General features: G+C 75.2%; 50 protein-coding genes (2 of these 50 cut by a window edge). 22 read left to right on the forward strand and 28 right to left on the reverse strand.

Annotated features, from left to right (window positions below):
• From ACFTXQ_RS12420 to ACFTXQ_RS12430, 3 genes are all read right to left on the reverse strand, one after another.
• Positions 1–379, reverse strand: the 5' end (the start) of a protein-coding gene (locus ACFTXQ_RS12420) for a PP2C family protein-serine/threonine phosphatase (RefSeq protein ID WP_382639154.1). It extends 443 nt beyond the left edge of the window; only the first 379 of its 822 coding nucleotides appear in the window; the start codon lies at positions 377–379; its stop codon lies off the left edge, out of view.
• A 106-nt stretch (positions 380–485) separates the two neighbouring features.
• Positions 486–1,229 carry an SDR family oxidoreductase gene (locus ACFTXQ_RS12425; RefSeq protein WP_382639156.1) on the reverse strand — a complete coding sequence of 248 codons (744 nt, stop codon included), beginning with the start codon at positions 1,227–1,229 and terminating at the stop codon, positions 486–488.
• Between the two features lie 58 nt (positions 1,230–1,287).
• Entirely contained in the window at positions 1,288–2,655 is a 1,368-nt protein-coding gene (locus ACFTXQ_RS12430) for an FAD-dependent oxidoreductase (protein ID WP_382639159.1), read from the reverse strand.
• A gap of 111 nt (positions 2,656–2,766) precedes the next feature.
• Between ACFTXQ_RS12430 and ACFTXQ_RS12435 the strand changes: the two genes are divergently transcribed.
• Positions 2,767–3,384 carry a nucleoside/nucleotide kinase family protein gene (locus ACFTXQ_RS12435; RefSeq protein WP_382639291.1) on the forward strand — a complete coding sequence of 206 codons (618 nt, stop codon included), beginning with the start codon at positions 2,767–2,769 and terminating at the stop codon, positions 3,382–3,384.
• Positions 3,385–3,455: 71 nt separating this feature from the next.
• Here ACFTXQ_RS12435 and ACFTXQ_RS12440 read toward each other — a convergent pair whose 3' ends face one another.
• Entirely contained in the window at positions 3,456–3,860 is a 405-nt protein-coding gene (locus tag ACFTXQ_RS12440) for a hypothetical protein (protein WP_382639161.1), read from the reverse strand.
• Between the two features lie 232 nt (positions 3,861–4,092).
• Between ACFTXQ_RS12440 and ACFTXQ_RS12445 the strand changes: the two genes are divergently transcribed.
• Positions 4,093–5,010, forward strand: a complete 918-nt coding sequence (locus ACFTXQ_RS12445) for an NADP-dependent oxidoreductase (RefSeq protein ID WP_382639294.1) — start codon at positions 4,093–4,095, stop codon at positions 5,008–5,010.
• 15 nt (positions 5,011–5,025) lie between these two features.
• Here the strand turns inward: ACFTXQ_RS12445 and ACFTXQ_RS12450 are convergent, their stop codons facing one another.
• The 4 genes from ACFTXQ_RS12450 to ACFTXQ_RS12465 form a co-directional block, all read right to left on the reverse strand.
• Complete coding sequence (locus ACFTXQ_RS12450; protein ID WP_382639297.1) at positions 5,026–7,854, reverse strand: poly(A) polymerase; 2,829 nt, start codon at positions 7,852–7,854, stop codon at positions 5,026–5,028.
• 5 nt (positions 7,855–7,859) lie between these two features.
• The gene (locus ACFTXQ_RS12455) at positions 7,860–9,620 is read right to left on the reverse strand and encodes an RNA ligase family protein (RefSeq protein ID WP_382639164.1); all 1,761 of its coding nucleotides are present in this window, start codon (positions 9,618–9,620) and stop codon (positions 7,860–7,862) included.
• A gap of 86 nt (positions 9,621–9,706) precedes the next feature.
• Positions 9,707–10,204 (reverse strand): hypothetical protein, encoded by a 498-nt coding sequence (locus tag ACFTXQ_RS12460; RefSeq protein WP_382639167.1) that lies wholly within the window; start codon positions 10,202–10,204, stop codon positions 9,707–9,709.
• A gap of 42 nt (positions 10,205–10,246) precedes the next feature.
• The gene (locus ACFTXQ_RS12465; protein WP_382639169.1) at positions 10,247–11,422 is read right to left on the reverse strand and encodes a DUF418 domain-containing protein; all 1,176 of its coding nucleotides are present in this window, start codon (positions 11,420–11,422) and stop codon (positions 10,247–10,249) included.
• A gap of 295 nt (positions 11,423–11,717) precedes the next feature.
• Between ACFTXQ_RS12465 and ACFTXQ_RS12470 the strand changes: the two genes are divergently transcribed.
• From ACFTXQ_RS12470 to ACFTXQ_RS12485, 4 genes are all read left to right on the forward strand, one after another.
• Complete coding sequence (locus ACFTXQ_RS12470) at positions 11,718–12,746, forward strand: NUDIX domain-containing protein (protein WP_382639171.1); 1,029 nt, start codon at positions 11,718–11,720, stop codon at positions 12,744–12,746.
• Positions 12,747–12,823: 77 nt separating this feature from the next.
• Positions 12,824–13,321: an SRPBCC family protein gene (locus ACFTXQ_RS12475; RefSeq protein ID WP_382639174.1), complete on the forward strand. Its 498-nt coding sequence runs from the start codon at positions 12,824–12,826 to the stop codon at positions 13,319–13,321.
• A 154-nt stretch (positions 13,322–13,475) separates the two neighbouring features.
• On the forward strand, positions 13,476–13,688 hold the full coding sequence (locus ACFTXQ_RS12480) for a hypothetical protein (protein WP_382639177.1): 213 nt from the start codon (positions 13,476–13,478) through the stop codon (positions 13,686–13,688).
• Positions 13,685–14,155 (forward strand): hypothetical protein, encoded by a 471-nt coding sequence (locus ACFTXQ_RS12485; protein WP_382639179.1) that lies wholly within the window; start codon positions 13,685–13,687, stop codon positions 14,153–14,155. Before ACFTXQ_RS12480 ends, ACFTXQ_RS12485 begins: the two co-directional genes overlap by 4 nt.
• A 36-nt stretch (positions 14,156–14,191) precedes the next feature.
• On the opposite strand, the gene ACFTXQ_RS12490 is transcribed toward ACFTXQ_RS12485, so the two are convergent.
• Positions 14,192–15,682, reverse strand: coding sequence for a DEAD/DEAH box helicase (locus ACFTXQ_RS12490; RefSeq protein ID WP_382639181.1), 1,491 nt, complete (start codon positions 15,680–15,682; stop codon positions 14,192–14,194).
• Between the two features lie 56 nt (positions 15,683–15,738).
• Positions 15,739–16,233, reverse strand: coding sequence for a MarR family transcriptional regulator (locus tag ACFTXQ_RS12495; protein ID WP_382639184.1), 495 nt, complete (start codon positions 16,231–16,233; stop codon positions 15,739–15,741).
• Between the two features lie 107 nt (positions 16,234–16,340).
• On the opposite strand from ACFTXQ_RS12495, the gene ACFTXQ_RS12500 reads away from it, so the two are divergent.
• Together ACFTXQ_RS12500 and ACFTXQ_RS12505 are read left to right on the forward strand one after the other, a co-directional pair.
• A complete protein-coding gene (locus ACFTXQ_RS12500; protein WP_382639187.1) occupies positions 16,341–16,709 on the forward strand; it encodes an HGxxPAAW family protein in 369 nt (122 codons plus the stop codon).
• Between the two features lie 148 nt (positions 16,710–16,857).
• Positions 16,858–17,064: a cold-shock protein gene (locus tag ACFTXQ_RS12505; protein ID WP_382639190.1), complete on the forward strand. Its 207-nt coding sequence runs from the start codon at positions 16,858–16,860 to the stop codon at positions 17,062–17,064.
• 76 nt (positions 17,065–17,140) lie between these two features.
• Here the strand turns inward: ACFTXQ_RS12505 and ACFTXQ_RS12510 are convergent, their stop codons facing one another.
• The 5 genes from ACFTXQ_RS12510 to ACFTXQ_RS12530 all read right to left on the reverse strand — a co-directional run bounded on the left by ACFTXQ_RS12510 (position 17,141) and on the right by ACFTXQ_RS12530 (position 20,044).
• Positions 17,141–17,719, reverse strand: a complete 579-nt coding sequence (locus ACFTXQ_RS12510) for a TetR/AcrR family transcriptional regulator (protein ID WP_382639193.1) — start codon at positions 17,717–17,719, stop codon at positions 17,141–17,143.
• On the reverse strand, positions 17,716–18,069 hold the full coding sequence (locus ACFTXQ_RS12515) for a DUF1304 domain-containing protein (RefSeq protein WP_382639196.1): 354 nt from the start codon (positions 18,067–18,069) through the stop codon (positions 17,716–17,718). The genes ACFTXQ_RS12510 and ACFTXQ_RS12515 overlap by 4 nt, the downstream gene beginning before the upstream one ends.
• 110 nt (positions 18,070–18,179) lie before the next feature.
• Positions 18,180–18,392, reverse strand: coding sequence for a ferredoxin (locus ACFTXQ_RS12520; RefSeq protein WP_382639199.1), 213 nt, complete (start codon positions 18,390–18,392; stop codon positions 18,180–18,182).
• A 5-nt stretch (positions 18,393–18,397) separates the two neighbouring features.
• Positions 18,398–19,606, reverse strand: coding sequence for a cytochrome P450 (locus tag ACFTXQ_RS12525; protein ID WP_382639201.1), 1,209 nt, complete (start codon positions 19,604–19,606; stop codon positions 18,398–18,400).
• 87 nt (positions 19,607–19,693) lie between these two features.
• Positions 19,694–20,044 (reverse strand): thioredoxin family protein, encoded by a 351-nt coding sequence (locus ACFTXQ_RS12530; RefSeq protein WP_382639204.1) that lies wholly within the window; start codon positions 20,042–20,044, stop codon positions 19,694–19,696.
• A gap of 133 nt (positions 20,045–20,177) precedes the next feature.
• Between ACFTXQ_RS12530 and ACFTXQ_RS12535 the strand changes: the two genes are divergently transcribed.
• The 3 genes from ACFTXQ_RS12535 (at position 20,178) to ACFTXQ_RS12545 (ending at position 22,237) form a co-directional block, all read left to right on the forward strand.
• On the forward strand, positions 20,178–20,447 hold the full coding sequence (locus ACFTXQ_RS12535; RefSeq protein WP_382639206.1) for a hypothetical protein: 270 nt from the start codon (positions 20,178–20,180) through the stop codon (positions 20,445–20,447).
• Positions 20,448–20,598: 151 nt separating this feature from the next.
• Positions 20,599–20,958 carry a YciI family protein gene (locus tag ACFTXQ_RS12540; RefSeq protein WP_382639209.1) on the forward strand — a complete coding sequence of 120 codons (360 nt, stop codon included), beginning with the start codon at positions 20,599–20,601 and terminating at the stop codon, positions 20,956–20,958.
• Between the two features lie 58 nt (positions 20,959–21,016).
• Positions 21,017–22,237, forward strand: coding sequence for an RNA polymerase sigma factor (locus ACFTXQ_RS12545; RefSeq protein WP_382639300.1), 1,221 nt, complete (start codon positions 21,017–21,019; stop codon positions 22,235–22,237).
• A gap of 56 nt (positions 22,238–22,293) precedes the next feature.
• Here the strand turns inward: ACFTXQ_RS12545 and ACFTXQ_RS12550 are convergent, their stop codons facing one another.
• From ACFTXQ_RS12550 to ACFTXQ_RS12565, 4 genes are all read right to left on the reverse strand, one after another.
• Positions 22,294–23,775: a condensation domain-containing protein gene (locus ACFTXQ_RS12550; protein WP_382639211.1), complete on the reverse strand. Its 1,482-nt coding sequence runs from the start codon at positions 23,773–23,775 to the stop codon at positions 22,294–22,296.
• Positions 23,776–23,856: 81 nt separating this feature from the next.
• Positions 23,857–24,894: an ABC transporter ATP-binding protein gene (locus ACFTXQ_RS12555; RefSeq protein ID WP_382639213.1), complete on the reverse strand. Its 1,038-nt coding sequence runs from the start codon at positions 24,892–24,894 to the stop codon at positions 23,857–23,859.
• On the reverse strand, positions 24,891–27,626 hold the full coding sequence (locus ACFTXQ_RS12560) for a hypothetical protein (protein WP_382639216.1): 2,736 nt from the start codon (positions 27,624–27,626) through the stop codon (positions 24,891–24,893). The genes ACFTXQ_RS12555 and ACFTXQ_RS12560 overlap by 4 nt, the downstream gene beginning before the upstream one ends.
• Positions 27,623–30,940, reverse strand: coding sequence for an FtsX-like permease family protein (locus ACFTXQ_RS12565; RefSeq protein WP_382639218.1), 3,318 nt, complete (start codon positions 30,938–30,940; stop codon positions 27,623–27,625). Before ACFTXQ_RS12565 ends, ACFTXQ_RS12560 begins: the two co-directional genes overlap by 4 nt.
• A gap of 176 nt (positions 30,941–31,116) precedes the next feature.
• Here ACFTXQ_RS12565 and ACFTXQ_RS12570 point away from each other — a divergent pair, with 176 nt between their 5' ends.
• A complete protein-coding gene (locus ACFTXQ_RS12570) occupies positions 31,117–31,866 on the forward strand; it encodes an ABC transporter ATP-binding protein (RefSeq protein ID WP_382639221.1) in 750 nt (249 codons plus the stop codon).
• Between the two features lie 111 nt (positions 31,867–31,977).
• Positions 31,978–32,889 (forward strand): hypothetical protein, encoded by a 912-nt coding sequence (locus tag ACFTXQ_RS12575; protein ID WP_382639224.1) that lies wholly within the window; start codon positions 31,978–31,980, stop codon positions 32,887–32,889.
• Between the two features lie 18 nt (positions 32,890–32,907).
• Here the strand turns inward: ACFTXQ_RS12575 and ACFTXQ_RS12580 are convergent, their stop codons facing one another.
• Both ACFTXQ_RS12580 and ACFTXQ_RS12585 read right to left on the reverse strand, forming a co-directional pair.
• A complete protein-coding gene (locus tag ACFTXQ_RS12580; protein WP_382639226.1) occupies positions 32,908–35,214 on the reverse strand; it encodes an FtsX-like permease family protein in 2,307 nt (768 codons plus the stop codon).
• Positions 35,211–35,921 (reverse strand): ABC transporter ATP-binding protein, encoded by a 711-nt coding sequence (locus ACFTXQ_RS12585; protein WP_382639229.1) that lies wholly within the window; start codon positions 35,919–35,921, stop codon positions 35,211–35,213. Before ACFTXQ_RS12585 ends, ACFTXQ_RS12580 begins: the two co-directional genes overlap by 4 nt.
• A gap of 133 nt (positions 35,922–36,054) precedes the next feature.
• Here ACFTXQ_RS12585 and ACFTXQ_RS12590 point away from each other — a divergent pair, with 133 nt between their 5' ends.
• The gene (locus tag ACFTXQ_RS12590) at positions 36,055–36,930 is read left to right on the forward strand and encodes a sensor histidine kinase (protein ID WP_382639232.1); all 876 of its coding nucleotides are present in this window, start codon (positions 36,055–36,057) and stop codon (positions 36,928–36,930) included.
• Positions 36,927–37,652, forward strand: coding sequence for a response regulator (locus ACFTXQ_RS12595; RefSeq protein WP_382639234.1), 726 nt, complete (start codon positions 36,927–36,929; stop codon positions 37,650–37,652). The genes ACFTXQ_RS12590 and ACFTXQ_RS12595 overlap by 4 nt, the downstream gene beginning before the upstream one ends.
• On the opposite strand, the gene ACFTXQ_RS12600 is transcribed toward ACFTXQ_RS12595, so the two are convergent.
• Positions 37,616–39,241 carry a hypothetical protein gene (locus ACFTXQ_RS12600; RefSeq protein ID WP_382639237.1) on the reverse strand — a complete coding sequence of 542 codons (1,626 nt, stop codon included), beginning with the start codon at positions 39,239–39,241 and terminating at the stop codon, positions 37,616–37,618. The two genes, ACFTXQ_RS12595 and ACFTXQ_RS12600, sit on opposite strands and share 37 nt — an antisense overlap.
• On the reverse strand, positions 39,238–40,155 hold the full coding sequence (locus tag ACFTXQ_RS12605) for a LysR family transcriptional regulator (protein ID WP_382639240.1): 918 nt from the start codon (positions 40,153–40,155) through the stop codon (positions 39,238–39,240). Before ACFTXQ_RS12605 ends, ACFTXQ_RS12600 begins: the two co-directional genes overlap by 4 nt.
• A gap of 154 nt (positions 40,156–40,309) precedes the next feature.
• Between ACFTXQ_RS12605 and ACFTXQ_RS12610 the strand changes: the two genes are divergently transcribed.
• Together ACFTXQ_RS12610 and ACFTXQ_RS12615 are read left to right on the forward strand one after the other, a co-directional pair.
• On the forward strand, positions 40,310–42,136 hold the full coding sequence (locus ACFTXQ_RS12610; RefSeq protein WP_382639243.1) for a serine/threonine-protein kinase: 1,827 nt from the start codon (positions 40,310–40,312) through the stop codon (positions 42,134–42,136).
• 78 nt (positions 42,137–42,214) lie between these two features.
• Positions 42,215–43,291, forward strand: coding sequence for a DUF2330 domain-containing protein (locus tag ACFTXQ_RS12615; protein WP_382639246.1), 1,077 nt, complete (start codon positions 42,215–42,217; stop codon positions 43,289–43,291).
• Between the two features lie 7 nt (positions 43,292–43,298).
• On the opposite strand, the gene ACFTXQ_RS12620 is transcribed toward ACFTXQ_RS12615, so the two are convergent.
• From ACFTXQ_RS12620 to ACFTXQ_RS12630, 3 genes are all read right to left on the reverse strand, one after another.
• Positions 43,299–44,900 carry a carboxylesterase/lipase family protein gene (locus ACFTXQ_RS12620; RefSeq protein WP_382639249.1) on the reverse strand — a complete coding sequence of 534 codons (1,602 nt, stop codon included), beginning with the start codon at positions 44,898–44,900 and terminating at the stop codon, positions 43,299–43,301.
• Positions 44,901–44,967: 67 nt separating this feature from the next.
• Positions 44,968–45,873: a 5'/3'-nucleotidase SurE gene (gene surE, locus ACFTXQ_RS12625; protein ID WP_382639251.1), complete on the reverse strand. Its 906-nt coding sequence runs from the start codon at positions 45,871–45,873 to the stop codon at positions 44,968–44,970.
• 81 nt (positions 45,874–45,954) lie between these two features.
• Positions 45,955–47,199, reverse strand: a complete 1,245-nt coding sequence (locus tag ACFTXQ_RS12630; protein ID WP_382639253.1) for an MFS transporter — start codon at positions 47,197–47,199, stop codon at positions 45,955–45,957.
• Positions 47,200–49,035: 1,836 nt separating this feature from the next.
• On the opposite strand from ACFTXQ_RS12630, the gene ACFTXQ_RS12635 reads away from it, so the two are divergent.
• From ACFTXQ_RS12635 to ACFTXQ_RS12645, 3 genes are all read left to right on the forward strand, one after another.
• A complete protein-coding gene (locus tag ACFTXQ_RS12635; RefSeq protein WP_382639256.1) occupies positions 49,036–49,719 on the forward strand; it encodes a phosphatase PAP2 family protein in 684 nt (227 codons plus the stop codon).
• Between the two features lie 145 nt (positions 49,720–49,864).
• Positions 49,865–51,436, forward strand: coding sequence for a carboxylesterase/lipase family protein (locus ACFTXQ_RS12640; protein ID WP_382639259.1), 1,572 nt, complete (start codon positions 49,865–49,867; stop codon positions 51,434–51,436).
• Between the two features lie 119 nt (positions 51,437–51,555).
• Entirely contained in the window at positions 51,556–52,563 is a 1,008-nt protein-coding gene (locus ACFTXQ_RS12645; RefSeq protein WP_382639262.1) for a LacI family DNA-binding transcriptional regulator, read from the forward strand.
• Positions 52,564–52,613: 50 nt separating this feature from the next.
• On the opposite strand, the gene ACFTXQ_RS12650 is transcribed toward ACFTXQ_RS12645, so the two are convergent.
• Positions 52,614–53,417 carry a phosphatase PAP2 family protein gene (locus ACFTXQ_RS12650; protein ID WP_382639265.1) on the reverse strand — a complete coding sequence of 268 codons (804 nt, stop codon included), beginning with the start codon at positions 53,415–53,417 and terminating at the stop codon, positions 52,614–52,616.
• A gap of 97 nt (positions 53,418–53,514) precedes the next feature.
• Complete coding sequence (locus ACFTXQ_RS12655; RefSeq protein ID WP_382639267.1) at positions 53,515–54,468, reverse strand: alpha/beta hydrolase fold domain-containing protein; 954 nt, start codon at positions 54,466–54,468, stop codon at positions 53,515–53,517.
• Between the two features lie 255 nt (positions 54,469–54,723).
• Here ACFTXQ_RS12655 and ACFTXQ_RS12660 point away from each other — a divergent pair, with 255 nt between their 5' ends.
• Together ACFTXQ_RS12660 and ACFTXQ_RS12665 are read left to right on the forward strand one after the other, a co-directional pair.
• A complete protein-coding gene (locus ACFTXQ_RS12660; RefSeq protein ID WP_382639269.1) occupies positions 54,724–55,251 on the forward strand; it encodes an ATP-binding protein in 528 nt (175 codons plus the stop codon).
• Between the two features lie 71 nt (positions 55,252–55,322).
• On the forward strand, positions 55,323–56,126 hold part of the coding region annotated (locus ACFTXQ_RS12665) for an AMP-binding protein (RefSeq protein WP_382639272.1) (this coding region is incomplete at its 3' end). Its footprint extends 458 nt past the window's final position; 804 of 1,262 annotated nt are visible.

The raw sequence follows: 56,126 nt of genomic DNA on the forward strand, positions 1-56,126 counted from the left end.
TGAGCACCTCGCCGGGGTCCTCGACGACGGAGGCCACCGCCCGCAGGCCGATCCGGACCTGTCCCATGAAGGCGGCCGCCTCCACGTCGTGCCCCTCGACGTCGCCGATGGAGAAGGCCAGTGCGCCGTCGGGCAGCCGGAAGCCGTCGTACCAGTCACCCCCGATGTCCAGGCCGTGCCGGGCGGGGGAGTAGCGGGCCGCGGTCCGCAGCCCCGGCAGGACGGGCAGCGAGGCGGGCAGCATCTCGCGCTGCAACACCTCGGCCAGCTGCACCCGGGCCTGTTGCAGGTCCGCCCCGGCCCGGGCCAGGGCGGTCAGCCTGCCCAGCCTGGACAGGAGGTCGGCGCTCGCGGCCCGCTGCTGACGGTGCGGGCTCATGGGCCACTCCTTCTGCTGCGCGAAAGGCCCGTGCTCATCATATTTCCGGTCGGCGCGGCGCGCGCTGGCAGCGGCCGTCCGGCCGCCTGCCGGGCCGTGCAGCGCGTCAGCGGCCGCCGGAGACCCTCAGGACGGCTCCCGTCGTGTAGGAGGCCTCCGGGGACAGCAGCCAGGCGATCGCCCCGGCGACCTCCCCGGGCTGCCCGGGGCGGCCCAGCGGGATTCCGGCGGCGGCCCGGGCAGGCCGGTCGGGATCTCCCATTGCCGCGTGCATGTCGGTCTCGATGATGCCGGGAGCCACGGCGTTGACGCGGATCCCGTCCGGGCCGAGCTCCTTGGAGAGGCCGATGGTCAGCGCGTCGGCGGCCGCCTTGGTGGCGGCGTAGTGGACGTAGTCCCCCGGGCTGCCCAGGGTCGCGGCCGCCGAGGAGACGTTCACGATCGCCCCGCCGCCGGCCGCGGCCATGTCCCGGGCGGCCCGTCGGCAGCACAGCAGGTACCCGAGGAGGTTGACCTCGACCACCCGCCGCAGGTCCTCGGTCCGGGTGTCGGCGAGCCGGCCCAGCGGTCCGGTCACCCCGGCGTTGTTGACCAGCCCCGTCACCGTGCCGAGTTCGGCGCCGGCGATGTCGAAGAGCCGTTCGACCCCGCATTCCTCCGAGGTGTCCCCGCGTACCGTCACACAGCGGGCCCCGGTGGCCCGTATCCGGTCGGCGATGTCCTCGGCGGCCGCGTCGTCGTGGACGTAGCCCAGTGCCAGGTCGTGCCCGTCGGCGGCGAGCCGCAGGCAGGTCGCGGCGCCGATCCCCCTGCTGCCTCCGGTGACGACGGTGACCGGACGACGTGACATGTGAGCCTCCTGTGCGTGCCGTACGTACGCGCTGTACGAGATTTCGCGGCGCGGCAGGCTAACACCCCCCTGAGCGGGCGACAGCGGCGCGCCGGGCGAGCAGCGCCCTGCCGACGCGCCACCAGAAGCGGGGCGTTTCCAGTGCGGCGGGGTGGCGGCGCATGTTGACCACGTCGAGAAAGCGCTCGTTGACCCAGGCGTCCGTGACGGAGGCTTCGCCCATCCGGTCGGAGAGGGCCTTGGCGAGCCGGTAGCCGGGCGGGTAGGGGCCGGTCACGTGGGGCTGGGCCAGGTCGGCGAGGGTGGAGACCTTCCAGGCGGCGTCGACGACGACCCGTACGTGCTCGAAGTAGCCGACGGCCGGCGCCGTGAGGTCGGCGCCCTTGCGGAGGTGGGCGGCGAGACAGGAGGCGTGCAGGAAGGCCGAGGTCATCCCCTGCCCGTAGACGGGGTTGAAGGAGGCGACGGCGTCCCCGACGACGAACAGGCCGCCGGGCAGCCGCTCGGTGCGGAACCAGTTGCGCCGCATGGAGTGCGCCATCGTGTACGTCTCGACCCCGCCGAGCAGTTCGCACCCCCGGGCGACGACCCCGAAGGGCGCGGCCTCCATCTCGCACATGCGCCGGAGGAAGGCGTCCCGGTCGCGGGTGAGGCGCCGGTCGGCGTAGGCGGCGATCACCACCATCCAGCGGTCGCCTTCGACGGCGGCCATGGCGCCGGTGTCCGGCTGCCGTTCGAGGGTGTCGGCGGCGAGGGGGAGCTGGTGGGCGACGCGTACGCCGGGGAGTTCCGCGCCGCGGCGGAAGAACCCGGTGGCGTAGCCGAGGTCGATCCGCATGCGGTCGACGGGCGGCTCGGGCCAGCCGCCGGCGCGCAGCCAGGAGGTCAGGCGGCTGGAGCGGCCCATGGCGTCGACCACGGCATCGACCGCGAGGCAGGACTCCGGCCCGCCGTCGGCCCCCTGGTGGAGTACGCCGGTCACGCGCCCGCCCTCGAAGCGCAGGCCGCAGGCCCGGGCCCGCACCACCGTCACGTGCGCGTCGGCGAGCGTCCGGCGGCGGACGCGTTCCTCCAGGAGACGGCGCGTGGTCCCGATGAGTTCGTTGCCGGGGACGGCCACCTTGCGCGTACCGCCCGCGAACAGCTGGATCTCGCCGCCGGCGCCCAACACCGCGCCGTGGGACACCAGTTCCTCGGTCAGTCCGGGGAACCAGCGCTCCGCCTGCGTACGGCCCATGTCGAGCAGCGCGTGCAGCTGACCGCTCTGCGGCACCCCCTTGCGGCCGTCGACGCCGTCCCGGCCGGCTCCCTCCGCGCTGTCCAGGGCGTCGGGCTCGATGAGCGTGACCCTGATCCCGAAGCTCCGTAAAGCCCGAACAGCGGCGAGGCCAGCGATACTTCCGCCCAGGACCGCAACGTGCTGCATGTGTCTCCTCTTCCCCGGAGCCTCGAATGAGACTTCCCGTCAGCACCATACGGCCGCTCCCCTTACGGGCAGGCAGCCCCCCGGTGCCTCGGGCAGGATGGGCCCGTGGAGATGACGGAACTGACGGCGCGGGCCCGCGCGCTGGCCGGCGGAGACGGCCGGGTCCGGCGGCGGATCCTCGGGATCGCCGGGCCGCCCGGGGCGGGGAAGTCGACGCTGGCCGGACGGCTGGCCGAGGCGCTGGGGCCGGAGCTGGCGGTGGTCGTGCCGATGGACGGGTTCCACCTCGCCCAGGGCGAACTGGCACGGCTGGGCCGGGCCGACCGCAAGGGCGCCCCGGACACCTTCGACGCGGCCGGCTACACGGCCCTCCTGCACCGGCTGCGCGAACCGGGCGGGGGCACCGTCTACGCACCGGCCTTCGACCGCTCGCTCGAGGAGCCGATCGCGGGGAGCATCCCGGTCGGGCCCGCCGTACCGCTGGTGATCACCGAGGGGAACTACCTGCTCCACGACACGGGGGAGTGGGCGCGGGTGCGGCCCCTGCTCGACGAGGCGTGGTACCTCGCCCCCGACGACACCCTGCGGGTCCGCCGCCTGATCGACCGCCACGTGCTCCACGGCAAGGACCCCGCACACGCCCGCGCCTGGGTGGCCCGCTCCGACGAGTCCAACGCCCGCCTGATCGCCCCCGGCCGCAACCGGGCGGACCTGGTTATCGGCTGGTGAGGGCGGGGGCGAGGGGCCCTGGTCCGGGCGGGTGCGTGCCGCCTGGACCAGGGCCCCTTCCGTGTGCGACGTCAGACGCTGTCGATCGCGAGCTTCGCGCCCGTCACCGGCGCCGCGGGCGTGATGACGTAGTCGAAGTTGCGGATGGTCTTGCGCGCGGAGTCGAAGTGCGGGCAGATGATCGGTCCGTACTCCCCGCGCACTCCGGGCCCCTCCTCCAGCCACCAGGTCACGCAATACCCGTCCGGCGTGCCCCAGCCGCTGCCGGGCTTCAGGTCCTCGATCCAGCCGGTGAGCTGGGCGGTGCCGTCGGCCTGCGGGCAGACGGTTATCTGGCCGCGCCCGTAGGACTGGGTCTCGGTGCGGGTGACGCACGCCGACGCGGCGGAAGACGTGGCCTGGGAGGCGGGGGTGGTCATCAGGAGGAGGGCGCCGACGGCTCCCGTCAGGGCCGCGGCGCGAACAACACTTCTCATGGGCTCTCTTCTCTCTCGAAGGCTCGGAGGCTCGAAGGTTCGAAGGCTCGGTGACCGGCGGATCCGCGGATGGCCGGATCCGATCACCGGTTCGAAAGATGACGGATGCACCTATACGGGCTCTTCATCCCGGACCGCCGCGCTTCTCGGGACGGGCGCGGCCCGCGTGGTGGGATGGGCCGGGGCGGGTCCAGCAGCTCACGGAGAGGTCGGGAACATGGCCGAGGCCACCATGCGGGCGATGGCGTACGAGACGTACGGCGGGACGGAGGTGCTCGCCGAGAGGCGGCTGCCGGTGCCGAAGGTGGGACCGGGCGAGGTCCTCGTCCGCGTCAGGTGCGCCGCGGTGAATCCCGTCGACTGGAAGATCATGGCGGGTGGGCTGGACAGCCTGATGGACGCGTTCTTCCCGGTGGTCCCCGGCTGGGACGTGGCCGGCACCGTCGAGCGGGTCGGCCTCGACGTACCGGAGTTCGCCGAGGGCGACGAGGTCATGGCCTACGCCCGCAAGGACTACGTGCGCGGCGGCACGTTCGCCGAGTACGTCACCGTGCCCGTCCGCGCCCTCGCGCACAAGCCCGCCTCCCTCGGCTGGGCCGAGGCCGCCGGGCTGCCGCTCGCCGGGCTCACCGCCTACCAGCTGCTCACCCGCCTGCGCACCGGCAAGGACGACACCGTGCTGATCCACGGCGCGGCCGGCGGCGTCGGCTCCTTCGGCGTGCAGATCGCCCGCGCCCTCGGGGCGCGGGTCATCGGCACCGCCTCGCCGCGCAACCACGACCGGGTGCGGGAGCTCGGCGCGGAACCCGTCGCGTACGGGGACGGCCTCGCGGAGCGGGTGCTCGCCCTCGCCCCGGACCGCGTGACCGTCGTCGCCGACTTCGTCGGCGGTGTCCTCGACGTCACCCGCACCGTGCTGCACGACGACGGCCGGCACGCCTCGATCGCCGACCCGACCGTGCCCGGCTCGGGCGGGGAGTGGATGTGGGTCCGGCCGGTCGGCAGCGACCTCGCCGAACTGGGCCGGCTCGCCGACGCCGGGCAGCTGACGGTGCCGATCGACAGGACGTTTCCGCTGGCCGAACTGGCGGGGGCCTTCGAGCTGAGCCAGGACGGGCACGCCTCCGGGAAGATCGTCGTCGAGATCTGACGGGACTGCGGCTGCCTAGGCCGGGTCCGGGAGCTCGCCGCACGCCGCCCAGCTGACCTCGACACCCGTCAGCCCGCGCGACCACGGCGCGGACAGGGCGGCGAGGCGGGCCGCGTCCGGCGGGGTGGCGCCAAGGCCGATCGCGTACCTGACCATGCTCGCGGTGGCTTCGAACGGGCGCGGCCAGGCGTGGGCGTCCCCCACGCCCGCCTCCTCCAGGGCGCCGAGCAGCGCCCGCAGCCGGCCCCGCATCCGGCCCAGGGCCTCCTCCAACTCCCCTTCCCCGGATGCCCGTACGGTCACCACCGCCCAGGCCGCGTGCCGGCGGTGCAGCGGCGGTGCGGCCAGGACGGCACCGAATCCGCCGGGGTCCGTGTCCAGCAGCTCCCAGGCCCGGTACAGCTCCCGCCCGAGCAGATCGCGCAGCCCCGGGCCCACCTGGGCCGTACAGCTGCGGACCGGCTCGGAGGGGGTGAGGACGGTCACCGGGTCCGGCCCCGCAGCCCCGGGGGTCAGGCCGACCGGGTCCCGCCAGTCCCAGGCGGCCCAGGTCCCGAAGAAGTCCAGGCGCAGGGCGGCGGGGGAGAGGTCGGCGGCCCCGCGCACCGTGTGCGCCGCCAGTACCGCCCAGGCCAGCCCCGGCAGCCCGCCGAACGGCGCCGAGTCCAGACCCCGGGCCCGGGCCCAGGCCTTGACCTCCCGCGCCAGACGGGCGAAGGCGGCGTGCTCCGCGCCCACGAAGCCGCGTACGGCGTCCGCGTCGCTCACCGCGCTCAGCGCGATCGCGGCCGCCCCGCCCGGCTCCGCCCGCCGCGCCACCGCCTGCGCCGGGTCCAGCGCGCCGGTGGCCACGACCACCAGGTCCACGTCCAGCCCGGCCACCCGGAACCGCAGCCCCGGCACCCGCGCCCCCGTCACCTCGCGCAGGCGCACCGCGTCGGGCAGCGCGGCCGCCAGCCGGTCGCGCACCCCGGCGATACCGGCCGCGCCCGGCAGCGCCGCCACCAGGTCGAGGTCCGCCCCCGGCAGCGCGCAGCCCATCCGGCGGGATCCGGCCACGTACACCACGCCGTCGGCCAGGGCGTCGGCGATCCGCGCCGTGACCGCCTCCGCGGCGCCCGGCGGCTCGGCCCCGTCCCGGGGCGCGGGCTCCGGCAGCCACCGCACCCGGCCCGTGCCCAGTTCGACGACCGCCCGCGTCCGCATCGGGCCGTCCCCGCGCCGCGAGAGCACGGCCAGCTCCCCGACCCGCTCGGACACCCCGCCGCCGAGCCGGGCCTCGAACTGCGCGACCGCCCGCTGCGGATCCCCGCTGCGCCCCAGCGTCAGGTGCGGGGTGTAGCCCTCGGCGCGCCCCCGGCACCCCGGGAACCGCCGGACCAGCGCCCGCCGCAGCTCCTGCCACGGCGCCTCACCGGCCGCCGCGGGATCCAGCCAGACGGTGGCGCCCTCCCGGTGGCCGAAGCCGTGCACCCCCTCCAGCCGCGCGGTGAACGCGGCCGTCTCCGAAGCCGCTTCGGCCAGCAACGGCGCGGCCGCCTCGAAGGAGGACTCGGGGACGAAGCCGAACAGCAGGTTCACGTGCGCGGGCCAGCGGTCGGCCGCCGGGTCGTGCTCCCGCCGCAACTCCTCCACGGAATGCGGGAGTCGGGGCGGCAGCCAGGCCACCGCCGTGCGCGCCGTCGCCGGTACGTCCAGCCGCGCGGGCGTCCTGCCGCTGCCCGGCCCGCACTCCAGGGTGGCCTCCACCCCGTAGTGGTCCGAGATGAACAGCCCTCCGGGGCCAGGGGAGTGCCCGCGCAGCGCCGCCCGCGTTACCCGTGCCTCGGAGGGCGACAGCAGGATCCGGTCCAGCCGTGCGGCCCGCCCGGTCAGCGAGCCCACCGCGGCCAGCGGATTGGCCACCGGGTCGAAGGTGGGCGTGTCGTCCGCGGGCCCGTGGACCTCGCTCCAGGCGTCCCGCAAGCCCAGGGCGCCCGCGGGCCCCTCGGCTCCGGACCGGCCGTCGTTGAAGTCGCCCAGCAGCGCCACGCCGGCGCCGATCCCGCCCAAACCCTCCGCGAGCAGGGAGAGTTCGGCACTCCTACGGGCCTCCCCGCCCTCGGTGTGATCGCTCGTCAGGTGGATGGCGGCGACGACCAGGGGTCCGGCCGCGGTGTCCACCGTCACCGCGGTGACCGCCTTGTGCGGGCCGAGCCGGTGCAGACCGGCCTCCCGCACCGGCAGCCGGCTCAGCACCAGCAGCCCGGACTCGGCGACGTCCCTGCCGCCCGGATCCGCGGCGACCGTGTACCCGGCGCGCACCCACGGCGCCGCCAGCAGCATGGCCAGCAGTGCCGGCTCGACCTCCTGGAGCGCGATCACATCGGCGTCGGCGGCCGCCAGTTCGGCCAACAGGAGCGGCCTGCGCCGGGCGGTGGAGATCCGAGGGGCGTCGTAGCGGTCCCAGAGCGTGTTCCACGTCAGCAGCCGGACCGTCGCCGGGGCCCCGGCCACACCCGGCGCGGGCGGCTGCGCCGGCCGCCAGGCGCCGCCGCCCGCCGGATCCCACGCGTACGGGGTCCGGGCGGTGAAGAACGGCGCCCGCAGCAGGCGGGGTTCGCGGACCCGGCCCGCCGCCGTGAGGTCGATCCGGTCCACGCCCGTGGCCCGGTCCCACACCAGCTCGCCGTCCGCCTCGACGAACAGCACCCGGTGCCAGGGGATGTCCCCACCGGGAACGAACGAAGGCAGCGGGACCCGCTTGGGGGCGGCCCCGCGCTGGAGCAGCCCGAGCACGAACCGCGCCGGATCGAAACGGGGGTCCCAGCGGACCTGGTGGTAGAGCTCCTCGCTGGTGCGCATCGCCATCAGAACTCCCCGCCCGCCGTGCCCGGATCGTCCGGACCGCCCAGAACGCCCGCCGTGTCCTCCACGCTCCCGCCCGCCCCCACGTACCAGGTCCGGTGTGCCTGACCCGGGTACGGCGGAACGAACCGGTGCAGCTGCGCCGCCAGGACGTCCGCCGGTACGGGATGCGTCCGCACCGCGTTGCGCCGCTGCAACTCCGCCTCCTCGACCAGCACCACCGCGTGGGTGACCAGCGCGTCGTGGCGCCGTGCGACCGAACCGGCCAGGCCGCGCTGCTGCTCGGTGAGGGAGGTGGCGTCCCACACCACGGTCCCGCCGCCGGCCAGGGCGGCATCCAGCCGGTCCAGGCCCTCGCGCAGCACGTCCGCGTTGGCCCGCTGGTCCGCGCGGGACCCCCGGGCGGCCCGCAGGTCGTCGAGGCTCACGTAGGCGGACACCCCGGGCAGGCTCCGGGCGAACGTGCTCTTGCCGCTGCCCGACGGCCCGCACAGCTGCACCAGCCGGGGGAACGCCCCGTCCCGCCACCGCCAGGTCGCGGACAGGGCCTCCTCCGGGGTGGAGATCCCGCCCCGCGCGAAGGCGGCACGGGCCTGCGCCCAGCAGCGGTCGGCCGCCTCCGGCCCGAGACCGGCGAGGGCCTCCCGCAGCCCGGAGCGCAGCGGGCCGAGCGGGTCCGCGCCGAGCAGCCCCGCCTCCTCGGCGCACAGCGCGGACCATTCCACGCACTCCCGCGCCGCGGGGTCGCCCGCCGTGGCCCCGGCGAGCGCGTGCAGCACGCCCAGGTCCGCCGCGGCGGCCATCCGTACGAGACCGGCGCGCCGCTCCGCGTCGGGGAACGGCCGCTGGAGGGACGGGTACAGCCCCACCAGGTCGGCGACCCGCCGCGCCAGGGGCATCCCGGCCGGGCCCGCCGCCAGCCGCGCCCCGATACGGGCCCGCGGCACGTGGCGCAGCAGCGCGGCCAGGACGCCGGCCAGCCGGGCCTCGCCGGTCCGGCCCGCCCCGTCGATCCGGGCCGTGACCTCGGCGACCTCGGCGGCCGTCCCGGCCCCGGCGCCGGTCTCGGCCTCCACCCCGAGGGCGGCCGGCAGCCCCGCCACATCGGGGTCCGCGCCCGAGCGCACCGCCCACAACGGGGCCTGCGGGCCCAGCCCGTTGGGCACGACCTGCGCGAACATCCAGTGCGTGTCGGTCTGTACGTGCCCGCCCCGCACCCACTTGGCCACGCACCGCCCGAAGTCCGCACGTGCGAAGCCGTCCACGGTCCGGACGACGTACCCCTCCTGGCGGGTGGTGTCGAGCCGGAGCCTGCGCAGCGCCCGTTCGTCGAAGACGCCGCGCCACAGCACGCGGGGGGTGGGCACGCCGAGTCCCCGCAGGAACGTTACGGTGCGGTCCCAGTCGAGGCAGCGGTCGCCGTCCCACACCGAGAACCCGTAGAACCAGCTGTCGAGGTCCTCGTACGGGAGGGAGTGGCGGGCGTACAGGTTCTCCCCGCACACCCGCAGGCCGGCCGGGATCCCCGCGCCGATCCGGCCCTGCAGCCCTTTCACCCAGGCCCGCGAGGGGTGGTGACCCGAGTCGAGCGAACGGGCGTGGAGCCCGTCGGCGTAGAGGGTGGTGTTCTCCCCGTCGAGCTTCTCGGTGACCACGGCCTCCCGGCCGGCCAGCCCCGCGAGCCCGGCGGCGGCCCGGACGTCATCCGCACCAACCCCGGGTGACCAGGGAAGATGTGGGGTGCGGGGATAGTGGGTGCGCATGGTCCGCTCCTGGCCGAATGACGGGGTGCCCCGTCACTGTAAGTATCCGGAGCGGGCGCATCCACCCAATAACGGCCGGGCTGCGGCTAACGGCAGAGGGCCACGATGGACGGGGAGACCGTGCCCCTGGCGGCCTCGCACAGGTCCGCCATGTCGTAGGTGAGCCCCGGCCCCTGCGCGGGGTGTGGGTGGGGCTTGGTGTGCGCCTTGCCCTTGCCCTTGCTCTTGCCCTTGGGCTTCGTCTTTGGTTTCGCCTTGGCCTTCGGTTTCGCGGGGTGCCGCTCGTGGGGCTTCGGCGCGGAGACGGCGGGACGGCCGGGCCCGGGCCGGTGGGGGTGCCGGGGCGCGGCGGGTTCCTCCGGTTCGGTGGCCCCGGCCGGGGCCACCGGTGCGGGCGCCGCCGGCAGGGTGCCCAACGGCCGGGCGGGAGGCGTCGGTTGCCGGGGCTCCGGCCGGGGTTCGGTACGGGCCGCCGCGGGTCCCAGCCGGGGTGATTCCGGCGGGGCGGCGGGGTTCACGGTCACGCATCCGGTGGCCATCGCGAGTGCGGCAAGGGTCAGGGGCAGGGCCCGGCGCAGCTGCATCCGCCCACCCTGCCGTACCCGGGCGCCGGAGTCGCACCCCCGTCACGCGGACGGGTGATCCGCCCGGCGCGTGAGCGGATCCGGGCGCCCGCGCCCGTGCGTCGCGAGCCGGAGCGCGTGCTCCAGCGGACCGCGGCGCAGCGGGCTGCGGGCCCAGACGCGCTGCCAGCCCCAGGTCAGGGCGAGTGCCGCGGCGCTGAAGGCGATCAAGGCCGGCCAGGACCCGGCGCCGTGGGCGGGGCCGGCCAGCACCAGCGCGTGGAGCACGTACGCGCTCAGCGCCATTGCCCCGAGCACCGCGAGCGGGCGCAGCAGGCGGGCGCCGGCGCGGTGCCGGGCGGCGAGGGCGCACAGGCCGATGAGGGCGGCGCCCACGCCCGTGTTGCCCAGCGTTTCCAAGGGGGTCTGGCTGTAGGGGTCGGCCAGCAGGAGCCAGTCCCACGAGGTGCTCGGCACCGCGCCGTGCTGCCCGCGCAGCACCTCCCGTACGGGGTCGGCGGCGGCCGCGGCCTGCGGATGGTGGACGGCGATCGCCGCCAGCAGCCGGTCCCGGGTGCCGAACAGGTGGGTGGCGAGCCAGGCCGTGCCGTAGCCGGCCACGGCGGCCGCCGTACCCCACACCGCCAGCCTCCGGGCCGCGGTCCTCTCCCGGATGTCGCACAGCCGGGAGAGGGCCATTCCGGCCAGGACGTACGGGAAGTAGGTGGCCAGCGGATACGCACCCGTGAGCAGCAGCTCGCACAGCGCGTCGCGCAGCCCGGGAAGGGTGGTCAGGTCGGCGGCCTCGGGGACCGCGCCGCGCCCGGAGGCCTCGTAGCCGAACACGGGGCCCAGCAGGAACGACAGCAGCGGGCCCGCGGCCAGAGAGGCCGCGGCGACGGCGGTGAGCACCGGCGTGGAGAGCCGCGTGAAGGGCTCGGAGGCCAGCAAGTACACGGCGAAGAAGGCCAGGATGACCAGGATCCCGGGCCACAGGGAGGCCAGCAGCAGGCCGAGCGCGGCCAGGACGCCGCAGCGGATCAGGAGCGGGCGGCAGGGCTCCGCCGCGCTGCGGCCGCGCCGGGCCAGGACGAGGGAGAAGCCGGCGAGGAGGGTGAAGAGCGCCGGGGCGCGACCGTCGGCCGCGAGGATCGCGAACCGGGCGCCCTCGGCCCGCGGTTCCGGGCCGACGTGCACGGCGAACATGCCGAGCACGGCGAGCCCCCGCACGGCATCCACCCCGGCCAGCCTCCCGGCTGTCGGGCCCGCTCCCGTGTCCGCTCCCGTGGCCGTACGGGAAGCGCATCGCATGTCCGGGTTTCTCCTCGGGCGGTCGGTGGCGTGGACGGGCCGGCGGTTTTCAAGCCGCCGGCCCGCATGCGGACCGTAGCAAGATCTCCATAACCAGGTAATGAAGAGGTATGGGAATGGCAAAGCGGTGGTGGTGCGGTCCAGGTGCGCGGGCCGCCGTAACCCGGGGGCCGTGCCCGCTGTTGCACAGCCGGCGGGTCCACCCACGGTGAACGGAGTTCCGATGCCGCAGCTGACCGACGATGCCGTGTCCGGCGAATCCCGCTCCGACGGGGCGGGTACCTGGATGACCCCGGAGGCGTACGGCGCCTCCCGCGCCGCCCTGTGGACCGCGGCCGTCGTCCTCGTCACCGACGGCGACGGCCGGGTCCTCGTCCAGAGCGTCGACTACCGCGCCGACCGGCTGCTCCCCGGCGGAGCCGTGGACGCGGGCGAGGCGCCCAGCGCGGCGGCGGCCCGCGAGCTGCGCGAGGAGCTGGGCATCGAGGGCCGCTACCCGCGCGGGCTCGCCGTGGACTGGATCTCCGCCGACACGCCGGGCTTCCCGGCCGGGATGCGCTTCCCCGGCGAGATCCTGTTCGTCTACGACGGCGGCACGTGGCCCCAGGACCGGATCGACTCCGTCCGCCTCCCCGACCAGGAAGTCACCGGCATCCACTTCGCCGAGCCGGCCGACCTGCCCGCCCTGATGGACGCGGGCGACGCCCGGCGCGCCCTGTCCGCCCTGCGCGCCCGCATCAACGGATCCGGCACCGCCCTGCTGGAGGACGGCCGCCCCACCGTGCCCACCGCCCTGGACCGGCTGGGCGTGCTCCGCACCCGGCGGAACCCGCAGCACGGCGCCTGGCACGCGGGCCCGGTCCCCGCGCAGCTGCCCGTACGGGACCACGCGGGCTGGCTGTTCGCCCCGGACGGCCGGGTGCTCCTGCTGATCGCCCGGGCCACCGGAGCCGCCCACCTCCCGCCCCCGTCGGCCGGCCCCACGGCCGGGGCCGTCCCGCTGGGCTACCGGTGCGGCGACCAGGGCGCCCACGCCCGCACCGCGGCCCGCCTCACCGCCCTCCCGGCAGCCGCGGACCCGGCCTACGCCCGGCTCCTGGCCACCCCCGAGCAGGTCCGCGAACTCAGCGACTGGGGCCCGGCCGGCGCCGACGAACTCGCGGCCGTCCACTCGGCCCGCACCCGCCTCTCCCTGCCCGCCCCCACCCGCACCCCGCCGACGGAACTCCCCGAACCGGGCACCCGCTGGTAGTGCCCCGCCGCCGTCGTGGCCGTCGCCATGATCGGGAAATCCGGGATCCGCGGTTCGTGGTCCCGCAGCATGGGGCCATGAGCGACAGTGCGATCACCTACACCCTGTACATCCAGGCCGATCCCGACCGGGTCTGGCAGGCCCTCACCGAGCCCGCCTTCACCCGCCGCTACTGGGGCCTGAGCTTCGAGACGGACTGGGCGGTGGGGTCGCCGATGGACTGGGTCGAGCGGGGGGCCCGCACCAGCGACCCCGAGCAGGTGGTCCTCGACTGCGTCCCGGACCGGCTGCTCTCCTACACCTGGCACACCTTCACCCCGCAGTGGGCGGCCTCGGTCGGCGTGGACGAGGAGCTGCGGGCCGAGCTGGCCAAGGAGCGCCGCACGAAGGTGACGTACGAGATCGAGCCGGTCGGCGAGACCCTCGCCCGGCTGACCATCCTGCACGAGGGCTTCGAACCCGGCGGCACCCTCATCGGCATGTGCGGCCGGGCCTGGCCGATGCTCGCCTCCAGCCTCAAGACCCTGCTGGAGACCGGGGCCCCGCTGCCCGGGCCGGGGCAGGGCACCGCGTAGGAGGGCTCCGGGCCGCGTCTGCGGGTAGCCGCCCCGACGCCCGGACGGCACCCTGGCCGCCGGCCGCCCGGGACGGTCGTGTGGAATGGGTGCCATGGGGAGAGGGAAGAAACAGCAGCGGCCGGCCCTCGCCGTGCCGCAGAGGGTACTCGTCATGCCCACGCCGAGCGGCTGGGCCCAGTCGCTCGTGGGGGTGGGGTGCGGCCGGCCGGATCCTTCCGTAGTCGGCGCCGAGCAGGCCAAGGCGAAGGCGGCCGACGCCGTGACCGCCCTCGTGGGGGACCGCTGGCCGGCCGTCGAGATCGACTGGGAGCCGTTGCCGGACGGCGCATGGGCCGGGCTCGTCCGCGAAGGCGCCGCCCGATGAGCCGTCCCGACGCCGCCACGCCCCCCGAGCACTGGCGCTACGGCCGCCACCTGGAGTCGCTCGCCGTGGCGCCGGGAGCGGACGCCGAGGCCGAGGTCGTGGCCGCCGTGCTGCGCGATCCCGACCCGGTCATGGCCGAGAGCGCGGTCGTCACCCACCTCGACCGCCGGGCGGCACGGCTGCTGGCCGACGAAGGGTTCCCCGTCTGGGCCCGGGCCATGACCGGCGTGCTCGCCGGCCGTGCCTTCCCCGAGCGGCGGCTGCGCGAGTGGACCCTGCTCAAGGCCATCACCCACGGCGAGCCCTGGTCGGCCGCGGAGCTCGTCGCCGCCTCCGACTGGTGCCAGCGCACGGCCGCGCAGTCCCTGACCTCGCTCGACGCCCTCGGCCTGCTCGCGTCCAGCGCCCGCACCCGCCGCGTCCGCAACGCGGCCGCCGACCGCCTGCGCCGTCGTACCGCGGTCTGAACGGGGCGGGGGCTGGTGCCCCGCCCCGCGGGAGGGTCAGATGCCGCGCCGTACCCGGGCCGCGCGGCGGGCCTCGGCCTGCTGCCTGGCCTCCAGCGTCTTGCGGGACTCCTTGCCCTTGCCGCCCGGCCGGCCCGGCCGGGTGCCCATGCCGCGGAAGCCGAGCTCCGAACCGGAGGGCCGGCCCTTGGCGTCGGTCGGTGCCGCACCCGACAGCGGCACCCCGGAGGGCGCCTTCGCGCCGGTGATCCGGCTGAGCGCCGCCTCGCCGGAGCGCACCTGGGTGATGGTCGGCCGGATCCGGGCGTCCGACATCAGCCGGACGATGTCACGGCGCTGGTTCGGGGTGACGAGCGTGACGACCCGGCCGGACTCGCCGGCCCGGGCGGTACGGCCGCCCCGGTGCAGATAGTCCTTGTGGTCGGCCGGCGGGTCGACGTTGACCACGAGGTCGAGGTCGTCGATGTGGATGCCGCGCGCCGCGACGTTCGTCGCGACCAGGACGGTGACGGCGCCGGTCTTGAACTGCGCCAGGGTCCGGGTGCGCTGCGGCTGCGACTTGCCGCTGTGCAGCCCCTCCGCCCGTACGCCCATGGCCCGCAGGTGCTTCACGAACTGGTCGACGCCGTGCTTGGTGTCCAGGAACATCAGCACCCGGTTGTCGCGCGCGGCGATCTCGGTGGCCGCCGAGTACTTGTCGGCCGCGTGGATGTGCAGCACGTGGTGGTCCATCGTGGTCACCGCGCCCGCCTGCGGGTCGACGGAGTGCGCGACCGGGTCCTTCAGGTACGAGCGCACCAGCTGGTCCACGTTGCGGTCCAGGGTCGCGGAGAACAGCATCCGCTGCCCCGCGTGGTGCACCTGGTCCAGGATCTCGGTGACCTGCGGCATGAAGCCCATGTCGCACATCTGGTCGGCCTCGTCGAGCACGGTGATCCGCACGCGCTCCAGGTGGACGTCACGCCGGCCCACCAGGTCGCTCAGCCGCCCCGGGGTGGCCACCACGACCTCGGCGCCGGTGCGCAGCGCGCTGACCTGCCGGCCGATCGACAGCCCGCCGACCACGGTGGCCATCCGCAGCTTCAGGGCTTCGGCGTACGGGGTCAGCGCCTCGGTCACCTGCTGGGCCAGCTCGCGCGTCGGTACGAGGACCAGTGCCAGCGGCCGCTTCGGATCGGCCTGCCGCCCCGCCGTACGCGCCAGCAGCGCCAGCCCGAAGGCGAGCGTCTTGCCGGAGCCGGTCTGCGCGCGGCCCAGGACGTCCCGCCCGGCCAGGGCGTTGGGCAGGGTCGCCGCCTGGATGGGGAACGGCTCCGTCACCGACCGGTCGGCCAGCGTCGTCACCAGCTCACGGGGCAGGTCCAGCTCGGCGAACGAGGTCACCGGCGGCAGCGCCGGCTCCTTCGGCTCGGGCATCGCGAACTCACCCTGCGGGCCGATGCTGCGTGGGGCCTTGGCGCCGGTCTTGGCGGCGGCCTTGGCACCGCCCTTCACACCGAAGCGCCCATGAGCTGACGGGTTCCTCATGCAGGACCTTTCGAAGCGGAAAGAAGATGGTCAACCGCCCATGGTACCAGCGGGGGCTATGCCTCCCCGGCGTCCGGTCCGCCCGCCCGCACCTGCGCGCAGTGGTCGCGCACCTCGACGGCCGCCCGCCGGAACCAGTCGGCGATCACGGCGATCTCGTCGGGGGTGTAGTCGGCGAAGAGGGCGCCGAGCCGGTCGTAGAAGGGCTGGTAGACCGCGACCACCCGGGCCGCGGCCGCGGGATCGGCCACCACCCGCACCCGCCGCCGGTCGGCGGGGTCGGGCCGGCGCCGGGCGTACCCGGCCCGCTCCAGCCGGTTGAGCACCCCGGTCACCGCGCCGGTGGTGAGGTCGAGCAGCTCGGCGAGGTCGCCGGCGGCGAGCGGGCTGTCCCCGGCGCCCAGGATGTGCCCGAGGCAGGTCAGGTCCGTGACGTTCAGCCCGAGGCGCTGCGCGACCTCCTGCTGTCCCACGATGCCCAGGGCGACGTACTGGTCCATGCGCGAAAGCGCCTCCTCGGCGGTGGCCGGGGGGCGGGGCTTGCCCTGCACGCGGATACTCCTTAGTCTCTAAGTTACTTAGTGAGTGAGATGCTTATCTTGCGAAATAAGTGTCCTGCTCCGAGCGTACTGCCGTCGACCACTTACCGAGGGGAAACATGAGCGCGCAAGGACACGCAGACCACGGCCACACGGCGGCCGGCTGGACCGGAACCGCGATAGCCGTCCTGGGTTTCGCCGCGGCGGGCCTCGGGGTCGTGACGGGCTGGATCCCCGGGATCTTCATCGGCCTCGGCGTCGTCGCGGTGGCGGCGCTCGTCACCTGGCTCCTGCACCTCGCGGGCTGGGGCAAGCCGAGCGGGCCCCGGCCCGCGTCCGAATGGGACTGGCGGGTCCGGGACACCGGTGCGCACGCGGGCCACACGGACTGTCTGGGTTGCCGGCTCGGCGGACCGCGACGAGCCGCCGCAGCAGCGCCTCGGCCCCGGTCCGCCGTGTCGCTGCCCGCTCCGGACAGCACTGCCTGACATCACCCGGGGGACAGGGCGGCCAGAAGTTCGATTCCGCGGCGCGCCCCGGTTGGCCGCGTCCGGCGTGTGCTGTGCGGGACCGTTGGGCAGGATCGAGACGGCCGCGCGTGCGGCCCGCAGTGGAACGTTGAGAAGGATCAGCCAGATGGCAACAGGCACCGTGAAGTGGTTCAACTCGGAGAAGGGGTTCGGCTTCATTCAGCAGGATGACGGCGGGCCGGACGTGTTCGTGCACTTCTCCGCCATCGCGACCACCGGCTTCAAGTCGCTGGACGAGAACCAGAAGGTCGAGTACACCGTCACCCAGGGCCCCAAGGGTCCTCAGGCCGAGCAGGTGGTCCCCCTCTCCTAGTGCCGCTTCACGGGCCCAGGCCGTGATGTGAGCCCCGTCGGTCCGTCCCGGCGGGGCTCCCGCGCGTTCACGCGGACTACACGGCCCGGTGGAGGGCCAGCAGGAGCGGCCACAGGAGGTCCGCGAGGCCGGCCGGATCGCCGGGCACGGCGCCGTGCAGCCAGTCCGCGAGGACGCCGGTGAACGCGGCGGCCACCGCCGAGGCCACGAGGTCCGCGTGCGGTGCTCCGACGGCCGTGCGCTCGGCGCGGGCGCGCGCCCGCAGCTCCCGGTGCAGCCGCTCGCCCAGCGGGCCGCCGCCGCCCGGGAGGAGGAGCGTGCGGTAGAGCGGCGCGCGCTCGGCCGCATCCGCGAGGAAGCCCGCCAGCGCGGCGGGGGGCCGGGCCGGCGGAACGGCGGCGGGGCCGGTCTGCCAGGCGTGCAGGGCGTCCACCGCCGCGTGCACCACATCGGCGCAGGCGTCCACGGCGAGCGCGGTGAGGTCCTCGTAGTGCAGGTAGAAGGTGGCGCGGCCTACCCCCGCCCGGCGCACCACCGCCGAGACGCCGACCTCCGCGAGCGGTCGGACGGCGCACTCGGCGAGCAGGCTCTCGCGCAGCCGCGCCTTCGTCCTGGCCGTTCGCGGGTCCGGCGCGCGCGACTCCTGAGGGCTCACGAGGCCAGCAGCGCCGCGCCGAGGGCGAGCGCTCCCGGCAGGGCCTGGGCGACGAGGATCCGGCGGTTGGCGGTCGCGGCCCCGTACGCCCCGGCGACGATCACGCACACCAGGAAGAAGACCTGCGTGGCGAGCGAGTCGATGACCAGGGACCAGACCAGGCCGGCGGCCAGGAACCCGTTGTAGAGGCCCTGGTTGGCGGCGAGCGTCGCGGTCAGCCGGGCGGTGTCCGCGTCGAAGCCGGACAGGGCGCGGCCCGGCGGCCGCTGCCACAGGAACATCTCCAGCACCAGGAAGTACGCGTGCAGAGCGGCCACGAGGCCGATCAGGATCTGAGCGACCGTGTGCATGGCCGCCTCCGTTTCGCAGGGTCGTCGTCAAGGCCAGATTTCCTGGACAACTGTACAGGAAATCTGGCCGGTGACCGCCGGCCCCCGTGGCCGCGCCCGCCGGTGCTCCGCTACGCCGGCGAGCCCGAGGCTCCGTCGCCTACGGAGATGGCCGAGACCGGGCAGGCCCGGGCCGCCTCGCGGACCAGCGCGCTGCCGGCGCCGTCCGCACGGCCCGGGAGCACCGCGCCGAACCCGTCGTCGTCCTGGGTGAACACCGCGGGCTCGGTCAGCGCGCACTGGCCCGCGCCGATGCACACGCCGGCGTCGATCTCGATGTGCACGGCCCTCACCACGCCACGGGGAGTTCGACCATGCCCTGGATGGTGTCGCCGGGTTTGAACGGGATCCGGTCCGGCTCGGCCGCCAGCCGCAGCCCGGGCAGCCGCGCGAACAGGGTGCCCAGGGCGATCTCCATCTCGGCGCGGGCCAGGTTCTGGCCCAGGCACTGGTGGATGCCGAAGCCGAAGGCCACGTGGTGGCGGTTCGGCCGGTGCCAGTCCAGTGCGTCGGGCTGCTCGAAGACCGACGCGTCGCGGTTGATGACGGAGGTGGAGAACACCACGCCGTCGTCCGGCCGCACCGTCACCCCGCCGATCTCGATGTCCTCGGTGGCCACCCGCAGCATCCCGTCCGCGATCGACAGGAACCGCATCAGCTCCTCCACCGCCGCCGAGATCAGGGACGGATCGGTCCTCAGCTCGGCGAGCTGCTCGGGGTGGCGCAGCAGGGTGAACGTGCCGAGCGAGATCATGTTGGCCGTGGTCTCGTGCCCCGCGACCAGCAGGATCACGGCGAGCGCGACCAGCTCCTCCACGTCGATCTCGCCGGTCTCCAGGCGCTGCTCGATGAGTTCGTCGAGCAGGCCGTCCCCGGGCCGTGCGCGCTTGCGCTCGATCAGGTCGTGGAGGTAGGCGTCGAGTTGCCGGCGGGCCTCCTCCACGTCGGCAGGCTCCGGCCCGCGCAGCAGCCGGCGTGACTGTCCCTCGAAGAACTCGTGGTCCTCGTACGGCACCCCGAGCAGGTCGCAGATCACCATCGACGGGACGGGCAGGGCGAAGGCGCCGACCAGTTCCGCCCGCGGGCCGACGGCCACCATCTCGTCGATCAGGCGGTCCACGGTCTGCTGGATCCGCGGCCGCAGGGCGGCGGTCCGCTTCAGACTGAAACGCGGGATCAGCATGCGGCGCTGCGCGTTGTGCTCGGGATCGTCGAAGCCGAGGAGCGCGGCGCGGCGGTTCTGCAGCCCCTTGAAGCGCTTCGTGGGCGCGGGGAAGGCGGCTTTCGTGCGGTCGGCGGAGAGCCGGCCGTCGGAGAGCAGGGCGCGCGCCTCGGCGTGCCCGGTGACCACCCAGACGGAGCGGCCGTCGAAGAGGGTGACGCGGGAGAGGGGCCGCCCCTCCCGCAGGGGCTCGTATCCGGTCGGCGGGTGGTAGGGGCACGTCCGGTCCTGGGGAAAGGCAACGGTCTCTGACGTGGTCTCTGACGTGAAGGACATGAAGCACCTCGCGAGCGATGGTTCCGTCGTGCCGGACTCCATTACATGCCTAGGGCACCTATCCCACCTATGCCAGTTTCGGCCAGATCACCCGAGTTCGCCCAAGTGGGTCTCCAGGAACTCCCGGAGCTCCTCGCGCGTCATCGGCCCGGCGTGGCTCGCGACCGCCCCGCCGCCCTCGATGAGGACGGCGGTCGGGGCGCCGGTCACCCCGTAACGCCTGGTCGGGCCGGGGCAGCGGGTCATGTCGGTCCGCACGGCGGTGAAGCGCGTCCCGTACTCCTCCGCCAGCTCGCCGACCACCGCGTCCATCGCCCGGCACGCCTCCAGGGCCTTCGGCCAGCTCCCGCAGAAGTAGGCGAGAACCGGCCCCGGCGCCATGGACAGGACGAAGTCGAACTCCTCGTCCTCCAGTGGCTGGTGTACCCGACGTGCCATGCGTACCGCTCCTCGCTCCCGCGCCCCGCTCCCGCGCCCCGCCCGTGATCGCCCCGCCCGATGGGGAGGACGGCCACCATCATCGCCGCTCGGAGCGGGTCCGTTGTCAGTGGCGCCTGTGAAGCTGAGCGGTATGGACGACAGGATGCTCCGGCGCCGGGTCTACGGCGCCGACCACGACGACCCCGACCCCGGCCCGCGCCCCGGCCACGTCTACGGCGAACTCGTGGGCGGCCCCCTCGACGGGCTCCTCCTCGACATCACGGGCTGGAACGCCCCGCAGCTCACCGAAGAGGCCAGGCTGCCCACCGAGATAGGGCGCTACGGAGCGGGCGGCCGCGCCCACTACCGCCGCCGCGCGGGCGATCCGGGCCGCTGGGACTGGACGGGCGACAGCCGCTGACCGGCCCCGGGCGGGCGCCGGGCGGGCGTCGGGTGGCCGGTTCCGAAGATTCTTCGAAGAATTTCCGGGGAGCTGTCGATCCGGGCGCCTCCCGTTCGACGCAGGGGTGAGAGGCGGGGAACGCCCCCGCCCTTACGACCGAGGAGTCACCATGCCGCGCTTCCTGACGATGATCCGCATCGACGAGCAGGAGCTGACCCCCGACACCGAGTTCCCGCCCGAGTTCCTGCAGAACATGGGCGCCTACATGGAGGAGATCACCAAGGCCGGCGTCATGCTCGACACGGCCGGGCTGCTCCGCACCCCCGAGGGGACCCGCGTCAACTGGTCCGGCGGGAAGATCAGCTACACCGACGGCCCCTTCACGGAGACCAAGGAGGTCGTCGGCGGCTACTCCCTCATCCAGTGCAAGGACAAGGCCGAGGCCCTCGAGTGGACCAAGCGGTTCCTCGAGATCCACCCGGCCGAGTGGAACGTCAGCGCCGAGGTCCGGGAGGTCCAGGAAATGTGACCCCGGCCGCGTTTGCCCTGCCCCGTCACGGCTGCTCTGATGGGTGGCCGTGACGGCAGTGACCACGGCCCAGGCGGTCGAAGCGGTGTTCAGGATCGAGTCCGCGCGGATCATCGCCGGGGTCGCCCGGATCGTGCGGGACGTCGGCATCGCCGAGGAGCTCGCGCAGGACGCCCTCGTCGCCGCGCTGGAGCAGTGGCCGCGGTCGGGCGTCCCGGACCGGCCGGGTGCCTGGCTCATGGCCACGGCCAGGCACCGCGCGGTCGACCTCGTCCGCCGCAGGGAGACCTACGCGCGCAAGCTCGCGGAGGTCGGCCGGAGCCTGGAGGACGTGCCGCCGCCCGCCGAACCGGCGGACCCGGAGGACATCGACGACGACCTGCTCCGGCTGATCTTCACCTCCTGCCATCCCGTCCTGGCCACCGAGGCCCGGATCGCCCTCACCCTGCGCCTGATGGGCGGGCTGACCACGCAGGAGATCGCCCGCGCGTTCCTCGCCTCCGAGTCCGCCGTCGCCCAGCGCATCGTCCGGGCGAAGCGGGCCCTGGCCACCGCGGGAGTGCCCTTCGAGGTCCCGTACGGGGCCGACCGCGAGGCCCGGCTCGCCTCGGTCCTGGAGGTCATCTACCTCGTCTTCAACGAGGGCTACTCCGCCACCGCCGGCGAGGACCTCGTCCGCCCCGCGCTGTGCGAGGACGCGCTGCGCCTCGCCCGCGTCCTGGCCGCCCTGATGCCCAAGGAGCCCGAGGTGCACGGCCTCGCCGCGCTGCTGGAGTTCCAGGCCTCCCGGATCGCCGCGCGCACCGGCCCCGACGGGGAGCCGGTGCTCCTCGCCGACCAGAACCGGTCCAAGTGGAACCGCCTGCTCATCCACCGGGGCGTGCGGGCCATGAGCCGCGCCGGCAGCGGTCCGTACTCGCTCCAGGCCGCCATCGCCGGCTGCCACGCGGCCGCCGTGCGCTACGAGGACACGGACTGGCCGGCGATCGCCACGCTGTACGGGAGGCTGGTGCTGCTCGTCCCCTCGCCGGTGGTGGAACTCAACCGGGCCGTCGCCGTCTCCATGGCGCAGGGCCCGGAGGCGGCCCTGCCGCTGGTCGACGCCCTGACCGGGGAACCGGCCCTGCGCGCCTACCACCTGCTGCCGAGCGTACGGGGCGACCTGCTCGAACGCCTCGGCCGACCGGCCGAGGCCCGCGCCGAGTTCGAACGCGCGGCCACCCTCACGCGCAACGAACGCGAGCGCGCCCTGCTCCTGCACCGCGCCTCCCGCCTCTGATCGGGCGGCGCCCGGGCCCTCATCGGGGCCCCGGCCTCCGGGGCCGGGGCCCGGGCTCAGCGGCGGCGGGCGAAGGCCGCCACGTCGAGCGGCGTGTGGACCGGCCTGCGCGGCGCGGTCAGCGCGATGGGGCGGCGGAATCCGCCCGAGCGGGCGATCTCCTGGACCGTCAGGCGCAGGGCCTCCTGGAAGTCCCCCATGGTGCTGCGGGCGGCCGGGGTGTCGACGTACAGCGAGTTCATGTGCATCCCGGCCGCGTCCCGCTGGAACCACGAGCAGGCCCCGTTGGCGCGCGCCGACCACACGTGGGTGGCGGGCCGCCACTCGTCGTGCCGCTCGGCGCCCTGGCACTTGCGCATGTCGAGGTACGAGAAGAAGTTGACCGGGTACGGCCAGGAGCGCGCGGCGAACTCCTCGGGTGCCAGCAGCTCCCACGCCCGTACGAACGGCACGTCGATGTGGCCGATCATCTCCGTGAACCCGGCCCGGACCGCGGCCATGACCTGCGCGAAGTCCCGGCCGGGGGAGGCGTCGAACTCGATGGGCATGGTGTTGACGAACCAGCCCACCGAGTCACCCCAGGTGCCCCGGCCGCGCTCGCTGACCGGCATCAGGCCCCGGTAGACGCCGGGCCCGCCCGCCTCGCGCAGACACACGGCGACGGCGGCGAGCACCCCCATGAAGGCCTTCCCGCCGACCGTCACGCAGGTCTTCTCGAACACCTCGGCCTCGGCGGCGTCCAGCAGCGTCGAGGCCTCGTTGACGATCGGGTACATCCGGCCCGGCGCCACGCCGAGGTCGAGGGGGAAGCGGGGGAAGAACGCGCCGCCCCGGCCGATGAAGGCCTTCCAGTAGTCCAGGCGCTCGTCGGCGGCGTCGATGGAGAGGTAGCGGCGGCGCTGCTCGTCGGCGAAGTCGAGGTAGCTGGGGGCGGGCGGCAGTTCGACCTCCTCGCCGCGGCACAGGGCCTCGTACGAGGTCAGCACCTCGTTGACGACGATCGGCATCGACATGCCGTCGCACACGATGTGATCGAAGGCGAGGTAGACCGTCGCGGAGTCCTCGCGCAGTACCGCGCCCATCGTGAACAGGGGCCAGGACAGGGTGTCGATGGACCGCTTGAACCGCTCGACGAGGAAGCCGCGCAGCAGCTCGGAGGTCTCGAAGTCCCCCACCTCCTCGACGTCGAGGGCCAGTTCGGCGGGATCGAACGGTTCGCACGCCAGCTCACCGGCCAGGCGGCGGAACGCGCACCGCAGCACCTCGTGCCGCTGGACGAAGGTCAGCAGGGCCTGGGCCAGGGCCCGTTCGTCCAGCCGCCCGGCCACCTCGAAGGTGACCGCGAGCCACGAGGCGACGGGGTCGTCGGCGGCCCGGCTCTCCTCCGCGACGGTGAAGTGCTTGTCCTGGTTGAAGGACGCCCTCCTGCCCGTCGGATCGGCCGGGCCGTCGGCCTCCGCCGCGGCCGTGGACCGCAACCGCCACTCGACCACCCGACCGGGTGCCACGTGGTGCATCTCCAGAGGAAATTGCCGCATTCCGTCATCCCTTCGCCCCCGAGTCAACCCCCAGCCCCTAACGACCCCCGGGGCGGGGAAGTGACGGAAGGACTTGCGGGCTCAGGATCCGCCGGACCGCGCGCCGTCCCCTGCGCCGTCCTCTGCGCCCTCCGCCACGACGTTCTCCGTGCCCTTCACGTCGTTCTCCGCGTCGTCGCGCCGGACCTCGATGTGGTCGGCGGCCAGGTCCACCGCGACCCGGTGCTCCATGCCCAGGGCCTCCAGGAACTTGTGCGGGAGCTGGACGCGGCCGGTGCGGTCGAGCATCACGTACTCGCGCTCGCTCACCGACTCCGCGCCGTGCTCGTCGGTGACCGTGCGGCGCAGCACCTCACTGCTCGTGCGGCCGTCGCGGATGGCCACCGTACGGCGGACCTCGCCGGCGACGAGCGGGTCGTGGGTCACGATCACCACGGTCGCGCCCAGCTCCCGGTTCACGGTACGGAAGGCCTCGAAGATCGCGGCGCCGGTCTCCGAGTCCAACTCCCCGGTGGGTTCGTCCGCCAGCAGCACCTGCGGGTCGTTGGCCATGGCCACGGCGATGGCCACCCGCTGCTGCTGACCGCCGGACAGCGCGGCCGGCCGCCGGTCCGCGAGGCCGCCGATCTCCAGGGCCTCCATGAGCTCGGAGACCCGGGCCGCGCGCCGGCCGGCCGCTCCCCTGGAAGCCCGGCCCCTCAGTTGCATGGGCAGCGCGATGTTCTGCGCCGCCGTCAGGAACGGCAGCAGGTTGCGGGCCGTCTGCTGCCATACGAAGCCCACCGCCTCGCGGCGGTAGCGCAGCCGCTCCTTGGCGGACATCTCCAGCAGGTCGTAGCCGCCGACGGTGGCGGTGCCCGCCGTGGGGACGTCCAGACCGGCCAGGATGTTCAGCAGCGTGGACTTCCCACTGCCCGAGGCGCCGACGAGCGCCACCAGATCCCCCTGGGACACGGTCAGTTCGAGCCCCTGCAGGGCCTGCACCTCGACGCCGTCCGCGCTGAAGATGCGCACCAGGCGGTCGCAGACGATGGCCGTGCCCGCCCCCGGCGTACGGGGCTCGGCGGCGGCCAGAGCCTGCCGGCGCAGCTCTTCGAAGGTCGGCTGGTCGGTGTTCACCGCTCGTCTCCCGCTCTCAACTCGGTGGTGATCTGTCGCCTGCCCGCTACCGCCGCCTCCGCGAGCACGACCGCGACGACGAGCGCCGCCAGGCTCAGCGCCTGTGTCAGGACCGGCCGTGCGGCGAGGTCCACACCCGCCGGCACCCGGGCGCCGACCAGGGAGGACAGGTCCACGGCCGGGCCGAGCAGGGCCACCGCGGCCGCCGCGGACAGCGCGCCGCCGACCGCGGCGACCACGGTCTGCGGCAGTGCCTCCGCCAGGATCAGCGCCAGGCCCTGGCGCGGCCGCAGCCCCATCGTGCGCAGCCGGGCCAGCAGCGCGGCCCGTTCGGGCGCGGCCCGCACCAGCGTCAGCAGGACGGCCAGCAGGGCGAATCCGGCGGCCCCCGCGACCGATGCCCAGAACAGGCGCTCGGCCGAGTGCTGGAGCGGGTCGGTGGAAAGGTCCGCCACCGCGGTGGCGCTGGTGCGCACCTGGTACTTGTCGGCGACCCCGGCCGGCAGCGCGGCCCGGACCAGCTCCTTGAGCCGGTCGGCGTCGACCTTCCCGGTGGCGAGCCACCGGTTGGGCAGCGCGGCCTTCGAGGTCAGGGAGATCATCTGCCGGGCGGGCAGGACCAGGGTGGCGCCGCCCCGGTCCGGCAGCGCCGGCGTGCCGTCGACCACGGCCGCCGCCCGGACCTGGAGGTCCTCTCCGCGGACCCGCAGCCGGAAGGGCCGCTCGCCCGGCTCCGCCCCCAGGTCCCCGCTGAACAGCGCGGGAACGGGGTCGTCGAGGCTGCTGCCGCCCCCGGCGAGTACCGCCGGATCGAACCGGCCGCGCCCGACCGTCCGGGCCAGCTCCGCGTACGCGGGCGGATCCACGACGACCACCGTGACCTGCCGCGAGCCGCGGTCGATGCCGAAGATGAAGGCGTCGTCCTCCGTCCAGGCGGTCACCGACGTCCGCACGCCCGGCAGGGCTCCGGCCTCCCGGACCAGCTCGGCCGGAACGGCCTGGTCCCGGGGTGCGGTGATCTGCGCGTCGCCACCGACCGAGCTACGGGCCACCTGCAACCGGTCGGCGTCCACGGACCCCAGCACCGCGGCGCCGAACCCGCCCGTGGTCACCGCCAACAGCAGCGCGACCAGCGGGAGTACGGAAGGCCTTACCCGGACCGACGCACCCCGGGCGGCCCGGGTCAGCCCGAGGAAGCCGATCACGCCGGGGCGCCGCCCGGCCGCCCGCGCCAGCGCCCCCACCACGGCGGGCTGGAGCCGGGCCAGCAGCAGCGCCCCGGACAGCGCCAGCAGCAGCGGGGCCGCCACCAGCAGCGGGTCCAGCCCCGCGGCAGCGGAGACCCCGCGCCGGCGCAGCTCGAACACGGCCGCACCGGTGGCGGCGAGGACGAACAGCTCGGCGACGAGCCGCCGCCGGGGCCGCGACCCGCGCGGCGGCGACAGCAGTACGAAGGCCCGTACGGGGAAGGCCAGCAGGGCGAGCAGGGTCACGGCCGAGGCGGCGGTCAGTGAGGCGGTCAACCGCGGCGACGGCAGCAGCGCCAGGGCGAGCCAGGCGGCGGCGACGGCCGCCGGCAGCACGGTGACCGCGCCCTCGCGGAGCAGCCGCCCGACGATCGAGCGGCGTGATCCGCCGCGTGCCAGCAGCAGCCGCAGCTCGCCCTCGCGCCGGTCGCCCATGAGTGCGGCGGCCAGGCAGAAGACGACGGCGGCGACCCCGGCGACCCCGGCCGGACCGATCGCGGCCAGCGGAGCCGCACCCCGCTGCCGGCCCTGGGCCAGTTCGAACAGCTCGGGCAGCCGGGAGGTGATGCGCAGGTCCGGCCGGTTGACGGCGATGCCCAGCTCGGAGGCGGTGGGGCCGGCGACGAAGGAGGCGATGTCGTGCGCCACGCCCGGCAGTTGGTCCGCGCGCAGCACACCGGTGTCCACCGGCAGCCGCCAGAAGTACTCCGTGCTCTCGCCCCAGGAGTCGAGCCGGGCGACGCTGTCCGCGTCGATGAGCGCGGCGGTGTCCAGGTACGGCCTCGGCGGCGCGGTGGCCGTCACGGTCTGGCAGGCCGTGGTCAGACAGGGCAGGTCGGTCCAGAAGACGTCCTCCGGGTCGGCGTCGTAGATGCCGACGACCTCGGCCCGCGCGGTTCCGGAGATGCTCGCCCTCGTCTCCAGCACCGTGCCCAGCGGGGCCTTGAGCTTCTCGGAGGCCTTGCGCGACAGCGCCACCTGGATCGGGGCGTCGGGGGCCCCGCCGCCCGGCCGGCGGCCGGCGACCAGCGTGGTGTGGGCGGAGGCCTGCGGCAGGTAGACCAGGCCGAGCCGCGGGTCGACGCCCTCCGGCCGGCCCAGGCCCGGGTTGGCCAGATCGCGGGGTTTGACGCTCTGCGCGCCGTGCACGGGGCCGCTCGCGTCGAGGCGGAAGGAGCCGCCGGTGCGCGACAGCAGCGTCTCCAGTACGGAGTCCAGCCGCTGCGGCGTCAGCGCCCCGTTGCGGGAGTACGCCGTGGCGGCCAGGCTCCTCGGACCGGCGCCCTGTTCCCGGAGGAAGGAGCGCAGGGCGTCGTCGGCGCCGCGGTCCACGGCGCGCGGCAGCGCGGCCGCGAGCAGGACGGCGACGAAAGCCAGGGCTGCGGCGAGCAGCGCACTGAGCGGGGCCGCGCGCAGCCGGGTCCGCACCCAGGGCGCGGGCCGGAGGCTGCGGGAGCCGGCAGGTGTGGGGGCCGGGCCGGTCACATGTCCTCCAAGTGCCGCAGCCGGTCTCCGGTGGCCCGGGCGCCGCGGTCGCGGAACCCGCCGACGACGGCCGACAGCAGCGGCACCGCGGCGATCGCGGCGGCCATCAGCAGGGTTTCGGCGGCCGGCAGCTCCACCACGACCTCCGGCACCGGGCGCTTCGCGGCGGGCGTCAGCACCAGCAGCGGAACCACCAGGTGGACGACGGCTGCGCCCAGACCCAGTCCGACGACGGTGCCGAGCCCGACCTGCACACCGCTCTCGGCGGCGGCCGTACGGGTCAGCTTCCGCCGGGTCGCGCCCAGGGCCAGCAGCACCGCGAACTCGGCTCCCCGCTCCCGTGCGGCCGCCGCCGCGGCGGCCCCGAAGCCGATCGCCGCCAGCAGCGCGCAGACCACCGCCAGGGCGGCGAGGGCGCTCTGCGGGCCCGCGCTCAGCGGATCGTCCAGCAGCCCGGCGGCCACCTCCTCGCGCAGCTCCACCTGCTGGGACCCGGACCCGGCGCGCAGTTCGGCGGCCGCGCGGGCCGGCACGGGGTCGTCGGCGGAGGCGGCCGGCAGCCACCACTCGGTGGGCGGGGGCAGTTCGCGTCCGGTGTCGGCGGCCAGCAGCCGGCCGGCGGCGGCCAGGTCGACGGCCAGCGCGGTGTCCCCGGCGACCGGCAGCGAGTCCACGGCCGCGGTGATCCGTACCCGTGCGGTGGTGCTGCCCAGCGGTACGGGCACCAGGTCGCCGACCTTCGCGCCGACCGCGCCGAGGTAGCCGCGGGTGGCGACTGCGGGTATCTCGGACGGGGGCGCCTGCCCGGCGAGCACCGCGAGCTGGACCCCGCCGACGGGCTGCCTGCCCCCCTGGAGCCGCACCCGGAGCAGGGCCGCTCCGTCCGCGCCGTCGGGCGCGGCGGGCAGGACCTCACCGGCGGGCACGCTGCCGCTGTCCGCCGGGCCCCGCAGCACCCAGCCGGGCGCGGGCGAGGTCACGGGAGCGGCGGCCCGGCCGGGCTCCTCGGCGACGGCGATCCGGCGCACCGCCACCTCGCCGGGGCCCTCGGAGACGGCGGGCCGGCCGATCCCGCCCGGCCCGCCGGCACCCGAGGGGTCCATGCCGTACGAGAGCACGAACCCGGAGACGCCCAGCGGCGCGGCGGCGGATCCGAGCGGGGCCCCGGTGAGCGCGTCGACGTCCACCGAGACGGTGGCGTCCCCGGACCGGGGCAGTTGCAGCATCGGCGACCGGAAGGTCTGGCCGAAGCGGTCGCGCAGCAGCAGCCCGAGGCCGGGAGCGCCGCCGGGGACGTTCCGTACGCTCACGTCGAGGTCGATCCGCCGCGGCTTCCCGGGCAGTTCGACGCCGGCGTCGCCGGGGGCACGGCCCGCGGCGAGCGGGGCGAACAGCTCGCGCACGGGGCGGTCGTCCCGCAGGTCGGCGCGGAGCGGCACCCGTTCGGCCACGCCGGCGGCGTCCAGGGCGAGCAGCTGTCCGGTCCGTCCGCCCGGCAGCCCCTGCGTCGTGCGGATCACCGGAATCACCCGGTCGCCGCCGGGCAGCGAGGCGTAGCGGCCGTTGCGGCCGGGCGGGGCCAGGTCGCTGCCGGAGATCCGCAGGCCGCCGGCGGTGGCGAAGTCGGCCTGGTCGCGCTGCGAGGCGGCCCACGCCGTGTGCTGCCCGAGCGCCAGCACCCCGCTGGACACGGCGAGGACGAGCAGCAGCACCGGCCCGGTGGCCCGGCCCGGGCGGCGGGCGAGCTGCCAGCCGACGAGCGCGGGACCGAGCCCGCGCCCGCGCGCGGCCAGCCGACCGCCCAGCCGCGCCGCGAACGGCAGCAGCCGCAGCACCAGCAGCGTGCCCGCGCACAGCGCCAGGGTCGGCGCGGCCACCAGCACGGGGTCGACGCCGAGCCCGCCCGCGCCGGCGGCCCCGTCGAGTGCGGCTCCGTCGCCGCTGTACTGCGCGAGCTGCTGGTACGCGAGGACGGCCAGCGCCACCAGCGCCAGGTCCGCGCCCGACCGGGCGGCGCCCGCGACCACGGCCTGGCGGCGGCCGCCGCGCCGCAGGGCGGCCGCTCCCGCGCCGCGCAGCACGGCCGGCAGCGAGGTCAGCAGGACACAGCCGAGCGCGCACGCCGCCGCGACCGGCCACAACAGCCAGGTCCCCGAGGTGTTCAGCGGCACCTTCGAGAGCGGGCCGAAGCCGCTGAGCAGCTCCAGCAGGAGCGGTGCCAGCAGCGGCGACAGGAGTGCGGCCGGCAGGGTGAGCAGAAGCGACCCGGCCGTGCCGAGGACGCCGAGCCGCATCCGGGACGCGCCGCGCGCGGTGAGCAGGACGCGCTCGGGCTCCTGGCGGTCCGTCAGCAGATGTGCCACCAGCAGCAGGGCGGCCGCGGCGAGGACGGCGAGCTGGAGCGCGCCGACCAGCAGTGTGGACCGGGCGACGAGCCCGCCGGAGCGCACTTCGCCGAGCAGTTCGGGGAGTTCGGTGCGGACCTGGAACCCGGCCGGTGCCTTGAGACCGGCCGAGTGCGCGGCGGCCACCAGTCCGGCCGCGCGGCCGCGGACGGCCTCGGCCTCGGCGGCGTGCACGGCGGCGAAGTCGGGGCTCAGCAGCGAGGCACGGCTGTTCTGCGGCAGCCCGCCCGAGGTGAAGGCGGTGTCGTCGACGAGCAGCGGGCCGTACGTGCTGAAGCTGCCGACCTGGAGCTCCCGTCCGCCGAGCGGATCCAGCCGCCAGTACGGGGACTCCGGATCGGCCGCCCGGTACACGCCGGTGACCAGCACGGTCAGCGGGGCACCCCCGTACCGGTCGTCCAGGCGCACCTCGGCCGGCAGCGCGGTCTCGGCCAGCCCCAGACGGGTCAGCGCGGCCCGGGGTACCGCCGCCGGCAGCGGCGCGCCGGCCGGACCGGCGGCCGCCTGCGGCCACTGGCCCGCGAGGAGCCGTACGTGCTTGCGGTCGAAGGCGGCCAGCAGGGTCAGGTCCGCGTCCTTGCCCGGCGTACGGGCGCCCGGCAGCCCGTAGGAGTGACTGCGGGCCACGCTCTCGACGCCGAACGGCAGTTGCCCGAACAGCTCGCCGGCGAAGCCCCGTACGGTCGTGTCGTCCCCGTCGCGGGCGGCCGCCGGGTGCTCGGCGGTGACCAGGACGGTGGCCCTGGTCCGGCCGGGACCCTGGAGCGCCTGGCGCAGCCCGGCCTCGCTCACGTCCCGCGTGAAGGCGAACAGCGCCGTCAGTACGGTCGTGGTGATCAGCACGGTGAGCAACACGGCGGCGGCGAGCGGCAATCGCCCGCGCAGCCGGCGCACGACGAAGCCGAGCATGTGCTGTGTACCTCCCCCGTTCCGGACCATCGGTACCGGATAGCGGACGATGCTGTCAGATTCGAACGCACAGGGGAAGGCACTTGCGTGAAGGACGCGGCGGATGAGCAAATTCGAAAAGGGGCGCGCCCGGCGGCCCCGCCCGGCCGGTCCGGGCTTCGAGGGGGAGACCAACGATGACGCAGCACCCGAGCGGTACGGACGCGCCGCCCATGGTCGTGGTGGACGACGTCCACCGGAGTTTCGGCAGCGGCCCCCGGACCGTGCACGCGCTGCGGGGGGTCTCCTTCGAGGTGCGCCGCGGTGAACTCCTCGCCCTCAAGGGGCGGTCCGGTTCGGGCAAGACCACCCTGCTCAACCTGGTCGGCGGCCTCGACGCCCCGACCTCCGGATCGGTCACCCTCGACGGCACCGACCTGGCGGGCCTCGACGAAGCCGGGCTCCTCGCACTGCGCCGCGACCGGATCGGCTTCGTGTTCCAGTCCTTCGGCCTGATACCCGTCCTGACGGCCGCCGAGAACGTCGGGGTCCCCATGCGGCTGCGGAAGGTCCCCGCCGAGCAGCGCGAGGAACGCGCCCGCACCCTCCTCGCCCTGGTGGGCCTGGCCGAACACGCCGCCCAGCGCCCCGGTGAACTCTCCGGCGGCCAGCAGCAGCGGGTCGCCGTGGCCCGCGCCCTGGCCAACGAACCCGACCTCATCATCGCCGACGAACCGACCGGCCAGCTCGACTCCGAGACGGGCCGCTCCATCATGCGGCTGCTGCGCGCGGTGGTCCGCAGCGAAGGCGTCACGGCCCTGGTCGCCACCCACGACCCGGCCCTCATCGAACTGGCCGACCGGGTCGTGGAAGTGCGCGACGGCCGCGTCGTGGACGAGCAGGACGTGCGGCAGCCGGGCCGGGCGGAGCAGGCCGCCGCCCGCTGAACCGGCGGCCGCACCGGCACGGACCCCGATGGTCCGCGCCGTTCACCCGCGCGTGCCGTGTCGCCGGTCCGCTGCGGCGATCGCGCGCGACGATGACGGAGAGTGGGCCGCGTGGATGTGGACGAGGTCATCGACGCCCTGTACGCGCTGTCCCCGGCGCGGTTCACGGCCGCCCGGGACGAGGCCGCGGCGCGCGCGAAAAAGGCCGGGGACGCGGAGGCGGGAAAGCGGATCGCGGGGCTGCGGCGTCCCACGCTGGCGGCCTGGACGTCGAACACGCTGGTACGGGCCAAGCAGGAGGAGGTCGAGCAGTTCCGCCAGCTCGGCCAGGCACTGAGGGCGGCGCACCGGTCCCTGGACGGGGACCAGTTGCGCGCCCTGTCCCACCAGCAGCACGTGGTCATCGGGGCCCTGGCCCGGGAGGCGCAGCGGCTGGCCGACGAGGCCGGCACTCCGGTCTCCGACACCGTGCTGCGCGAGGTCGGACAGATCCTCTACGCCGCCCTCGCCGATCCCGACGCGGCCGAGGCCTGGGCCTCCGGGCGCCTCGCGAAGGCCCCGGCGCTGGTGACGGAGTTCCCGGACCTCGACCCGGAGGCCGTGCCGCCCGCACCGCAGGCCCCACCGCCGGCAGAGCGGCCCGCGCCCGCCAAGCGGAGGCCCCGGAAGCCCGAGGAGCCCGAGCCGGCCGAGCGGCGGCCCGACCGCCGGGTGGAGGCGGCCCGCGCCGCCGCCCAGGACGCGGAATGGGCCGCGACGGCCCGAGAGGACGAGCTGCGCCTGGCCGAGGAGGCACGGCGCCGGACCGTCGAGACGGCCGCGGCCGCCGACACCGAACTGGAACGCGCCCAGGCCGCCCGGGACCGCGCGTACGCCGACCTGGCCGAGGCCGAGGAACGGCACCGCGAGGCCGGCAGGACGGCCGCCGCGGCCCGGCGCGCCGCGAAGGCCGCCGAGCGCCGACTGCTGGCCCTGACCCGCACCGAGCCCGGCGGGACCGGAGAAGGCGGCGAGGACGGCTGACGGGCCGTCCGGCCGCGCCTATTCGGTGTGCAGCACCGAGGCGATCGTCATCCGCGCCGCAGACCGCGCCGGAACCAGCGCACCGAGCACGGCGATCGCCACACCCGCCAGCAGCATCGCGGCCAGCTCCGGCACGTGCCACACGTCCTTCATGGACTCGGGGAACTCGAGCACCCCGACGTTGTCCACGACCAGCCGGTGCGCCAGCATCCCCAGCGGGATCCCCAGCAGCCCGCCGGCCACCCCGAGCCCGGCCACCGAGGTCACCGTCATGACCACCACCTGGCGGGGCGTCATCCCGATGGACTTGAGCATGCCCAGGTCCCGGCGGCGCTCGCGGGTGTTCAGCAGGACGGTGTTGAAGACGCCCAGCGAGGCGACCAGGGTCAGCAGCACCGTGAACACCGTGGAGAAGGTGACGACGGTGACGGTGGCGGCGTTCCCCCCGCCCCCGACCGTCGTCGACAGCCCGGGGTCGGCCGCCTCGACCGCCACGGCGTAGGCGTCCGCGTCGGCGCCGGGGGAGAGGCGCACGTAGTACTCGATGGCGCGGGAGCCCGGTGCCAGCCGCTCGAACGTCTCCCAGGTGGCGTCCAGGGCCCGCGGGTTGCCGTCGACCAGCTTGCCGACGACGGTCGTGGAGGCCTGCCTGCCGTCCAGCTCCAGGGTGACCCGGTCACCGATCCTCAGCCCGCGCTGGGCGAGGAACGACGGCCCGGCCGCGATCTCGCCCACCGCGTGCGGCAGGCGGCCCTCGACGATCTCGTAGGCGTACGAGGAGTCGTTGCCGCGGTAGAAGTTGGCGAAGGCGGGCTGGGCCTGCCCGGTGATGCTCACCTCGGCCAGCCCACGGGCCCGTACGTGCTCCGTGCCGGGCAGGGACCGCAGCCGCTCCTCGACCTGCGCGTCACCGAGCAGGGGAAGGGGCCGGCCGCCCTGCGCGTCCGCGTGCACCAGGACCCGGGCACCGCCGTCGCCCCGTCCGGCCTCGCCCAACGCGAGCATCGTGCTGGTCAGCCCGGTCGACAGCGTCACCGTGGTCACCCCCAGGACGATCGCCGCCATGGTCAGCAGCGTGCGTGCCGGACGGGCGAACGGCTGGCCCAGACCCAGGCTGACGGGCCGCGGCAGTTCGGTGAAGCCGAGGATGCGCTGGACGCGCAGCCCGCGCCCGGTGCGCGGCGCACCGCCCGCGCTGATCGCCCGTGCGGCCGGCAGCCGGTGCGCCCGCAGCGCGGGGACCAGGGCGGCGAGCAGGACGAGGGCGGGCATGCCCAGCAGGCAGACGGCGTACACCCACGCGGGGACGGTGCCGACGGAGGCCCGGCCCGTCTCGATGCCCGCGAACGAGACCTTGAGGACGGGCCCGGCCAGCGCCCTGCCCAGCAGGGTGCCGAGGACGCCGCCGACGATCGCGGGCACGGACATCATCGTCAGGTAGACGGCGACCACCTGGTTGGGGGTGAAGCCCAGCGCCTTGAGGACGCCGATGTGCCGGTACCCCGAGACGACCGCCCCGCTGACCACGTTCCCGACGATCAGGGTGGAGACCAGGAGGCCGAGAACGCCGAAGAGCGACATGAAGGGGAGATAGGCGTCGGCCAGCGCCGAGAAGGCCTCCTTGAGGGTGAGGTAGGTCTGGGTGTTGGTCAGTGGTTCCCCGGGCAGCTCCGCCGTCGCCCGGGCGAGCCCCGCGCGCAGCTGCGCGTCGGTGGAGGAGTCGGTGAAGCGGTAGAGCATCTGGGCGGAGGCCGGGTGCAGTGCGGCCACTTGCCCCGGCGTGACCCAGGCGCCCGCGGACTTGCTCATGCTGGTGGCGAATCCGACGACGGTCAGGGGCGGGGCGCCGGGCACCGGGAGCCGGGTGCCGAGCAGTTCCGCGTTGGGGGAGCCGTCGAAGGCCCAGTTCACGACGATCTCACCGGGAGCCGTGGCCCAGCGCCCCCGCAGGATCTCGACACGGTCGACGGAGCCCGCCGGATCGTCCCGGCCCACCACCACGAGGGAGCCGCCGGGCGAGCCGAGCCAGCCCTCGGGCATCGCGACGACGGCCTGCGCGAACGGCCCGGCGGCGGCCTCCACGCCCGGCCGCCGGGCGGTCCGCGCCAGCTGGTCCTCCGAGACCTTCGCGGTGTCGAAGGACGCCACCACGTGCGCCCCGCGCTGGGCGGCGTACGCCGTGTCGAACGGCCCCGAAGCGGCGGCGAGCAGCCCCAGCGCGAGCAGCACGGTCGTGGTGGAGCACAGGACGACCAGCCCGATGACGAACGTCTGGACCCGGCGGCGCTTCACGGCCGCGCGCGAGGCCCTCCACACGGCGCTCACGCGGTCGCCTCCAGGGCGCTCTCGCGGGCCACCCGGCCGTCGGCCATCTCGACCAGACGGCTCGCGCAACGCGTGGCCAGGTGCCGGTCGTGGGTGACGATCAGCAGGGTCTGCCCGATCTGGTTGAGGTCGATCAGCAGGTCCATCACCTGCTCGCCCGAGCGGCTGTCGAGGGCGCCCGTCGGTTCGTCCGCCAGCAGCAGGGCGGGGCGGTTCATCAACGCCCGTGCCACGGCGACCCGTTGGCGTTCACCGCCGCTGAGCGTCGCCGGATAGCTGTTGCGGCGGTCGGCCACGCCCAGCTCGTCGAGGAGCTCCAGGGCGCGGCGGCGTGCCTGCCGGGACGAGGTGCCGGTCAACTGGGCGGCGAGCGCCACGTTGTCGAGGGCCGGCAGATCGTCGATGAGGTTGAAGAACTGGAAGACCATGCCGACGTTCCGGCGCCGGAAGAGCGCCAGCCCCGTTTCGCCGAGCCCGCCCAGGTCCTGGCCGTGCACCTCGACCAGGCCGGAGGTCGGCCGGTCCAGACCGGCCACCATGTTCAGGAGGGTGGACTTGCCGCAGCCCGAGGGGCCCATCACGGCGACCGCCTCGCCGGCCCGGATCTCCAGCGACAGCCCGGCCAGGGCCTTCGTGTCGCCGTACTCCTTGTCGACGCTCTCCAGCCGCACCACCGGATGTCCCGCACTTCCGCGATCAGTTGTCATGGCCCGAACCTAAGACGGCGGCCGGGGGCCCTGCGTCAGCCCCCGGATGTAAACGTCCGGGCAGGTCATCCCGGGGATGTACGCGGCCCGTCCGGCAGAATGACATCCAGGCACAGGGCGTGGGGAGTTGAAGGTGGCGCTGATCATCGCGGTGGCCGCCGCGTGCGTGGCGGCGGCCGTGGCGGGCGGGCTGGGCGTGGCCCTGCTGCGCGCCCGGCGCGGGCACCGGGCGGCGCTGGAGGAGCGCGGCTGGCTGCTGGAACGGGAGCGCGAGAGCGCGGCCCGCACCGCCGTCGACGCCGAACGGGCCAGGATCGCGGCCGAACTCCACGACATCGTCAGCCACAACGTGAGCCTGATGGTCGTCCAGGCGGGCGCGGCCCGTGAGGTGCTCCGCACCATGCCGGAGGAGGCCGCGGCGGCGATGGGCGCCGTGGAGAAGGCCGGACGGACCACGATGACCGAACTGAGGCACCTGCTGGGACTGTTGGCGCCCGCGCAGGACGGCAGCGAGGAGCCGCACGCGGCGGCCACGGAGCCGCAGCCGAGTCTGGCCCGGCTCGGCCCGCTGATCGACAGGTTCGCCTTCGCCGGCCTGCCGGTGGAGGTACGCGTATCGGGGGACCCGCGGCCGCTGCCGGGCGGGATCGACGTCACGGCGTACCGGATCATTCAGGAGGCGCTGACCAACGCGCTCAAGCACGCAGACGGGGGCAAGGTGGAGGTGACCGTGCGGTACGCGGAACACGCGCTGCGGGTGGAGGTCCTCAACAGCGGGCCGAGCGTGCTCGCCGTTCCGGCTCCGCCGGGAGAACGCCCGGCCCGGCCGGCGTGTGCGCAGGGGGCGCTGGACGTGCCGCCGGCGGCACCGGTCAAGGCGGCCGGTGCAGGGCGGGGGCTGCTCGGGCTGCGGGAGCGCGTCGCCGTCTACGGGGGCGACTTCGACGCGCGCCGCCGGCTCGGCGGCGGCTACCGCGTGCGGGCCCGCCTCCCCTTGGACCGACCGTGACCGCCGCCGCTCCCGACCCGGCAGCCGAGCCGGCGCCCGCGGCAGCGCACGCGCCGCGGGTGGTGATCGCCGACGACCAGGAACTCGTCCGCACCGGGTTCCGGATGATCCTCACCGCCCGTGGGATCGACGTGGTCGGCGTCGCCGCCGACGGCGCGGAGGCCGTCGCCGAAGTACGCCGGCTGCGCCCCGACGTGGTCCTGCTCGACATCCGGATGCCGAACATGGACGGCCTGGAGGCCGCCCGCCGCATCCTCGTCGAGGTCCCCGACTGCCGGGTGATCATGCTGACCACCTTCGACCTCGACAGCTACGTCTACGCCGCCCTCGCCGCCGGGGCCAGCGGCTTCCTGCTCAAGGACGTGACCCCCGAGCACCTCGCCAACGCCGTCCGGCTCGTCGGCACCGGCGACGCCCTGCTCGCACCCTCCATCACCCGCCGCCTGGTGGAGCGCTGCGCCCCGGGCGCCGCCGGGCCCGACCGCCTCGCCACGGCCACCACCCACCGGGAGCTCGCCGCGCTGACCCCGCGCGAGCGCGAGGTGCTCACCCTGATGGGCCACGGCCGCTCCAACGCCGAGCTGGCGCGGGAGCTGACCCTCAGCGAGGCCACCGTGAAGACCCATGTGGCCCGGATCTTCGCGAAGTTGTCGCTCCGCGACCGCGCCCAGGCCGTGGTCCTCGCCTACGAGACGGGCCTGGTGACCCCGGGCTCCGGATAGCGGGCGAGAAGCTCCTCCATCACGGCCACCGGCAGCGCCGGGTTGCCGGCCGCGGCCTCGGCGAGCCCCTCGTCGCCGCCGTCCAGCAGCTCCACGAGGAGCGCGGGCGGCAGCGCCGGGTGGGCGGCGGCGAGCGGTCCCGCCTTGGGGTCGGCCAGACAGGGGCGCAGCGCCTCGGCCGTCGCGTGCGGATGGGCGGCAATCGCCCGCAGGACCTTGCGTACGGGCGGCTCCCGGCGGGCGAGTTCCTCCAGCAGCGCACCCGGCGCGTCCGGGTTGGCGGCCACCCGGGCCACGACCCGCCCCCCGTGGGCGGCCACCATCGAGCGCAGCCGCTCCTCGGGCAGGCCGGGGTGCGGGGCGACGGACGCGACCACCGCCGCGTCCGGATCCGCGGCCAGTGCGTCGCGCACCCCCGGCGGCAGATCGCGCCGCTGGGCCGCGAGCATCCGTACGGCCGCGTGCGGCGACGCGGCCGCCCCGGCGAGCTCGTCGGCGCCGGCCGCGGCGATCCTGGGCAGCAGCACCGGGCCGATGCGGGTGCTCCGGGCCAGCCCGGCCAGTACGTCGAGCGGCAGGCCCGGGTGGTGGGCGAGGGCGCGGCGGACCTCGTGCGAGGGGTCGGCGGCGAGCGCGCGGACGAGGGCCTCGCCGATCGCGGCATTCCCGGCGACCGCCTCCCGGACACCCGGCACGGCATCCTCCGCGAGCCGGCCGTACACCTCCTGCGGCAGGTCGGACCGCTCGGCCAGCGCCCACCGCACGAACATCGAGGGATCACCGGCGAGGGAGGCCGCGGCGGCGGGCGGCGCCGACGGGTTGCGGGCCGCCCGCTCCCGGGTCTCCGCGACGGTGGAGCCGTGCGTACCGTCACAGGCGGCGCCGGGACGCAGCTCGCAGTCCGGATCCGGGCAGTACGGGTGATGGGTGAACGGGACGCCCTTGACGTCGCAGACCAGGCAGGACACGGCCGGGTCGAGCCCCTCCCCGGTGATCAGGGCGGCCAGCGCGGCGGGCGACACGGCCTCGTTGAGGGCGGCCGAGTAGCGGACCTCCGCGTGCGGATGGCGGGCGAGCCGGTCGGCGACGGCCTCCGCCGTGGTCCACAGGGCGAGTTCCGCCACCACGCCCGTGTCCCGGTCGTCGGCGAGGGCCTGCGCCACCTCCGGCGGCAGCCCGGGGCAGGAGGCCAGCCGCCACCGCACGCCCGGGTCGGGATGCGCGGCCAGGAGGCGGGCCCAGTCGGGCCGGTCCGCTCCGGCGTCGAGCAGCGCGACGGCGACCACCGGCCACGCCGCGGGGTCGACGTCGTCGGGGTCGAGCTGCCCGCCGTACGCCAGTTGGACCCCGGTGGCCTCGTTCCGCGCGGCGAGCACGCGCGCCAGGGCGCGCCCGAGATCGGCGCGGCCGGTCAGGGCGAGGACGAGCTCCTCGGTGCCGGTGCCGGTGCCGGTGCCGGTGTCGGCGTCGGCGTCGAATGGTCCGGAGGCCGGCTCCGGCGCCTCGGCCACCGCCAGGGCCACCAGCCGGTCGAGGAGCGCGGGCGGCAGCGCCGGGTTGGCGGCGAGCCCGTACAGGCGGCGGTTCACGGGCGGACTCCGTCCCCCGCCGAAGCGGCGGCAGCGGTCAGGGCGCCGGCCAGGGCACCGGCGTACGGATGGGGGCGGCGCCGGCGCGGGGTGACGACCCCGATGTGCCGGGCGGGGCGCGGCGGTTCGACGCGGACCACGACGAGCCCGGGTGCGGGGGCCAGCGACACGTGCGGCACCAACGAGACCCCGACACCGGCCGCGACCAGCGTCTGCGCGAAGAAGTAGTCGGTGGTGGACGCCCCGACCAGGAGGTCGAAACCGGCGAGGTCCGCGTAACGGCGCAGGAAGGCCTCCGTCTTGAGGCAGCCGAGCACCCAGCGGTCGGCGGAGAGCTCGCCCAAGCCGATCGAGGACCGCCCCGCGAGCCGGTGCCCGCCCGGCAGGACCACCCACAGCGGATCCTCCATCAGCGCGACCCAGTCGAGCCCCGGACGCCCGCCCGGCGGCACCGGCGGCGGCCCGTCGAAGTGGTACGTCAGCGCGAGGTCGGCCGCGCCGCCGCGCACCATCGGTACGGCGGCCTCGGGCTCGGCCTCCAGCACCGTCAGCTCCACTTCGGGATGCGCGGCCACGAACCGGGACAGCGCCCCGGGCAGCAGGTACCGGCCCCCGCTGGTGAAGGTCGCGACGGTCAGGCGGGGCCGCGGCGCGGTGAGCCGGTCGATCTCCCGCCGGACCTGGTCCAGTTCGGCGGAAATCGTCTCCGCCGCCTCCACCAGCAGCCGCCCGGGCTCGGTCAGGGTGACCCCGCGGGTACTGCGCACCGCCACCGGGTGGCCCAGCGTGCGCTCCAGCGAGGCGATGTGCTGGGAGACGGCCGACGGGGTCAGGAGCAGGGCTCCGGCCGCCCTGTTGAAGCTGCCGTGCTCGGCCACGGCACGCAGGATGCGCAGCCGCTGCACGTCGATCATCGGATGTCCTTCATGCGCGTTCAGTGGATCACCGTTTCCGCTGGGGACCCTACAGCGGCGGGGCCGAAGTGGCGGACGCCCGTGTAAGACCCGCCCCGGGGCGTTGGGTAGGGTGCCGGTCGTCGGGGAAGATCAGCGTGGGAGACATGAGTTGATGAGTGGTCAGCAGCCGGGCCGGAGCGGTACGCAGCAGGTTTTCCAGCCGCTCGCGGCGGACGACCCGACCACCATCGCCGGCTACCGGCTGGCCGCCAAGCTCGGCGCGGGCGGCATGGGCAAGGTGTACCTGTCGTACACCCCCGGCGGCCGGCCCGTCGCGATCAAGGTGATCCGCCCCGAGTTCGGTGAAGACGCCGAGTTCCGCCGCCGGTTCGCCCAGGAAGTGCAGTCCGCCCAGCGGGTGCAGGGCCTGTTCACCGCCCCCGTCATCGACGCCGACACCGAGGGCGCCCAGCCCTGGCTGGCCACCGCCTACGTGCCCGGGCCCTCGCTCGCCGACGCGGTCGTCGCCCACGGGGCGCTGCCGGTCGAGGCGGTGCTGCTGCTGATCGCCGGCATGGCGGAGGCCCTGCACGTCATCCACGGCGCGGGCATCGTGCACCGCGACCTCAAGCCGTCCAACGTGCTGCTCGCCGCGGACGGGCCCCGCGTCATCGACTTCGGCATCGCCTACGCCGCCGACGCGACCTCGCTCACCGGCAGCGGAGTGACCATCGGCACGCCCTCGTTCATGGCCCCCGAGCAGGCGGCCGGGCGCAAGGTCACCCCGGCCACCGACATCTTCGCGCTCGGCCAGGTCGCGGCGTACGCGGCGACGGGCACCCCGGCGTTCGGCGAGGGCACCTCGCACGGGGTGCTGTACCGGATCGTGCACGAGGAGCCCGACCTCTCCGGCGTCCCCGAGCGGCTGAAGGAGCTGGTGACCCGCTGCCTCGCCAAGGACCCCGGGGCCAGGCCGACCATCGCCGAGATCATCACGCTGTGCCAGACCGCCAACGCGGAGACGGTGCTGCGCCGCCCGGAGGACTGGCTGCCGGGCTCGGTCGCCGCCGACATCACGGTGCGCGCGGCCGCCCCCGCCCCGGTCCAGACCCCGCCGCCCCCGGCGACGGCGCCGGCCGTGGCCGCGGCCTATTCGCCCACCACGCCGGCGGCACCGGCCACCCCGCCGCCGGGCTTCGGGCCGCCGGTGCCGCAGCAGCCCGTACAACAGCCGGTGCCGCAGCAGCAGCCCGTGAACCCGTACCCCGCGCCGCAGGCCCACACCCACGCCTACGCGCCGACCCGGTTCCCGGCGCACCCGCACCCGCAGTCGCACCCGCAGCCCTACCCCGGAGCGCCGGCGCCCGCGCCCCGGAAGAGCGGCGGCAAGCGGGGCGTGCTGATCGCCTTGGCGGCCGCGGTGATCTTCGCCGTCGCGGGCAGCGCCACCGCGTACGTGCTACAGACGGACGACGGGCAGAAGGCGAAGGGCAGCGCCGGCTCCGCGCAGGGCTCGGACCAGGCCAAGGGCAACGACCAGGCGCCCGGCGGCGGCACCGCGTCGGGCTCCTCCAAGCCGAGCGCCAAGGCCGACCCGAAGCCGGCCGACTTCAAGGGGATCAACCTCACCGCCGGCTACCACCTGACCCTCGGGGACGACGACGTCCGGCCCCAGCAGGGCGAGGACGGCGGGTACGAACTCTCCTACGACACCGGCGGATACCTCGACGCGGAAACCTCCGACGGCAACATGGTGCTGCTCGACCCAGGGCAGGAGGGCACCCTCGCCGTCTGCCGCGCCGAGACCCGGTTCGCCAAGAACATCTATCTGACCAAGCTCGCGAAGGGCCGCCAGATCTGCGTCATCACGGGCACCGGGCACATGGGCCTGGTGACCGTGCAGGGGTTCTCGCCCGAGGGCTCGCCCAGCAAGTACATGACGCTGGACGTGACGGTCTGGCGCAACGCCGTCAGCACCGGCTCCGGCTCGCGCGGCTGACTCCGGCCCCGCGGACCGGGGCACGCGGACGCCGCCCGGAACCGGATCTCCCGGGCGGTCGTCTGAGACCCCGTGTGGATGAAACGAAGAATCGCCGTACTGCTGTGCGCCCTGCTCGCGACCCAGGTCGGCGCGCTCGTCAACCCCGCCTACGCGTGCGGCTGCGGGGCGATGGTCCCCGACGGACAGTCCCGGATCGGAGTCGACCGCGAGACCTCCGTCGTGCGCTGGGACGGCCGTACGGAACAGATCGTCATGCGGTTCACCGTCGGCGGTGACGCCCACCGGGCCGCGTGGATCATGCCGGTGCCGGGCCGGGCCACGGTGGAGCTCGGCGACGCCGGCATGTTCGGTGAACTCGCCTGGCTGACCCGGCCCGAGCGCAGGACGCGCAGCCACTTCTGGCCGCGCGGAGGCGACTGGCCCTTCGCCTCGGGCACGGGCGACGGCGCCGGAGCCGCCCCGCCCGGCAGCGCCGACCAGGGCGTCGGGGTCGTCGGCCGCGAGCAGCTCGGCGACTTCGACGTCGCACGGCTCACCGCCACCGACCCCGACGCCCTGAAGAACTGGCTCGAGTCCAACGGGTTCAAGCTCCCCGACCGGCTCGCCACCGAGGTAAAGCCGTACGTCGACCAGAAGTGGGAGTACGTGGCCGTACGGCTGGCCCCGCGACAGCAGGGCAGGGTGCTCCGGGGCGACCTCGACCCGCTGAGGATCCGCTTCGAGAGCCCGCGGCTGGTCTACCCCATGCGGCTCTCCCGGATGGCGCGCACCCCGCAGTCCCTCGGCCTGTACGTGCTGGCCGACCACCGCATGGAGCCCGGCTCCACGATCGGCGGAGCCGCCCCCGAGGTGACCTTCGCCGGCACGGTCACCCCGAAGGGCGGACCGCTCGCCGAACTCGCCGGGGGCGGACCGGTGTTCCTGACCGCCATCGACCAGCAGTTCCCGGAGCCGGGCCGCATCGACGGCGACCACGAGCTGCGCGCGACCGCCAAGGACACCCCGTACCGCAGGGCCGTCTACCGCGACAAGCTCCTCACCGTGGGCGACGGCATCCCGGTCTGGCTCCTGACGGTCTCCGCCGCCCTCATCGCGATGGCGGCATCGGCGGTCGTGGTGCTCCGCCGCCGACGCCGCCGGACCACCGCCTAGCGGACGGCTACACCGCCCGGGACCGCCAGAACGCGCACTGGTGCTCCTCCCCGAACGACGAACTCGGCCGCGTCGCCGTCGGGTTGAGGGTCAGGACCGTGCCGTCGCCGACGCCGGCCCGGGGCCACCCGGGCTGGTCCGGCACGGCAGGGGCACCGAACCGGGCGAAGGCGCCCCAGTAGCGCTTCATCCGGGTGGCCAGCGCGACCTGGACCGGAGTCAGCGGCCGCTCGCCCATGGTGAAGTCGTGGAGGTACGCCAGCTCCGCGCTGTGCGCGTTCGACTCGTCCAGGCCCGGCACCTGCGCGCCCGCCAGCGTCGGCGAATCCGGATCGTCGAACTCGTAGGCGTACGTCGGCACTTGGGGAGCGAACAGCTGAGCCGTCCACGCGGTGTGGCAGGCGAACGTCGAGTCGGTCATGACGGCGGACAGGGCCAGGTACGGCGAGCCGTGGGCGGCGACGGGATAGCGGGCGAGCACCTCCGCGCCCGCGTCCCCGTACTGCGCCGTCACCTGTGCGGCGTACTGCTCCGCCGACAGGTGCGGCTGGGTCAGCGCGACGAAGAAGCGGGACTCGGAGCGGGTGCTCCCGATCATGACCGGCACCTTGTTCCACGCCCCGCTCGCGATCGCCCGCGCCGGGTCCACCGGCACCAGGCCGTCACCGGACGCCGGACCCGAGGTGGGCAGCGTACGGGCGGCCTCGACCAGAGCCGGTCCCGGGACGCCGCGCAGGCACGCGGCGACGCCGGCCGGACCGGCGCACCCCGCCCGCGAGGCGAAGGCCCGCGCCTCGGCTTCGGCCCGCGCGGGGTCGGGCGTACGCAGCAGGGTGCACGGACCGCTCTGCAGCACGGCCCGGTGGAACAGCCCGGCGGCGGACGGCGCGGCCAGCAGCGCGCACACGGAACCGCTGCCCGCCGACTGGCCGGAGATGGTGACGCTGCCCGGATCGCCGCCGAACGCGCCGATGTTCTCCCGCGTCCAGCGCAAGGCCGCGACCTGGTCCATCAGGCCGAAGGACCCGGAGCGAAGGCCGTTCTCCCCGGCCAGTTCGGGCAGCCCCAGATAACCGAGCTGCCCCAGGCGGTAGTTGATGCTGACCACGACGGTCTGGGTGAGGTCCGCCATCGTGCGCCCGCCGAACTGCGTGCCCGTCCCCTGGCTGTACGCACCCCCGTGCATCCACACGATCACGGGAAGCCGGGAGCCGGGGCGGGCCGTCCGCGGCCGGTACACGTCCAGGTACAGGCAGTCCTCGCTGACGGCCTGCGGATCACGCAGCCCGAACGGCGAGAACTGCAGACACGCGGGGGCCTGCCGGACGGCCTCCCGCACCCCGGTCCACCGGGGCGGCGGCTGGGGCGCCCGCAGCCGCGCGTCCCCGACCGGGGGAGCGGCGTAGGGGACCCCGAGGAAATCCTGGGCCCCGTCGTGCGCCTGCCCGCGCAGGACGCCCTGCGCGAGGGCGGCCACCGGGCGCGACGCTCCCTCCCCTGCCTCCGCTGCCGCCGCCGGCGGTGCCACCACGGCGACCAGGGCCGCCAGCGCAAGAGCCGTACCGATCAGGGGCCTTGCCGAACCCGACCGCTTTCCGGGCCACTTCATCCGTCCTCCTGGGCATGACCGAAGGCCGGGGGCGGATGCTGCGCCCCCGGCCGTCCGATGGGTGGATTTACGGGCGCAGGCCCGAGACCAGGCCGGTGATCAGGGCCTGGTCGGCCGGGCCGGTGTTCCAGTCGGCGTTCATCGGGCTGACGGCGATCCGGCCGGCGCTCACGGCCTCGACGTCACCGCCCTTGACCGCCGGCTGCAGCGCCACCTTCACCGAGACCTTCCACGTGCCGTCACCGGCGTCGGTGAAGTCGGGCTGGAGGAAGTTCTGCGGATCCTGGAAGGTCGCGGCCACACCGGCGGCCGCGCCCTTGCCGTCCGCGCCGACGACGGGATGGTTGACGTTGAGGCCCACACCCTCGGGCAGCAGCCGCCCCGACCGGGCGCGCGCCCGCAGCCGGTCGATCAGCCGGACGGCGAAGTCCAGGGTGGGGTCCATCGCGTTGATCGTCGTGACCGGATCGGGCGCGCTCAGCCCGCCGGTGCTCAGCGCGATGGCCGGCACTCCGGACTCCAGCGCGGCGACGGCGCCGCCGACCGTACCGGAGTGGGTGGCGAGCCCGGCGACGTTCGGGCCGAAGTTGGTGCCGGAGACCACCAGGTCGGGGGCCTGGCCGGCGAAGACCTCGGCCAGGCCGAAGGCGACGGAGTCGCCCGGGGTGCCGTCCACGGCCCAGACCTTGGGCTCGGGGTGCTTCACCGTGATCGAGGGCGCGCTCATCATCTTCGTACCCGTGCCGCTCTGGTTGGTGAGCGGGGCGACGATCGTGACGTCGTGCCCGGCGGCGGTCAGCCGGTCGAAAGCCTTCCGGATGCCCGGCGCGTTGTAGCCGTCGTCGTTGGTGAGCAGGATCCGCAGCGGGCCCGCGGGCGCGGTCTGCGGTGTGGCGGCGGCGGGCGCCGTGCCGGCGAGGGCGGGTGCGCACAGCACCAGGGCGGCCAGCGGCAGGACTCGCTTGCGTCTCACAGAGGCTCCATTCAGAGGGGTCGGGAGGGTGGGAAGGACGACCCGGCGGGCGCGCGACCCTCGGCACGCGCCCGCCGGAGCTCAGCGCACGCTGCGGATCGGGAGGATGGCGAGCGCGCCGATGAGGGAGAGGGCCCCGCCGACGAGGAAGAGCGGGGTGTAGCCGCCCAGGCCGGTCACGACGGCCGAGGCGACGAAGGGGGCGATGACCTGCGGTCCGGCGTTGGCGATGTTGAGGACGCCCATGTCGCGGGCCGCGTCCTCGGCCCGGGGGAGGACCAGGGTGACGAGCGCGGTGTCGACGGCCATGAAGCAGCCGAAGGCGAGGCCGTTGAGCGCGCTGAAGACGAGCATGCCGGTCCAGGTCGGGCTGACGACGGGGACGACCATGACGAGCCCGGCGAGCGCGGCCGAGACGCCGACGAACACCTTGCGGCGGTCCCACCGGTCGGACAGCAGGCCGCCCAGCAGGGTGGAGACGGCCATCGCCACCATGGACACCGGGGTGAGCACGGCCATCGCTGCGGGCGGGGTCAGTCCGGCGGGCAGCGCGATGTGGTCGTCGAGGATGTACAGCTGGTAGCCCACCACCGAGAAGTAGCCGAGGACCATCAGAGCCCGCCCGATGAAGGCCCACCGGAAGTCGTGGTTCGCCAACGCCGAGAGGAAGGCGGCGAGTTGCCCGCCCTTGGGCCGCTCGGACACGACGGACTCGCGCGGGACGTCCCGGCAGAAGGCGGTGAGCAGTACGGCGGCCAGGGCGATGATCGCGCCGAAGACGAGATAGCCGGAGCGCAGGTGCTCCGAGGTCCGGGAGGCGATGAGCACACCGGCCGTACCGCCGATGGGCAGGCCGAGCCCCACCAGGGCGGAGGCGGTACCCCGGCGGGCGGCGGGGATGCGGTCGGGCACGATGGCGGTGACCGCGGCCTGGTAGATGTTCATCGTCGCCTGGACCAGGCACCAGCCGATGCCGACGAGCAGCGCGGTACCGACACTGCCGAGCACGGCCAGGCCCGCGAGCGAGCCGAGGGCTCCGCCGAGGATCCAGGGGCTGCGGCGCCCACTGCGGTCGGAGAGGGCGCCGGCGACCGGATTGAAGGCGGTCGCGAAGACCGCGCTGATACCGCCGATCAGGCCGAGGACGGCGACCTTGCGGACGGGGTCGATGGCGGCTATCTGCAGCGGCAACAGGACGGAACCCACGCCCATGTAGACGGCCATCATCGCGGAGTTGGCGAAGAGCAGCAGGGGCAACAGCCCCCGGTGGCGGGACGGTTCGGGAACCGCGGGAACGGGCGGATCGACGGTTTCGGGCAGGGCCATGACGACTCCTCGGGGGACCGAGCGGGAGGGGAGGCGAGGCGGCAGTGCAGGGCCGGGCGGGCTGTTACACGTGTCACCACCGGCGTTGGGACACTGTGTAGCACCCATTCGCTCCCCCCGCTAGGCCCTGCGGCGGCTCCTTGCGCAGATCGTGACCAGCGGTGCGATGACGTGTAACCACACTTCCCGGCCACTGAATGCCAGAAAACCGTCTTGCCCTTGTGGCGACCGTCACGCATCAGCCATACTCCGTGCCGCACCGCCCCCCGGCCTCACCCGCCGACGAGGCCGAAGGGTCGGGGCCGGGCCCCGCGCCTCGCCGGCGAGGCTGAGGGCCGGGGCTCGGCCCCGCACCTCGCGCCTCAATCGCCAACGAGGTTGCGGGGTGCGGAGCCTGGCCCTGCACCCCCAGGCACTGACGAGGCTGGGGTGGCGAGGCCGCGCGATCGAAGCGGAACACCGCCGGGGTCGGGTGTGTGCCGGGGCGCCCCCGCAGGGCGCCGAACGCTGTACCGCATCACTGTCCGACCCCTTGCCACGTTCGGCGCCCGAGGAGGTGCCCCGGCGCGCGCCCGACCCCGGCGCCCCCGGCGCCCGATCCGGGAGACCGATCAGCCCGTCGCCCCCGGTTACCCCCGGGCGGCCGAGCGGGGGTAGCGGTCAGCCCGTCGCCCCCGGCCCCCCGGGCACCCGAGCCGGGGACCGGTCGGCCCGGTGCTCCCGGTTACCCCCGGGCGGCCGAGCGGAGGACCGGACAGTCCGTCGCCCCCGGCCCACCCCGGGCGGCCGTGCCGGGACCGGTCGGCCCGGTGCCCCCGGCCCACCCCGGGCGGCCGTGCCGGGACCCGTCGGCCCGGTGCCCCCGGCTACCCCGGGCGGCCGTGCCGGGACCGGTCGGCCCGGTGCCCCCGGTTACCCCGGGCGGCCGCGCGGGGACCCGTCGGCCCAGCGCTCCCGGCTACCCCGGGCGCCCGAGCCGGGACCGGTCGGCCCGGCGCTCCCGGTTACCCCGGGGTGCTTCCGTCAGGGGCCAGTCGGCCCGGCGTACCCCCGGCTACCCGGGATGCCGCTCCGGGGCCAGTCGGCCCGGCGCCCCGGCTACCCCGGGTGGCTGAGCCAGGACCAGTCGCCCCGGAGCCCCGGTTACCCCGGGGTTGGCCGCCGGGGGGCCACTCGGCCCGGTGCCCCCGTTTATCCCGGGTGGCCGCGCCAGGACCAGTCGGCCCGGTGCCCCCGGCCACCCCGGGGTGGCTGCGCCAGGGCCGGGCAGCCCGGTCACCCCAGGCCGCCCGGGGCCAGTCGGCGCGGCTGGGACTGTCCGACCCCAGGCCGCGCGGGGCGGCCGAGTTGCTCGTGACCGTCCCACACCACCCGCTCCCGCACCTGCCCCCGCGCTGCTCCATCTCCCGCCCAGCACCTGTCAACCTTTCCCCCGCTCCCACCCCTCCCCGCACCCAATCCGGCATCTGCTCCCACCCCCGCCCCACCACCTGCCCGCCCTGCCCCCGCTAGAGCACCTCCGTCCCAGCTCCGCACCCCGCACAGTCCCTGTCTCCGCACGGGCCCCGCACCGGCGGCCCCCGCCCCCGCTCGGCCCCCGCTTCGCCATCCGCCCCCGCCCTGCCCCGCTAGAGCACCTCCGTCCCTGCTCCGCACCCCGCACAGTCCCTGTCTCCGCACGGGCCCCGCCCCGGCACGGGCCCCGCCCCGGCCCGGGGCCCCGGTCCTGCCCAGCCCCGCCGGGGCCCGGCCCGGGCCCCGCTTCGCCATCCGCCCCGCCCCCCGTCCGTCCCCATCCCCGCCGCCCCCGCCCCGGGGCGCCCCGAAAGGCTCGCCATGCCGCCGACACCCCGGCATTCCCTCCCGGCCCCTCCGCCCCGCCACGCGCTCGCCTCCGGCCTCGCCCTCCTCCTCACCTCGCTCCTCGTGGCGCTATGGCTCCGCACCACCCCCCGCCCCGTCTTCCAGGACCTGGACGACAACTGGGCCGCCTCCGTGAACGCCTCCTCCGCCGGCGGAGGCGGCGACACCTGGGCCATCGTGCTGGACCGCCTCGGCGGCCCGTTCGGGCTGGTGCTGCCGCTAGCGCTGGTCGGCTGCCTCTGCGTCTACGGCCGCTGGCGCTCCGCCCTCTTCGTCTTCGCCGCCGCCGTCGGGGCCAACGTCCTGGTGGTCCTTCCCCTCAAGGCGCTCGCGGGCCGGCCGCGGCCGCCGCACCCGGGGGTCCTGGTCAACGACGGCTCGTACCCCTCGGGTCAGGTGTTCAGCGCCGTCGTCCTCGTGATCGCGGTCGCCGTGGTCGTGTTCCCGCCGCGTGCGCGCCGCTGGTGGTGGCCGGCCGGTGTCGCGTACGTCCTCGCCATGATGGCCAGCCGGACCTGGCTGCACGCCCAGTGGCTCACCGACACCTTCGCGGGAGTCCTGCTCGGCGTGGGGACCGCCCTCCTCCTGTGGCGGGCCTTCGAGCCACTGCTGCGCACGGAGGCCGAGCGCATGGCCTCGGACAGCCTGTGGCTCTAGCCATATTCCGGAAAATTGACGGAAACAAAAAAATCGCAATACTGACTCGTGTCGGCGTGCACCCCCGCGCCCAGCCAGGAAGGATCGCCTCATGGCCCAGGCTCACCCCCCAAGCGAGGCTCACCCCCCAACCGGAGACCGGCTGGTGGTCGAGCTGCCCGCAGGGCACCGGCTCCGCGGCGCCGTCGAGGACGGCCTCGCCGTCTTCCGCGCCGTCCCCTACGCCGCCCCGCCCGTCGGAGACCTGCGCTGGCGGCCCGCCCAGCCGCACCCCGGCTGGCCCGGCGTGCGCGACGCCACCGCCGACGGCCCCAGCGCCCCGCAGATGTACCAGGAGGGCGGCGACCCCGTGCTCGGCGGCCACGGCTCGCCCCCCTTCGACGAGGACTGCCTGACCCTCAACATCTGGACCCCCGCCACCGCCCCCGCCACCGCCCCGGCCTCCGACGGCGTCCCCCGCCCGGTGCTCCTCTGGATCCACGGCGGCGGTTTCGTCTCCGGCTCGGGCTCGCTGCCCGGCTACTCCGGCGAAACCTTCGCGCGCGACGGCGACCTGGTCGTGGTCAGCATCAACTACCGCATCGGCCCCCTGGGTTACCTCTACCTCGGCCCCGAGGCCGACGACAGCCCCGCCCCCGGAAGCCCGCCCCCCGCCAACCACTGGCTCACCGACCAGCTGGCCGCCCTCCACTGGGTCCGCGAGAACATCACCGCCTTCGGCGGCGACCCGGACCGCATCACCGTCGCCGGCCAGTCCGGCGGCGCGGTGTCCACCGCCGCACTCGCCGGGCACCCCGAGGCGCAGGGCCTGATCCGGCGGGTGATCCTGCAGAGCCCGCCCTTCGGCCTGGACCTGCCCGACCCGGAGACCTACCTGGAGCGCACCGCCGCCTACCTGGAGCTGGCCGGCGCCAAGAACGCCGACGAGCTGCGGGCCCTGCCCTGGCCCGCGCTGATCGGAGCGGGCGGAGGGCTCTTCGCGCAGACGATGCGCTGGGGCTACTGGCCCACCCCCTTCCTGCCCGTGATCGACGGGACCACCCTCCCGCGGCACCCGGCGCAGGCGCTCCTGCACGGAGCGACGGCCGACATCGACGTGATGATCGGCTGGACCCGCGAAGAGGCGAACTTCGGCTTCGCGCTCGACGAGGGGTACGCCGCCGCCACCCGCGAGCAGGTCACGAACCGGATCGCCGAGACCTTCGGCGCCGAAGCCGCCCCCGGTGTGTACGCGGCGTACGAGTCCAGCCGCCCCGGCGCCCGCCCGGCCGACGTGCTCATGGACCTGATCACCGACGAGCTGTTCCGCGTCCCCGCCGTGCGGCTGGCCGAGGAGCGGGCCGAGGCGGGCCGGCCCGTCTGGGCCTACCAGTTCGACCTGCCCACGCCCGCGTACGAGGGCCGGCTCGGCGCCGCGCACTGCCTCGAGCTCCCCTTCGTCTTCGACAACTTCGACCAGTGGTCGCACGCCCCCTTCCTCACCGGGCTCGCCCCGACCGTCCGCGACGGCCTCGCCCACGCCATGCACCGGGCCTGGATCGCCTTCGTCCGCACCGGCGACCCGAACCATCCGGACCTGCCGCCCTGGCAGCGGTACGACGCACCGCAGCGCACCACCATGCGCTTCGACTCGGTCATCGCACCCCTGGGGGACCTCGCGGGCACCTCCAGGCGCCTCCACGAGTCCGCACACACCGCCACCCCGCCCCTCACCTAACTCGTGTAACCTGAAAGGAGGTGCGCACCGGCCCCCGATGCGCGCAGAGCAGGAGCCGAGCACGACCGACAGGTCGCGCAAGAGCGGCAAGAGCGGCAAGAGGAGCGTCGAGGGACGTCATGGCCAAAGACACACACGTCCGCGCGTCCATCACCAGCGCCGACGTGGCCCGCCTCGCCGGGGTCTCGCGCGCCACGGTCTCCTTCGTGCTGAACGACACCCAGGGCCACCGGGTCAGCGACACCACCCGCGCCCGGGTGCTCGACGCCGCCGAACAGCTCGGCTACGTACCGCACGCGGCCGCCCGCTCCCTGCGCGCCGGCCGCAGCAACCTGGTCCTGATGCCCGCGTCGATCTCCGCCATCGGCCGGCTCGTCAGCGACTGGGTCGACGACCTGCACAGCGAGCTCGACCGCCACGGCTACACCGCCGTACTCCACGCAGGCCGCTTCGCCGACCCCCTCGACGCCGCCCGGGCCTGGGCCGAACTGCGCCCGGCGGCCGTCGTCGCCCTCGACGGCGACCGCTTCACCGCCGAGGCGGCCCGGCTGCTCGGCCGCGCAGGGGTGCGCGGCCTGCTCGCGTTCGCGGCCCGCCCCGTCGAGGGCGTGTTCACCATCGGTTTCGACCACGCCCGGATCGGCGCCACCGCCGCCGAACACCTCATCGCCCGCGGCCGGACCCGGATCGGCGTGGTCATGCCCACCGAGCGAGGCCTCGGCACGCTGGCCCGGCCCCGCCTCGCGGGCGCCGAGTCGGTCGCCGCCCGCCACATGGCCACCGTGACCCCGGTCGAGCTCTCGTACACGCAGGAGTCCGCGACCGCCCTCGCCCGCCGCTGGCGCGGCCTCGGCCTGGACTCCGTCTTCGCCTACAACGACGAGTACGCCGCGCTGCTCCTGCACGCGCTGCGGGCCGAGGGCATCACCGTCCCCGACGAGGTCGCCCTCGTCGGCTCGGACGACCTCGTCCTCGCCGCACTCCAGCAGCCCGCGCTCACCACGGTCCGGCTCGACCTGCCTTCGGCGGCGCGGATCGCGGACGCCCTGCACGCGCTCGTCGAGACCGGCACGGCCCCGCCCGTGCCGGCCATCGAGGCCGTGCTCGTCGAGCGCCAGACGTCCTGAGGGGCCGGGGAAGCATCCGCTTCGCCCGGCCCCCGGCCCGGCCGCACCCCCTACACGGCAGCGCGTTGCGGGGCGCCCGCGGCCGCCCCCCGGCGGTCGTGGACACGTACCCGTTCACGGGCGAGTGCGCCGCGGCACAGCCACCACGCCAGCAGCCCCGCGCCCGCGCCGGCGGCTGCCCCGGCCACGGTGTCGCTGAGCCAGTGCGCGTGCAGCCACGTACGGCTCCACATCATCGCCAGCGTGAAGACGGCGCCGGCCGGCCACCACGCCCGCCGGCGGGCCGCCGGGACCAGCAGCGCTCCGACGAGGACGACGAGCAGGGCCGCCGTGGCCGCGTGGCCGGACGGGAAGGACCCGTGGTCGACGCGGACCAGAGGGTGCTCCGGGCGCGGCCGGTCCACCAGGTGCTTCAGCCCCTGGACGACGGCCATGTTGCCGCCGACGTAGACGAAGAAGAGGAAGGCCGCGGACACCCGGCGCCCGCGCACGAGCAGCAGGACCAGCAGGGCGAGGGGGACGACGACGCCGAGCGGGCCGCCGAACCAGTTCAGGGCCGCGGCGAGGACGGCGTACGGGCCGTCGTGCGGGCCGCCCATCCAGGCCAGCCAGCGGTCGTCCATGCGCTGGAACGGGGGATCGGCTACGTCCGAGCGGACGACGAGGCCCGACAGTGCGGCGGCCCCCAGGAGCAGGACGCCGAGGACGGCGACGCGGACGCCGGGACCGTGCGGGGCCCCGGCGCCGTGACGCGGCCCGGGTGCGGCGGGCTTGGCGGGCGTGCGGGGTACGCCGGGCGCGTCGGGGGCGTTGCGTGCGTCGGGTCTGTGGGGCGGGGTGGTGGCGTGGTTCATTGCTGCCTCTCGCGGCCGTGCGTGTGCTGAGGGGACGCGGGGGGCGCGGGCGCCCGGCAGGCGGCCGCGCCCCCGCGCGGTGAAGCCGAGGGCGCGGTCAGGCGCTCGCGCCGAGGTGCCCGGCCAGGAAGCCGACGCTCTCCGTGACGATCCGGGCGATGTCCGGGGAGCCGAGGAAGATGTGGTCCGCGCCGTCCACCGGCCGCAGGGTGACCTCGCCCCCGCCGCTGCACAGGGCCTCGGCGAGCGCCTCGCTCTGGCTGTAGGGGACCAGGCCGTCCTGGGTCCCGTGCACCAGCAGGAACGGCGGCAGGTGCGGGCCGCCCGCGTACGTCACCGGGCTGGCGACCCGCGCCAGCGCCGGGCGCTCGGCTTCGGTGCCGCCCAGCAGGGCGACGTACGGGTCGGGGAACTCGACGCCCGAGGGCATCGGCGGCATGGGGTGGGCGGCCAGGGCTTCGAGATCGGAGCAGCCGTACCAGTCGACGACGGCCAGGACGCCCGTCTCCCCGGAGCCGACGCCGGCCGTGCCCTCCAGCGCCGCGCCGTCCGGGCTGCCGGGGCCGACGAGGCCCGCGAGCGCGGCCAGGTGACCGCCCGCCGACTCGCCCCAGACGCCGATCCGGTCCGGGTCGATGCCCAGGACGTCGGCGAACGCGCGGACGTAGCGGATCGCGGCCTTCACGTCGTGCAGCTGCGCCGGGAAGGGGGCTTCGAGGCTGTGCCGGTAGTCGACGGAGACCAGCGCGAGTCCGGCCCCGAGCACCGCCCCGTGCAGCAGCGCGGCGGGCACGGTCGGCGGCGGGTAGCGGCGGTCGCCCTCCAGCCAGCCGCCGCCGTGGATCCACACGACCGCGGGGAACGGCCCGTCGCCGGCGGGCACCTGCACGTCGAGCAGCCGGGGCCGGTAGCCGGGCGTGGTCGCGTACGTGACGCCGTCGAAGCGGCGGACACCGTCCGGACCGGTCACCGGAGGCACGGGGGACTGGTACGGCGGGGGCGGCCAGGTCATGTCGGAGGTGTCGAACACGGCCGGGGGAGTTTGGGTCATTGCGGCCCTTCCAAATCGGCGCGGCCAGGGTGGCCGACGGGTCCACGTGCGTCACAGGTTTTATGCGCTTTGTCCGAAATCCTTGCGCGAAGCGCCCGGCCGGACTTACGGTGCTGGGACGAAGTGTTACACGTGTTACCAAGACTCTAGCGACGCATTTCCGCTGACTACAAGCCCAGCGGCGGTCCGACTTCCGGACCGGTTACACGAGCCACACCGCGGGGGCGTCGCCCCTTCCCCCTCCGGGAGCACGTCATGCTCACCACCGCCACCTCGCCCACCGCCGCAGCCGGCAGGCCCGTAGCCGCCGTCCCCTCCCGGGGCGGCAGCAGGAACTTCACCCACTGGGTCACCGATCCGGTCGCGGCGACCGTCCCCCGGGTCAGGGCCAGGGTGCGTGCCGCGCTCAAGGGCTGGTGCGTCTCCGCCGAGGAGGCGGACGTCCTGCTGCTGGCCGTGAGCGAGCTCGTCGGCAACGTCGTCCGGCACGCGGGCACCGGCCGGATGCGGGTGGGCCTGGCCTGCGGCGGCGGCTGGCTCCGGCTGGAGGTCGCCGACCAGGGCGCCGCCCTGCCCCGGCTGCCCGCCCCTTCCGCGGCGATCGACCCGGACTCCGAGAGCGGTCGCGGGCTGCTGCTCGTACAGCTGCTGGCAGCCGACCTGGGTGGTGAACTCGCGCTGGTCGTCGATCAGTTCGGCAAGTCCGTCCGGCTGCGCATTCCGGCGTCGCGGGTCCCGGAGCCGGAGCCGGTGCCGGTGGCGGTGCCGGCACCGGTGTCGTAGTGCAGGCGGGCCATGGCGACGAGCGCCCGCGTAGTCCGACCCCTCCCGCTCCCCGACCGAGGTGCCGCCCCATGGAGCTGTCCCCGTCCGCGCACACCGATCCCTTCTGCCGGGACCGGCTGCCGCCCACCGCCCTCTGGCCCGAACTCCACTTCGACCTGCCGGAGTTGCAGTACCCGGACCGGCTCAACTGCGCCGGCCGGCTACTGGACGACGCCGTCGAGCAGCGGGGCCCCGACCGCCCCTGCCTGCTCACCCCCACCGAACGCTGGACCTACGGCGAACTCCGGCTCCGCGCCAACCAGGTCGCCCAGGTGCTCACCGAGGACCACGGGCTGGTCCCCGGCAACCGCGTGCTGCTGCGCGGCCCCAACAACCCCTGGCTGGTGGCCGCCTGGTTCGGGGTCCTCAAGGCGGGCGGCGTCGCCGTCACCACCATGCCGCTGCTGCGCGCCGCGGAACTCACCGACCTCCACGACATCAGCCGGCCCGCGCTCGCCGTCTGCGACCACCGCTACGCCGGGGAACTCGAAGCGGCCCGCCTCCCCGGCCTGACCGTCCTCACGTACGGGGGTACGGAACCAGCGGACCTGACCGCGCGCTGCGCCGCCAAGACCGGCCGGTTCGCCACCGTGGCCACGGCCGCCGACGACGTGGCGCTGATCGCCTTCACCTCCGGCACCACCGGCCGCCCCAAGGCCACCCTGCACTTCCACCGCGACGTGCTCGCCACGGCCGACACCTTCTCCCGGCACGTCCTGCGGCCCCGCCCCGACGACGTCTTCACCGGAACGCCGCCGCTCGCCTTCACCTTCGGGCTCGGCGGACTGGTCGTCTTCCCCCTCTCCGCCGGCGCCGCCGCCCTGCTGGTCGAG

The sequence above is a fragment of the Streptomyces sp. NPDC057010 genome (genome assembly GCF_042673805.1).
Classification (GTDB): Bacteria; Actinomycetota; Actinomycetes; order Streptomycetales; family Streptomycetaceae; genus Streptomyces.

Coding starts and splice junctions, on each gene's coding strand:
- ACFTXQ_RS12425 (WP_382639156.1), bottom strand. CDS start 1,229: ATGTCACGTCGTCCGGTCACCGTCGTCACCGGAGGCAGCAGGGGGATC.
- ACFTXQ_RS12430 (WP_382639159.1), bottom strand. CDS start 2,655: ATGCAGCACGTTGCGGTCCTGGGCGGAAGTATCGCTGGCCTCGCCGCT.
- ACFTXQ_RS12435 (WP_382639291.1), top strand. CDS start 2,767: ATGACGGAACTGACGGCGCGGGCCCGCGCGCTGGCCGGCGGAGACGGC.
- ACFTXQ_RS12440 (WP_382639161.1), bottom strand. CDS start 3,860: ATGAGAAGTGTTGTTCGCGCCGCGGCCCTGACGGGAGCCGTCGGCGCC.
- ACFTXQ_RS12445 (WP_382639294.1), top strand. CDS start 4,093: ATGCGGGCGATGGCGTACGAGACGTACGGCGGGACGGAGGTGCTCGCC.
- ACFTXQ_RS12450 (WP_382639297.1), bottom strand. CDS start 7,854: ATGCGCACCAGCGAGGAGCTCTACCACCAGGTCCGCTGGGACCCCCGT.
- ACFTXQ_RS12455 (WP_382639164.1), bottom strand. CDS start 9,620: ATGCGCACCCACTATCCCCGCACCCCACATCTTCCCTGGTCACCCGGG.
- ACFTXQ_RS12460 (WP_382639167.1), bottom strand. CDS start 10,204: ATGCAGCTGCGCCGGGCCCTGCCCCTGACCCTTGCCGCACTCGCGATG.
- ACFTXQ_RS12470 (WP_382639171.1), top strand. CDS start 11,718: ATGCCGCAGCTGACCGACGATGCCGTGTCCGGCGAATCCCGCTCCGAC.
- ACFTXQ_RS12475 (WP_382639174.1), top strand. CDS start 12,824: ATGAGCGACAGTGCGATCACCTACACCCTGTACATCCAGGCCGATCCC.
- ACFTXQ_RS12480 (WP_382639177.1), top strand. CDS start 13,476: ATGCCCACGCCGAGCGGCTGGGCCCAGTCGCTCGTGGGGGTGGGGTGC.
- ACFTXQ_RS12485 (WP_382639179.1), top strand. CDS start 13,685: ATGAGCCGTCCCGACGCCGCCACGCCCCCCGAGCACTGGCGCTACGGC.
- ACFTXQ_RS12490 (WP_382639181.1), bottom strand. CDS start 15,682: ATGAGGAACCCGTCAGCTCATGGGCGCTTCGGTGTGAAGGGCGGTGCC.
- ACFTXQ_RS12500 (WP_382639187.1), top strand. CDS start 16,341: ATGAGCGCGCAAGGACACGCAGACCACGGCCACACGGCGGCCGGCTGG.
- ACFTXQ_RS12505 (WP_382639190.1), top strand. CDS start 16,858: ATGGCAACAGGCACCGTGAAGTGGTTCAACTCGGAGAAGGGGTTCGGC.
- ACFTXQ_RS12515 (WP_382639196.1), bottom strand. CDS start 18,069: ATGCACACGGTCGCTCAGATCCTGATCGGCCTCGTGGCCGCTCTGCAC.
- ACFTXQ_RS12525 (WP_382639201.1), bottom strand. CDS start 19,606: ATGTCCTTCACGTCAGAGACCACGTCAGAGACCGTTGCCTTTCCCCAG.
- ACFTXQ_RS12530 (WP_382639204.1), bottom strand. CDS start 20,044: ATGGCACGTCGGGTACACCAGCCACTGGAGGACGAGGAGTTCGACTTC.
- ACFTXQ_RS12535 (WP_382639206.1), top strand. CDS start 20,178: ATGGACGACAGGATGCTCCGGCGCCGGGTCTACGGCGCCGACCACGAC.
- ACFTXQ_RS12540 (WP_382639209.1), top strand. CDS start 20,599: ATGCCGCGCTTCCTGACGATGATCCGCATCGACGAGCAGGAGCTGACC.
- ACFTXQ_RS12550 (WP_382639211.1), bottom strand. CDS start 23,775: ATGCGGCAATTTCCTCTGGAGATGCACCACGTGGCACCCGGTCGGGTG.
- ACFTXQ_RS12565 (WP_382639218.1), bottom strand. CDS start 30,940: ATGCTCGGCTTCGTCGTGCGCCGGCTGCGCGGGCGATTGCCGCTCGCC.
- ACFTXQ_RS12570 (WP_382639221.1), top strand. CDS start 31,117: ATGACGCAGCACCCGAGCGGTACGGACGCGCCGCCCATGGTCGTGGTG.
- ACFTXQ_RS12585 (WP_382639229.1), bottom strand. CDS start 35,921: ATGACAACTGATCGCGGAAGTGCGGGACATCCGGTGGTGCGGCTGGAG.
- ACFTXQ_RS12605 (WP_382639240.1), bottom strand. CDS start 40,155: ATGATCGACGTGCAGCGGCTGCGCATCCTGCGTGCCGTGGCCGAGCAC.
- ACFTXQ_RS12610 (WP_382639243.1), top strand. CDS start 40,310: ATGAGTGGTCAGCAGCCGGGCCGGAGCGGTACGCAGCAGGTTTTCCAG.
- ACFTXQ_RS12615 (WP_382639246.1), top strand. CDS start 42,215: ATGAAACGAAGAATCGCCGTACTGCTGTGCGCCCTGCTCGCGACCCAG.
- ACFTXQ_RS12620 (WP_382639249.1), bottom strand. CDS start 44,900: ATGAAGTGGCCCGGAAAGCGGTCGGGTTCGGCAAGGCCCCTGATCGGT.
- ACFTXQ_RS12630 (WP_382639253.1), bottom strand. CDS start 47,199: ATGGCCCTGCCCGAAACCGTCGATCCGCCCGTTCCCGCGGTTCCCGAA.
- ACFTXQ_RS12635 (WP_382639256.1), top strand. CDS start 49,036: ATGCCGCCGACACCCCGGCATTCCCTCCCGGCCCCTCCGCCCCGCCAC.
- ACFTXQ_RS12645 (WP_382639262.1), top strand. CDS start 51,556: ATGGCCAAAGACACACACGTCCGCGCGTCCATCACCAGCGCCGACGTG.
- ACFTXQ_RS12650 (WP_382639265.1), bottom strand. CDS start 53,417: ATGAACCACGCCACCACCCCGCCCCACAGACCCGACGCACGCAACGCC.
- ACFTXQ_RS12655 (WP_382639267.1), bottom strand. CDS start 54,468: ATGACCCAAACTCCCCCGGCCGTGTTCGACACCTCCGACATGACCTGG.
- ACFTXQ_RS12660 (WP_382639269.1), top strand. CDS start 54,724: ATGCTCACCACCGCCACCTCGCCCACCGCCGCAGCCGGCAGGCCCGTA.